Source organism: Brevundimonas sp. (genome assembly GCF_046295075.1).
GTDB lineage: Bacteria > Pseudomonadota > Alphaproteobacteria > Caulobacterales > Caulobacteraceae > Brevundimonas.
This window is the reverse complement of the sequence record NZ_JBKBOC010000005.1, coordinates 1-55,500: the sequence shown is the minus strand read 5'-3', so window position 1 is coordinate 55,500 and position 55,500 is coordinate 1. Positions and strand designations below refer to the sequence as shown.

The 55,500-nt window shown below is 66.0% G+C and carries 56 protein-coding genes and 3 tRNA genes (1 of these 59 only partly in view); 36 read left to right on the top strand and 23 right to left on the bottom strand.

Going from position 1 to position 55,500, the window contains the following annotated elements; all coding sequences use genetic code 11:
- A protein-coding gene (locus ACK4MH_RS05960; protein ID WP_409716099.1) for an NADH:flavin oxidoreductase crosses the window boundary here: on the top strand, positions 1-13 show its end. It extends 1,085 nt beyond the left edge of the window; 13 of the gene's 1,098 nt are visible here — the last part of the coding sequence; the start codon falls outside the window, past its left edge; the stop codon is at positions 11-13.
- A gap of 35 nt (positions 14-48) precedes the next feature.
- Here the strand turns inward: ACK4MH_RS05960 and ACK4MH_RS05955 are convergent, their stop codons facing one another.
- Together ACK4MH_RS05955 and ACK4MH_RS05950 are read right to left on the bottom strand one after the other, a co-directional pair.
- On the bottom strand, positions 49-369 hold the full coding sequence (locus ACK4MH_RS05955; RefSeq protein WP_409716096.1) for a YbjQ family protein: 321 nt from the start codon (positions 367-369) through the stop codon (positions 49-51).
- Between the two features lie 9 nt (positions 370-378).
- On the bottom strand, positions 379-906 hold the full coding sequence (locus tag ACK4MH_RS05950; protein WP_409716093.1) for a dihydrofolate reductase: 528 nt from the start codon (positions 904-906) through the stop codon (positions 379-381).
- Positions 907-963: 57 nt separating this feature from the next.
- On the opposite strand from ACK4MH_RS05950, the gene ACK4MH_RS05945 reads away from it, so the two are divergent.
- Positions 964-1,551 carry a hypothetical protein gene (locus tag ACK4MH_RS05945; RefSeq protein WP_409716090.1) on the top strand — a complete coding sequence of 196 codons (588 nt, stop codon included), beginning with the start codon at positions 964-966 and terminating at the stop codon, positions 1,549-1,551.
- Here ACK4MH_RS05945 and ACK4MH_RS05940 read toward each other — a convergent pair.
- From ACK4MH_RS05940 to ACK4MH_RS05925, 4 genes are all read right to left on the bottom strand, one after another.
- Complete coding sequence (locus ACK4MH_RS05940) at positions 1,548-1,865, bottom strand: phosphoribosyl-ATP pyrophosphohydrolase (protein WP_409716088.1); 318 nt, start codon at positions 1,863-1,865, stop codon at positions 1,548-1,550. The two genes, ACK4MH_RS05945 and ACK4MH_RS05940, sit on opposite strands and share 4 nt — an antisense overlap.
- Complete coding sequence (locus tag ACK4MH_RS05935) at positions 1,862-2,560, bottom strand: TIGR02391 family protein (protein ID WP_409716085.1); 699 nt, start codon at positions 2,558-2,560, stop codon at positions 1,862-1,864. The genes ACK4MH_RS05940 and ACK4MH_RS05935 overlap by 4 nt, the downstream gene beginning before the upstream one ends.
- Positions 2,557-3,414: a thymidylate synthase gene (locus tag ACK4MH_RS05930; protein ID WP_409716353.1), complete on the bottom strand. Its 858-nt coding sequence runs from the start codon at positions 3,412-3,414 to the stop codon at positions 2,557-2,559. Before ACK4MH_RS05930 ends, ACK4MH_RS05935 begins: the two co-directional genes overlap by 4 nt.
- A gap of 755 nt (positions 3,415-4,169) precedes the next feature.
- Positions 4,170-4,712, bottom strand: a complete 543-nt coding sequence (locus tag ACK4MH_RS05925; RefSeq protein ID WP_409716082.1) for a DUF924 family protein — start codon at positions 4,710-4,712, stop codon at positions 4,170-4,172.
- On the opposite strand from ACK4MH_RS05925, the gene ilvC reads away from it, so the two are divergent.
- Positions 4,711-5,769, top strand: coding sequence for a ketol-acid reductoisomerase (gene ilvC, locus ACK4MH_RS05920; RefSeq protein ID WP_409716079.1), 1,059 nt, complete (start codon positions 4,711-4,713; stop codon positions 5,767-5,769). The two genes, ACK4MH_RS05925 and ilvC, sit on opposite strands and share 2 nt — an antisense overlap.
- A 39-nt stretch (positions 5,770-5,808) precedes the next feature.
- On the opposite strand, the gene ACK4MH_RS05915 is transcribed toward ilvC, so the two are convergent.
- Positions 5,809-5,885 (bottom strand) — tRNA-Pro (locus tag ACK4MH_RS05915).
- Positions 5,886-6,086: 201 nt separating this feature from the next.
- Here ACK4MH_RS05915 and ACK4MH_RS05910 point away from each other — a divergent pair.
- The 4 genes from ACK4MH_RS05910 (at position 6,087) to ACK4MH_RS05895 (ending at position 7,367) form a co-directional block, all read left to right on the top strand.
- Positions 6,087-6,160, top strand: a tRNA-Gln gene (locus ACK4MH_RS05910).
- Between the two features lie 122 nt (positions 6,161-6,282).
- Positions 6,283-6,798: a Dps family protein gene (locus ACK4MH_RS05905; RefSeq protein WP_245159505.1), complete on the top strand. Its 516-nt coding sequence runs from the start codon at positions 6,283-6,285 to the stop codon at positions 6,796-6,798.
- 106 nt (positions 6,799-6,904) lie between these two features.
- Positions 6,905-7,234, top strand: coding sequence for a hypothetical protein (locus ACK4MH_RS05900; protein ID WP_409716074.1), 330 nt, complete (start codon positions 6,905-6,907; stop codon positions 7,232-7,234).
- Positions 7,235-7,282: 48 nt separating this feature from the next.
- Positions 7,283-7,367: transfer RNA gene (locus tag ACK4MH_RS05895), tRNA-Leu, on the top strand.
- A gap of 124 nt (positions 7,368-7,491) precedes the next feature.
- Here ACK4MH_RS05895 and ACK4MH_RS05890 read toward each other — a convergent pair.
- Complete coding sequence (locus ACK4MH_RS05890) at positions 7,492-9,066, bottom strand: amino acid permease (protein ID WP_409716071.1); 1,575 nt, start codon at positions 9,064-9,066, stop codon at positions 7,492-7,494.
- A gap of 146 nt (positions 9,067-9,212) precedes the next feature.
- On the opposite strand from ACK4MH_RS05890, the gene hrpB reads away from it, so the two are divergent.
- A complete protein-coding gene (hrpB, locus tag ACK4MH_RS05885; protein WP_409716069.1) occupies positions 9,213-11,645 on the top strand; it encodes an ATP-dependent helicase HrpB in 2,433 nt (810 codons plus the stop codon).
- A gap of 4 nt (positions 11,646-11,649) precedes the next feature.
- Here hrpB and ACK4MH_RS05880 read toward each other — a convergent pair whose 3' ends face one another.
- Complete coding sequence (locus tag ACK4MH_RS05880) at positions 11,650-12,666, bottom strand: hypothetical protein (protein ID WP_409716066.1); 1,017 nt, start codon at positions 12,664-12,666, stop codon at positions 11,650-11,652.
- Positions 12,667-12,940: 274 nt separating this feature from the next.
- Here ACK4MH_RS05880 and ACK4MH_RS05875 point away from each other — a divergent pair, with 274 nt between their 5' ends.
- A complete protein-coding gene (locus ACK4MH_RS05875; protein ID WP_409716063.1) occupies positions 12,941-14,230 on the top strand; it encodes an MFS transporter in 1,290 nt (429 codons plus the stop codon).
- On the opposite strand, the gene ACK4MH_RS05870 is transcribed toward ACK4MH_RS05875, so the two are convergent.
- From ACK4MH_RS05870 to ACK4MH_RS05860, 3 genes are read right to left on the bottom strand one after another with little or no spacing between them, the layout of a single operon-like run.
- Positions 14,227-15,024 (bottom strand): TrmH family RNA methyltransferase, encoded by a 798-nt coding sequence (locus tag ACK4MH_RS05870; protein ID WP_409716060.1) that lies wholly within the window; start codon positions 15,022-15,024, stop codon positions 14,227-14,229. The genes ACK4MH_RS05875 and ACK4MH_RS05870 overlap by 4 nt on opposite strands.
- Positions 15,021-15,932, bottom strand: a complete 912-nt coding sequence (locus ACK4MH_RS05865) for a class I SAM-dependent methyltransferase (protein WP_409716057.1) — start codon at positions 15,930-15,932, stop codon at positions 15,021-15,023. The genes ACK4MH_RS05870 and ACK4MH_RS05865 overlap by 4 nt, the downstream gene beginning before the upstream one ends.
- An 18-nt stretch (positions 15,933-15,950) precedes the next feature.
- On the bottom strand, positions 15,951-17,351 hold the full coding sequence (locus ACK4MH_RS05860; RefSeq protein ID WP_409716054.1) for a glycosyltransferase family 2 protein: 1,401 nt from the start codon (positions 17,349-17,351) through the stop codon (positions 15,951-15,953).
- Between the two features lie 119 nt (positions 17,352-17,470).
- On the opposite strand from ACK4MH_RS05860, the gene ACK4MH_RS05855 reads away from it, so the two are divergent.
- The 4 genes from ACK4MH_RS05855 to ACK4MH_RS05840 are packed head-to-tail and all read left to right on the top strand — an operon-like array spanning position 17,471 to position 20,641.
- Positions 17,471-18,100 carry a TetR/AcrR family transcriptional regulator gene (locus ACK4MH_RS05855; RefSeq protein ID WP_409716051.1) on the top strand — a complete coding sequence of 210 codons (630 nt, stop codon included), beginning with the start codon at positions 17,471-17,473 and terminating at the stop codon, positions 18,098-18,100.
- Entirely contained in the window at positions 18,097-18,903 is an 807-nt protein-coding gene (locus ACK4MH_RS05850) for an ABC transporter substrate-binding protein (protein WP_409716048.1), read from the top strand. Before ACK4MH_RS05855 ends, ACK4MH_RS05850 begins: the two co-directional genes overlap by 4 nt.
- 8 nt (positions 18,904-18,911) lie before the next feature.
- The gene (locus ACK4MH_RS05845; protein WP_409716045.1) at positions 18,912-19,889 is read left to right on the top strand and encodes a FecCD family ABC transporter permease; all 978 of its coding nucleotides are present in this window, start codon (positions 18,912-18,914) and stop codon (positions 19,887-19,889) included.
- Positions 19,886-20,641, top strand: a complete 756-nt coding sequence (locus tag ACK4MH_RS05840; protein WP_409716042.1) for an ABC transporter ATP-binding protein — start codon at positions 19,886-19,888, stop codon at positions 20,639-20,641. Before ACK4MH_RS05845 ends, ACK4MH_RS05840 begins: the two co-directional genes overlap by 4 nt.
- Here ACK4MH_RS05840 and ACK4MH_RS05835 read toward each other — a convergent pair.
- Positions 20,635-22,695: a transglycosylase SLT domain-containing protein gene (locus tag ACK4MH_RS05835; RefSeq protein WP_409716039.1), complete on the bottom strand. Its 2,061-nt coding sequence runs from the start codon at positions 22,693-22,695 to the stop codon at positions 20,635-20,637. The genes ACK4MH_RS05840 and ACK4MH_RS05835 overlap by 7 nt on opposite strands.
- 125 nt (positions 22,696-22,820) lie before the next feature.
- Here ACK4MH_RS05835 and dapA point away from each other — a divergent pair, with 125 nt between their 5' ends.
- Together dapA and smpB are read left to right on the top strand one after the other, a co-directional pair.
- The gene (dapA, locus tag ACK4MH_RS05830; RefSeq protein WP_409716036.1) at positions 22,821-23,705 is read left to right on the top strand and encodes a 4-hydroxy-tetrahydrodipicolinate synthase; all 885 of its coding nucleotides are present in this window, start codon (positions 22,821-22,823) and stop codon (positions 23,703-23,705) included.
- Complete coding sequence (smpB, locus tag ACK4MH_RS05825; RefSeq protein ID WP_159851251.1) at positions 23,705-24,178, top strand: SsrA-binding protein SmpB; 474 nt, start codon at positions 23,705-23,707, stop codon at positions 24,176-24,178. Before dapA ends, smpB begins: the two co-directional genes overlap by 1 nt.
- A gap of 3 nt (positions 24,179-24,181) precedes the next feature.
- Here the strand turns inward: smpB and ACK4MH_RS05820 are convergent, their stop codons facing one another.
- Positions 24,182-24,820, bottom strand: a complete 639-nt coding sequence (locus ACK4MH_RS05820; RefSeq protein ID WP_409716033.1) for a uracil-DNA glycosylase — start codon at positions 24,818-24,820, stop codon at positions 24,182-24,184.
- Positions 24,817-25,353, bottom strand: coding sequence for an NYN domain-containing protein (locus ACK4MH_RS05815; RefSeq protein WP_409716030.1), 537 nt, complete (start codon positions 25,351-25,353; stop codon positions 24,817-24,819). The genes ACK4MH_RS05820 and ACK4MH_RS05815 overlap by 4 nt, the downstream gene beginning before the upstream one ends.
- Here ACK4MH_RS05815 and folK point away from each other — a divergent pair.
- From folK to recO, 16 genes are all read left to right on the top strand, one after another.
- Entirely contained in the window at positions 25,352-25,933 is a 582-nt protein-coding gene (gene folK / locus ACK4MH_RS05810) for a 2-amino-4-hydroxy-6-hydroxymethyldihydropteridine diphosphokinase (protein WP_409716027.1), read from the top strand. The two genes, ACK4MH_RS05815 and folK, sit on opposite strands and share 2 nt — an antisense overlap.
- Before the next feature lie 47 nt (positions 25,934-25,980).
- Complete coding sequence (locus ACK4MH_RS05805) at positions 25,981-26,418, top strand: cupin domain-containing protein (RefSeq protein WP_409716024.1); 438 nt, start codon at positions 25,981-25,983, stop codon at positions 26,416-26,418.
- Between the two features lie 84 nt (positions 26,419-26,502).
- Positions 26,503-26,862 (top strand): DNA-directed RNA polymerase subunit omega, encoded by a 360-nt coding sequence (rpoZ, locus tag ACK4MH_RS05800; protein WP_135196016.1) that lies wholly within the window; start codon positions 26,503-26,505, stop codon positions 26,860-26,862.
- 224 nt (positions 26,863-27,086) lie between these two features.
- On the top strand, positions 27,087-29,153 hold the full coding sequence (locus ACK4MH_RS05795) for a RelA/SpoT family protein (protein ID WP_409716020.1): 2,067 nt from the start codon (positions 27,087-27,089) through the stop codon (positions 29,151-29,153).
- A gap of 99 nt (positions 29,154-29,252) precedes the next feature.
- A complete protein-coding gene (locus tag ACK4MH_RS05790) occupies positions 29,253-30,932 on the top strand; it encodes a pesticin C-terminus-like muramidase (RefSeq protein WP_409716017.1) in 1,680 nt (559 codons plus the stop codon).
- 24 nt (positions 30,933-30,956) lie between these two features.
- Positions 30,957-31,526, top strand: coding sequence for a hypothetical protein (locus ACK4MH_RS05785; protein WP_409716014.1), 570 nt, complete (start codon positions 30,957-30,959; stop codon positions 31,524-31,526).
- A gap of 30 nt (positions 31,527-31,556) precedes the next feature.
- Positions 31,557-32,270, top strand: coding sequence for a hypothetical protein (locus tag ACK4MH_RS05780; RefSeq protein ID WP_409716011.1), 714 nt, complete (start codon positions 31,557-31,559; stop codon positions 32,268-32,270).
- Positions 32,271-32,330: 60 nt separating this feature from the next.
- Positions 32,331-32,915 (top strand): orotate phosphoribosyltransferase, encoded by a 585-nt coding sequence (gene pyrE, locus ACK4MH_RS05775; RefSeq protein ID WP_409716008.1) that lies wholly within the window; start codon positions 32,331-32,333, stop codon positions 32,913-32,915.
- A gap of 4 nt (positions 32,916-32,919) precedes the next feature.
- Positions 32,920-33,660, top strand: a complete 741-nt coding sequence (locus ACK4MH_RS05770) for a pyridoxine 5'-phosphate synthase (RefSeq protein ID WP_409716005.1) — start codon at positions 32,920-32,922, stop codon at positions 33,658-33,660.
- Positions 33,657-34,058 (top strand): holo-ACP synthase, encoded by a 402-nt coding sequence (gene acpS, locus ACK4MH_RS05765; RefSeq protein ID WP_409716002.1) that lies wholly within the window; start codon positions 33,657-33,659, stop codon positions 34,056-34,058. The genes ACK4MH_RS05770 and acpS overlap by 4 nt, the downstream gene beginning before the upstream one ends.
- A gap of 55 nt (positions 34,059-34,113) precedes the next feature.
- Positions 34,114-35,007 (top strand): signal peptidase I, encoded by an 894-nt coding sequence (lepB, locus tag ACK4MH_RS05760; RefSeq protein WP_409715999.1) that lies wholly within the window; start codon positions 34,114-34,116, stop codon positions 35,005-35,007.
- On the top strand, positions 35,007-35,717 hold the full coding sequence (gene rnc, locus ACK4MH_RS05755; protein ID WP_409715996.1) for a ribonuclease III: 711 nt from the start codon (positions 35,007-35,009) through the stop codon (positions 35,715-35,717). The genes lepB and rnc overlap by 1 nt, the downstream gene beginning before the upstream one ends.
- Entirely contained in the window at positions 35,714-36,661 is a 948-nt protein-coding gene (gene era, locus ACK4MH_RS05750; RefSeq protein WP_409715994.1) for a GTPase Era, read from the top strand. The genes rnc and era overlap by 4 nt, the downstream gene beginning before the upstream one ends.
- Before the next feature lie 6 nt (positions 36,662-36,667).
- Positions 36,668-37,915 (top strand): serine hydrolase domain-containing protein, encoded by a 1,248-nt coding sequence (locus ACK4MH_RS05745; RefSeq protein WP_409715990.1) that lies wholly within the window; start codon positions 36,668-36,670, stop codon positions 37,913-37,915.
- 48 nt (positions 37,916-37,963) lie between these two features.
- Positions 37,964-38,440: a nuclear transport factor 2 family protein gene (locus ACK4MH_RS05740; RefSeq protein WP_409715987.1), complete on the top strand. Its 477-nt coding sequence runs from the start codon at positions 37,964-37,966 to the stop codon at positions 38,438-38,440.
- The gene (gene recO, locus ACK4MH_RS05735) at positions 38,440-39,171 is read left to right on the top strand and encodes a DNA repair protein RecO (protein WP_409715984.1); all 732 of its coding nucleotides are present in this window, start codon (positions 38,440-38,442) and stop codon (positions 39,169-39,171) included. Before ACK4MH_RS05740 ends, recO begins: the two co-directional genes overlap by 1 nt.
- Here the strand turns inward: recO and ACK4MH_RS05730 are convergent.
- The gene (locus tag ACK4MH_RS05730) at positions 39,168-40,898 is read right to left on the bottom strand and encodes a cytochrome c biogenesis protein DipZ (RefSeq protein WP_409715980.1); all 1,731 of its coding nucleotides are present in this window, start codon (positions 40,896-40,898) and stop codon (positions 39,168-39,170) included. The genes recO and ACK4MH_RS05730 overlap by 4 nt on opposite strands.
- Positions 40,895-42,025 carry an NAD(P)H-dependent flavin oxidoreductase gene (locus ACK4MH_RS05725; protein WP_409715977.1) on the bottom strand — a complete coding sequence of 377 codons (1,131 nt, stop codon included), beginning with the start codon at positions 42,023-42,025 and terminating at the stop codon, positions 40,895-40,897. The genes ACK4MH_RS05730 and ACK4MH_RS05725 overlap by 4 nt, the downstream gene beginning before the upstream one ends.
- Positions 42,026-42,107: 82 nt before the next feature.
- Between ACK4MH_RS05725 and ACK4MH_RS05720 the strand changes: the two genes are divergently transcribed.
- The 3 genes from ACK4MH_RS05720 to ACK4MH_RS05710 are packed head-to-tail and all read left to right on the top strand — an operon-like array spanning position 42,108 to position 45,745.
- Positions 42,108-42,428 carry a hypothetical protein gene (locus ACK4MH_RS05720; protein ID WP_409715974.1) on the top strand — a complete coding sequence of 107 codons (321 nt, stop codon included), beginning with the start codon at positions 42,108-42,110 and terminating at the stop codon, positions 42,426-42,428.
- A 50-nt stretch (positions 42,429-42,478) separates the two neighbouring features.
- Positions 42,479-44,680, top strand: a complete 2,202-nt coding sequence (gene parC / locus ACK4MH_RS05715; RefSeq protein ID WP_409715971.1) for a DNA topoisomerase IV subunit A — start codon at positions 42,479-42,481, stop codon at positions 44,678-44,680.
- A 42-nt stretch (positions 44,681-44,722) separates the two neighbouring features.
- Positions 44,723-45,745 carry a cupin-like domain-containing protein gene (locus ACK4MH_RS05710; protein WP_409715968.1) on the top strand — a complete coding sequence of 341 codons (1,023 nt, stop codon included), beginning with the start codon at positions 44,723-44,725 and terminating at the stop codon, positions 45,743-45,745.
- A 1-nt stretch (position 45,746) separates the two neighbouring features.
- On the opposite strand, the gene ACK4MH_RS05705 is transcribed toward ACK4MH_RS05710, so the two are convergent.
- The 4 genes from ACK4MH_RS05705 to metC are packed head-to-tail and all read right to left on the bottom strand — an operon-like array spanning position 45,747 to position 51,812.
- The gene (locus ACK4MH_RS05705) at positions 45,747-47,159 is read right to left on the bottom strand and encodes an FAD-binding oxidoreductase (protein WP_409715965.1); all 1,413 of its coding nucleotides are present in this window, start codon (positions 47,157-47,159) and stop codon (positions 45,747-45,749) included.
- Positions 47,160-47,207: 48 nt separating this feature from the next.
- Positions 47,208-49,289 (bottom strand): DNA topoisomerase IV subunit B, encoded by a 2,082-nt coding sequence (locus ACK4MH_RS05700; protein ID WP_409715962.1) that lies wholly within the window; start codon positions 49,287-49,289, stop codon positions 47,208-47,210.
- The gene (locus ACK4MH_RS05695; RefSeq protein WP_409715959.1) at positions 49,264-50,610 is read right to left on the bottom strand and encodes an O-antigen ligase family protein; all 1,347 of its coding nucleotides are present in this window, start codon (positions 50,608-50,610) and stop codon (positions 49,264-49,266) included. The genes ACK4MH_RS05700 and ACK4MH_RS05695 overlap by 26 nt, the downstream gene beginning before the upstream one ends.
- Before the next feature lie 23 nt (positions 50,611-50,633).
- Positions 50,634-51,812 carry a cystathionine beta-lyase gene (metC, locus tag ACK4MH_RS05690; protein ID WP_409715956.1) on the bottom strand — a complete coding sequence of 393 codons (1,179 nt, stop codon included), beginning with the start codon at positions 51,810-51,812 and terminating at the stop codon, positions 50,634-50,636.
- Between the two features lie 92 nt (positions 51,813-51,904).
- On the opposite strand from metC, the gene ACK4MH_RS05685 reads away from it, so the two are divergent.
- Both ACK4MH_RS05685 and ACK4MH_RS05680 read left to right on the top strand, forming a co-directional pair.
- Positions 51,905-52,984 (top strand): amino acid ABC transporter substrate-binding protein, encoded by a 1,080-nt coding sequence (locus ACK4MH_RS05685; protein WP_409715953.1) that lies wholly within the window; start codon positions 51,905-51,907, stop codon positions 52,982-52,984.
- A gap of 33 nt (positions 52,985-53,017) precedes the next feature.
- A complete protein-coding gene (locus tag ACK4MH_RS05680; RefSeq protein WP_346495256.1) occupies positions 53,018-54,340 on the top strand; it encodes a dicarboxylate/amino acid:cation symporter in 1,323 nt (440 codons plus the stop codon).
- A 3-nt stretch (positions 54,341-54,343) separates the two neighbouring features.
- Here the strand turns inward: ACK4MH_RS05680 and sseA are convergent, their stop codons facing one another.
- Both sseA and ACK4MH_RS05670 read right to left on the bottom strand, forming a co-directional pair.
- Complete coding sequence (gene sseA / locus ACK4MH_RS05675; protein WP_409715949.1) at positions 54,344-55,168, bottom strand: 3-mercaptopyruvate sulfurtransferase; 825 nt, start codon at positions 55,166-55,168, stop codon at positions 54,344-54,346.
- The coding region (locus tag ACK4MH_RS05670) for a class I SAM-dependent methyltransferase (protein ID WP_409715946.1) at positions 55,165-55,500 on the bottom strand (336 nt) is incomplete at its 5' end. The genes ACK4MH_RS05670 and sseA, both read right to left, overlap by 4 nt.

The window sequence follows — 55,500 nt, the reverse complement described above, 5'->3', positions numbered from 1 at the left end:
GACCCTATCCTGACCCGATCAGTCGAGCCGGCCCGGTCTTTGTGAAGGTTAGGCCGGCTCGACGATCACCCCCGTGCCGTAGCACAGCACCTCGGTCACGCCCGGCATGATCTCGGTGGCGTCGTAGCGGACGGCGAGAATGGCGTTGGCGCCGTGCTCCGTCGCGTGTTTGACCAGTTCGTCATAGGCTTCCTGACGCCCGGCCTCGGCCAGCTTCACATAGGCCCCGACCCGTCCGCCCAACATCGACTGGACCCCGCCGATGGCGTCGGAGATGGCGTTGCGCGAGCGCACCGTCACGCCGCGCACCAGGCCGATATGGCGGGTGACGCGAAAGCCGGGCAGGTCGTTGGTGGTCGTGACGTACATCTGTCTCTCCTAGCGGCGTTCCAGCACGCGGAAGGTGAAGGCGTGATCGTCCTTCTCGCCGGCGGGGTGCGATTCCGACGATACCTCCACCCAGGCGGTTTCGTCGAATGCGGGGAAGACCGCGTCACCGTCGGGCGAGGCGTCGACTTCGGTGATGTAGAGGCGTCTGGCGCGGGGCAGGGCGGCCTCGAACAGGGCCGTGCCGCCGATGATGCAGATCTCGTCCACGCCGTCCTCCTCAGCCGTTTCGCGCCCGATCTCGATGGCTTCGTCCAGGGTGGCGCAGACCAGGGCACCCTTGGACATGCCGGCGGTTTCGTAGGATTCGTCGCGTGTCAGCACCATGTTAAGCCGACCGGGCAGGGGTTTGAGTGGCAGGCTCTCCCAGGTCTTTCGGCCCATCAGGCAGGGCTTGCCCACGGTGATGGCCTTGAACCGCTGCAGGTCCGAGCGCAGCCGCCAGGGCAGGTCGCCGTCGCGGCCGATGACGCCGTTGCTTCCGCGAGCGACGACCAGAGAAATGATGGGCTGGGGCAAGAACCTTGACCGTATCGATGCGTTGAGGTGGCCCATCCCATGAACGCGAGCCCTGTCATGAGCAAGTACATCCCCGCCATCGTCGTCGGTTTCCTGGTTGCGCTCCTTGTCAGCGGAGGCTTGGCCTTCTTCTTTTCGTCAGCAGGCGCGGACGCCGGCTATCTGCCGATGATGGTCGGGGCATTCCTGGGGATATTCACGGCCTATATCATGGCCAATCTGGCGGGGACCAAGCTGGGCAAGGCCGCAACGCCGGAGCAGAAGCAGGCCGTGCTGGATTTCCGGCCGCAGTTCCATGATCAGGCGCTGCTGATCGTTTATCGCGAAGGCTTCGTGGGTAAGGCGGCGGGCATGGACCTGTCGGTGGACGATCGGTTCGTGGCCCAGCTGAAGAGCCCGCGCTTCACCGCCATTTCCGTCTCGCCGGGCGGCCATCAGCTGTCGATGGCGTTCGGCGGTCTGGCTGGCAAGCAGAACAAGCCGACGCTGGAGGGCTTCATCGCCGCGCCCGGCGACGTGATCGCTTTTCGCGCCACGATGCAGATGGGCATGATGAAGAACCGGATCGTGGTCGAGCGCATCCAGAGGGACGACGCCTTGGTCCAGCGCCTGAAGCCGATGATCATGATCGCGCCGGAGGCTTAGGTTTCGGCCGCGACCTCGGTTTGGGGCTCCAGCCACTTCAGCCATTTGCGCTGCATGGCCTGATCCAGATCGACGCCGGCCCGGTCGCAGTAGATCAGCAGCATGCCCAGCACGTCCGCCGCCTCGTCTCCCAGCGCCTGGGCGTCGGGCGTGCCCCGCGCGCGGCCGGTCAGGCGCAGATGCTCGGCCGTCAGTTCACCTAGCTCCTCCTGCAGTTTCAGCAGCGCCCAATCCTGGTCGCGGTCGATGTCGTGTTCGGCCGCGTAGATGTCGGAGATGCGTAGGACATCCGCCTGCAAGGTCTGAAGGTTCACCGCCTTACGACGCTCTGTTCAATCAGACGCAATATGCGATCAATGAAACCGCACACGCTTAGAGCATCCTCGCGACTGAAGGTGTCAACGACGGTGTGATGAGTTTCATTTCGGAGCGCTTGCATCAATCCACGAATGATATTTGCATAGCCTTCCTGTTCCGATCGAATATCGGAGAAGACAATTAGTGATTCAGTTGGTTCAGCTTTTATAGCCGCATTTACTAAATTTGAGCCTACCAAGGTACGATCGAAGCCAGCACGAGTCCGGATTCGATCTTCAAGTACAAGCGTAGCTTGATTTATTGCGCGATCGAATGCGCTTGATGCAAGAATTAGGTCGCCGCAGCGTTCTTGCAATTCTCTATCGTGTATCGCTTTAAACAAGGACTCGACCTCGATCCTGCGATCCTCTACTCCGTATCCGTATTCAAGATAACTAAGGAGTTGCTTAGCTTTCGATCTAACCTGTGCTGCTTCGCACCAGTTCTGTCGTTCGGTTGACCAAACTCGAACTGTGCTGGGCGCGAAATCTTGAAGTGGCTGATTTAGAGACCGTTCAATGGCCGAATGGATGCGGCCATAGTCATCTACGAATGAGCCATTGATATTTGGTGGGCCATCTGAGGGGATGCTTTCCAGAAAGCCTTTCAGCCATCCGTAGTTACGTCTTAGTCCATCTATAGTTTCGGTCAAACTGCCACCTTCGCCTTGATGTGCGGCCAGGCTTCGTAGCCTTCGAGCGTGAAGTCGGACAGGTCGAAGGCGAACAGGTCGGTTTTGGGCGCGATGTGCATGACCGGCAGAGGCAGCGGTTCGCGGGTCAGTTGAAGCTCGGCTTGGTCCAGATGATTTAGATACAGGTGGGCGTCGCCGAAGGTGTGGACAAAGTCGCCGGGCTCCAGCCCCACGACCTGGGCCAGCATCATCGTCAGCAGGGCGTAGGAGGCGATGTTGAACGGCACGCCCAGGAAGACATCGGCGCTGCGCTGATACAGCTGGCAGCTCAGTTTTCCATCCGCCACGAAGAACTGGAACAGGCAGTGGCAGGGCGGCAGGGCCATGTCGTCGACGTCGGCCGGGTTCCAGGCCGTGACGATGTGACGGCGGCTGTTGGGGTTGGTCTTCAGGCCGTGGACCAGTTTATCGATCTGGTCGATGACGCGGCCGTCCGGCGCGGTCCAGGAGCGCCACTGCTTGCCATAGACCGGACCCAACTCGCCCTCGGCGTCGGCCCATTCGTCCCAGATACGGACGCCGTTGTCCTTCAGATAGGCGATGTTCGTCTCGCCGCGCAGGAACCACAGCAGTTCGACGATGATCGAGCGCAGGTGTAGCTTCTTCGTCGTCAGGACCGGGAAACCCTTGGACAGGTCGAACCGCATCTGGCGGCCGAAGACCCCCAGTGTGCCGGTGCCGGTGCGGTCGTCGCGACGCACGCCATTGTCCAGAATGTCGCGCAGCAGGTTCAGATACTGCCGCTCGGGATGATCGGCGGGCGCGGCGGCGATGCGGGCCTGGACGTCGGCCTGAAGCGTGGCGTGGATCATCTGAACGGTCATGGATTCAAGGTGCCTCAGAATTCGATTCGGGGTCGCGGCAAATCGGCGTCGTCCACAGGAATTGATTCGCTTGGACACGGGTGATCAGCCTCGCGCTTTCGCTGCGAAGTTATGGAGGGCTGGGCGGAGCGCCGGGCCTTCGCCCGGAGTGTGAGTTTGTAAGTACCGTTTCGACGAAGGGTTGACGCTCCGCGCGGTTGGTTGGCCTGCAAGCTCGGGGCGTCGAGCGGTGGCGGTCTTATCGCCTAACCCCATAAGCCTGCGACGGGTCGGCAGCCCCTGCGAGGACTGTCCCGAGTGCGATCGAGTATCCCCCTCGACCCTCCGACACCGCTCCATGAGTCGATGTCAGCGCGGGCCGTTTCAGACCCGCTCCCGTTCCATCCGCTCCCGCCGCCGCAAGGTCGCAGGCCAAGCGAGCCCTCCGATGCGACGGGACGGGTTTAGAATACGCGCGTTTCGGAGGGGGGATGGCAGAACGGGGACATAAATCGGCAAGCGATTGGATTCGCTGCGAATGAACCAGCGTCATTGTGCGGGTTGGCGCGCATTTCTCCCTCCCCTTCATGGGGAGGGGCGGCGGAGCGGAGCGCAGCCGGGGTGGGGGCGTGTGAAGCCCTGCGCCCGCCCTTACGGCCCCACCCGGCTCGCTGCGCGATCGTCCCTCCCCATGAAGGGGAGGGAGAGGCGTCTGTGGGGCTTTGAGAGCTCCTCCACCGCTTGTGGGCAGGAGGCGGTGCGCTTCAGCCGCCGAAACCGCCTTCGTCGAGGAAGGCCTGTTCTTCTGCGGTCGTCTCACGGCCCAGGGCGGCGTTGCGGTGGGGGAAGCGGCCGAAGCGGACGATGATGTCGCGGTGGAGTTTGCCCCATTTCTCCAGCTCTTCGTCGCCGGCGATCAGGGCCATGTAGCGGTCCTGGTCCTCGATCCGTTCGGAGTGTTCGAAGGGCAGCAGCAGGAAGTTCTTCAGCTCGGGTTCGACCTGAATATGAAGATCGCGCGCCACGGCCTGATTGGCGAACATCAGGGCCAGCGGGTCGGTGGCGAACTGATGCGCCGTGCCGCGAAAGCTGTTTCTCGGATACTGGTCCAGCAGGATCAGCAGGGCCAGGGCCCCTTCCGGCGTATCCATCCAGCCGTCAAGTTCGCGGCGCGCCGCCGCCCAATGGACCGCGCGGCCACGGTCGCGGAAATCGGCGTCGAACGCCTCGTCCTTGGCGAACCACTTTTCGGGACCGGCCTCTTTCCAGAAGGCGACAACGGAGGAAGGGGTTATGAAGACGGTCATGACCCAGACCTTATCCAATCCGCTGCCCGTCTTCCATGACCGCGACTGCGACCTTTCGATCATACGCGGCAAGCGCGTCGCCATGATCGGTTACGGCAGCCAGGGGCGGACCCATGCGCTGAACCTGCGCGATTCGGGGGTGGCGGACATCGTCGTGGGGCTGAAGGCCGGCTCGAAGACTCGTGAACTGGCGCGGGCGGATGGGTTCGAGGTGATGACGGCCGGGCAGGCTGCCGCCGGCGCCGACGTGATAGCGGTCATGACCTCGGACGAGGCGCATCGCGACCTGTGGCGCGACGAACTGGAGCCCAACGTGCGGCCGGGCGCCGCCCTGGTGTTCGCCCACGGCCTGTCGGTCCGGTTCGGCCTGGTGGAGCCGCGCGCCGACCTGGACGTGATCCTGGCGTCGCCCAAGGGGATCGGGCCGCGCATTCGCGACCTGTACGAGGCCGGGGAGGGGGTCTTCTGCCTGTTCGGGGTGCATCAGGACGCGTCAGGGGGGGCGCACGCCCTGGGCCTGTCCTATGCGGCGGCGCTGGGGTGCGGACGCAAGGGCATTCTGGAAACGACGATGCGCGACGAGTGCGAAAGCGACCTGTTCGGGGAGCAGGTCGTGCTGTGCGGCGGGATCGCCGAACTGATAGACGGGGCCTTCATGAAGCTGGTGGACGCCGGCTATCCGCCCGAAGTGGCCTGGTTCGAATGTTTCTACGAGACCAAGCTGGTGACCGACCTGATGTACGAACGCGGAATCGCCGGGGCCTTCGCCAAGATTTCCAACACGGCGGAATACGGCGCCTATCTGACGGGGCCGCGCATCATCAACGCCGCGTCGCGCGAGGCGATGGATCAGGTGCTGGCCGAAGTTCAGGGCGGAGAATTCGTGCGCCGGCTGATGGCGGATTACGACGCCGGGTCGCCGGATCTCTTGGCGCGTCGCAAGGCGCTGAGGCTGCGGACCATCGAATCGGTCGGCGCGCATCTGAACGCCGTGGCGCGTCAGGCGATGGAGACGGCGGCGAACGACGATGATGAAAACAGCATGGGCGGCGGGTGAAAACCCGCCGTCGCGCTGTCGATATCTCTAAAGAGAAGATGGTCGGAGTGAGAGGATTCGAACCTCCGACCCCTGCGTCCCGAACGCAGTGCTCTACCAGGCTGAGCCACACTCCGACCGTGGGGGCTGGCCTGGCGGCGTCGCCCCGAAGTGAGGACGCGGCTTATAGCTATGGGTTCGGGAGGCCGCAAGCGTCCATTTCACCCCAACTTCGCGGTGCGTGAAAATAGTCCTGAAAGAGGGTGTTGCATCCCAAAACCGCTTGGCGTATCTGACCGCCTCCGCCGCACAGAGTGCTTCGGAAACGCCGGTCCTGCTGGGGAATGGTGTAATGGTAACACTACGGTTTTTGGTACCGTCATTCTAGGTTCGAGTCCTAGTTCCCCAGCCATCCGCCGACAAAGGTCGGCGCCGCCGAACCCTTTCACAGCTTCAGCATTATGATCTGCATCAGGGCTTCCGTTCGGACGCCCGGCTTCCTAGCTTGACTGCAGACTGTTGAGGAGAACGACGATGGTGACCGCTCGTGAGAAGCGCCTTGCGCCGCTGAGAACGCCGACTGGCCTGTCGGAGGAGGCGACGCGCGATATTTCCGCTGCGTTGACCACCCTGCTGGCCGATACGTTCGCCCTCTACATCAAAACCAAAAACTTCCACTGGCACGTGTCGGGCCCGCATTTCCGCGATTATCACCTGTTGCTGGACGAGCAGTCGGCGGAAATCCTGGCCATGACCGATCCGATGGCCGAGCGCGCGCGCAAGATCGGCGGCACGACGTTGCGGTCCATCGGTCAGATCGCCAAGGAATCGCGCGTCGCGGACAATGACGCCGACTATGTCGATCCGCTGGACATGCTGGCCGAGCTTCGCGACGACAACGGCGAGCTGATCGCTCGGATGCGCGAGGTGCACGACCTCTGCGACGAGCACAACGACATCGCCACCGCCAGCCTGTTGGAGAACTGGATCGACGAAAGCGAGAAGCGCGTCTGGTTCCTGTTCGAATCGGGTCGTCGCGGAAACGTCTGATTGAGGAACCGCTTCGCTTGCGCCGTCTTATGTATCGTCGATAGTCGATGCAGAGACGGCGCAGGAGAGGCGTGTGAGGCAGGGTGTGTTGATATGCGGATTGGTCTTGGCAGGCGCCCTGGCGGCCTCGCCGGCTTACGCTGACATGTCCAAGGCGTTCGGCAATACAATCGTTTCCCACTATCCGAACGGGCAGTGGGTAAAGCATTTCTTCGAGCCGGACGGGCGCTACACCTCGCAGTTTTCGGACGGGCGGCGGCTGGCTGCGCGCTGGTCGGCCGAGGGGGACAAGATCTGCCTCAGCGGCTTCAGCCCGCGTCAGATCTTACCACGCTTCTGTAGTCGTGTGGTCGAGGCCGATGTCGGAGATACCTGGCAGGCGCGCGATCCGCTGGGACGGTCCATTCGCAACGAACTGGTCGCGGGGCGTCGCTGAGGCCTTGCCCTGACCGTCGTCACCCTCTAGAGGCGACGGCCTGCCCATGCGGATGTGGCGGAACTGGTAGACGCACTAGATTTAGGTTCTAGCGCCGAGAGGCGTGGAGGTTCGAGTCCTCTCATCCGCACCAAAGCAAAAAGGCCCCGGAGCGATCCGGGGCCTTTTCTTTTTTAGTGGGCCTATCGCGCTTCGCGCTACTTGAGGCCGTATTCCGGGGCCTATCGCACCTGCGCAACAGGCCCCGGAACTTTCACTTAGCGGATCGGCGGGACGGGCGGCGGCGGCAGGTCGCTGTCGGTCTCGTGGACCTCGATCAGGCCGCGACCCAGGTGGCTCTTGCGATAGCCATACAGGAAGTAGATCACCAGGCCGATGCTGCCCCAGATCGGCAGCACCATCTTGGCGTCGTGCGGCAGGTTCCAGAACAGGAAGGCGCAGCCGAAGGCCGACAGGGGCGCGAAGACCCAGATGAACGGCGTGCGGAACGGACGCTTGCGGTTCGGCTCCTTGACCCGAAGGATCAGCACGGCCAGCGACACCATGAAGAAGGCGAACAGGGTGCCCGAGTTCGAGATGTCGGCCAACTGACCGACCGGGAACAGGGCGCCGCCGATGGCCACCGCGATGCCGGTTGCGGCCGTCACGATGTAGGGCGTCTTCCACTTGGGGTGGATCTTGGTCAGGCCTTCCGGCAGCAGGCCGTCGCGCGCCATCACGAAGAAGATGCGGGTCTGGCCGTAGATCATCATCAGGATGACCGAGGGCAGGGCCAGCAGGGCGGCGGTGCCCAGGGCATTGCCGATCTGCGGATGACCGATCACGCGCAGGACATGGGCCAGGGCTTCATTGGAGCAAACCAGGGCCTCGGCGTTGGCCGGCAGGGCGCAGGCGGCGATGAAGGCCGGCGAGCCGGGCTGGACGGCTTGGCCCGCAGCGCCGAGCACCGGCTGTGCGCCGATGGCGCCCGCTGCACCCAGGGCGACCAGCAGATAGAAGACGGTGCAGATGGCCAGGGAGCCGATCAGGCCGATCGGCACGTTGCGTTGCGGATTCTTGGTCTCTTCGGCCGCCGTTGAAACCGCGTCGAAGCCGACATAGGCGAAGAAGATCGAGGCGGCGGCGCCGACGATGCCCATGCCCGAGAACTCGCCGAACAGGCCGTTTGGCGCGAAGGGCGACAGGTTCGCCGTCTTGATCGCCGGCAAGGTGATGACGATGAAGACCGCCAGGGCGGCCACCTTGATCAGAACCAGCACGGCGTTGACGCGCGCCGATTCGGTCGTACCCAGCATCAGCAGACCGGTGACCAGCAGGGCCACGATGATGGCCGGAATGTTGACGATGCCGACCGAGAAGTCGGGCGTGGGAATGAAGCCGTTCATGGCCCAGGCGGGCCCGGCGGATAGGAGGTCAGGGAAGTCGAACCCTAGCCCCTGTTCTATCAATCCCAGGACATAGCCTGACCAGCCGACTGACACGGCGGACGCCGCGACCGCATACTCCAGGATCAGCGCCCAGCCGACCGTCCAGGCCAGCAGTTCGCCCATCACGGCGTATGTATAGGTGTAGGCCGAGCCCGAGACCGGGGCCATGGCAGCCAGTTCGGAGTAGCAGAGCGCCGCGACGGCGCACACGGCGCCGGCGATGACGAAGCTGACCATCATGCCCGGCCCGGCTTTTTGCGAAGCCGCAGCCGTCAGGACGAAGATGCCGGTGCCGATAATGGCCCCGATCCCCAGAAGCGTCAGTTGAATAGGACCAAGCGACCGATGAAGAGATTTCTTCTCGGCCGTGGCAAGGATCGCGTCGAGCGACTTAACGCGCCACATAAAATACCCCCACGGTTTTGATACAGCCCCTCGGCTGCTTGAGGCGGACGCTAGCGACGGATGAGGCGGCGCGCAACGCGCATGACGAGGGGGTTAAGGCGTGACGACGCTTTCGTGATCAGGGTGCATCGGGCTAGAGGCGGGGCATGCTGCCTATCCACGCCGTTCTGGAACCGCTGAAAGCCGCCCTTGCGAGCGGCAATACGGTGGTGCTGGTCGCGCCTCCGGGGGCCGGCAAGACGACGGTCGTGCCCCTGGCCCTGCTGGATCAGCCGTGGCTGGAGGGCAAGGTTCTGGTGCTGGAGCCGCGACGCCTGGCCGCACGGGCGGCGGCGGACCGGATGGCGAAGACGCTGGGCGAACAGGCTGGCGGGACCGTGGGCTATCGCACCCGGTTGCAGAGCCGCATCGGACCGAAGACGCGGATCGAGGTGATCACCGAGGGCGTGTTCACACGGATGATTCTGGACGATCCGGGTCTGGACGGCGTGGGCGCGGTTCTGTTCGACGAGTTTCACGAACGCAGCCTGGACGCGGATCTGGGGCTGGCCTTGGCGCGCGAGACGCAAGGCCTGCTGCGTGAGGATCTGCGTCTGCTGGTCATGTCGGCGACGCTGGACGTCGTGGGGGTGTCGCGACTGCTCGACGGTGCGCCGGTCATCGAGGCCGAGGGGCGGGCCTGGCCGGTCGCGACCCGGTATCTGGGCCGCAATCCGTCGGAGCGGTTCGAGGAGGCCGTGGCGCGGGCCTGTCTGAACGCTCTGGGCGAAGAGACGGGGTCGGTGCTGGTCTTTCTGCCGGGTCAGGGCGAGATTCACCGGGTCGCACGGCTGGTGAACGACCGGCTGCGACTGCCGAACGTCGATGTCGTGCCTCTGTATGGCGGTCTGGACCGGGGCGAGCAGGACCGGGCAATCGAACCGGCGGCGCCGGGGCGGCGCAAGCTGGTGCTGGCGACATCGGTCGCGGAGACCAGCCTGACCATCGAGGGCGTTCGGGTGGTGATCGACGGCGGATTGTCGCGCGTGCCGCGTTTCGAGCCGTCCAGCGGCCTGACCCGTCTGGCGACGGTCAAGGTCAGTCGGTCCTCGGCCGAGCAACGACGCGGCCGGGCCGGGCGCACCGAGCCGGGCGTCTGCTATCGCCTGTGGGACGAGGAACAGACGCGCGGTCTGGTTCCGCATCAGCGGCCGGAAATCCAGGAGGCGGACCTGACGGGCCTCGCGCTGGACCTGGCGCGATGGGGCGCGCGGTCGGTCGAGGGGCTGGCCCTGCTGGACCCGCCGCCGGCCGGGGCCATGGCCGAAGCGCGCAAGGTGCTGACGCGGCTGGGGGCGCTGGATGCGGACGGGGGGCTGTCGAAACACGGCCTGCGGCTGACGCGAATTCCGCTGTCGCCGAGGCTGGCGCATATGGTCGCCGTGGCGTCGGACGGGGGCGATGCGATGACGGGCGCGCGGATCGCAGCGGTGCTGAGCGAACCGGGGCTGGGCGGATCAGGCGTCGATCTGGCGGATCGGCTGATCGGGCTGGAGCGGGATCGGTCGCCGAGAGCGCGCGACGCGATGAAACTGGCGGATCGCTGGGCGCGCGCGGCGGGCGGCGGGGCGGGTCGCATGATCGATGCGGGCCTTATGCTGGCGGAAGCCTTTCCAGAACGGATCGCCAAGGCGCGCGGCAAGACGGGCGAACTGTTGCTGGCCAGCGGACGCGGGGCCGTGCTGGACGCGACCGATCACCTAGCGCGCGAAACCTGGCTGGCGGTGGCGGAGCTGGGCGGAGGGGAGGCGCGCGACCGGGTGCGGCTGGCGGCGGCGCTGGACGGGACGCGGATCGAGGCGGACCTGGGTCGGTTGATCGAGATCGAGGATCGGCTGGTCAAGGAGCCGTCCGGCCGGATGGTGATCCGGCGTGCGCGACGCATCGGCGCCCTGGTGCTGGATGAAAAGGTGATCGGGGCGCCGGACGCCAAGACCATGACGGCGGCTCTGCGGGCCGAAATCGAGGCCGAGGGGCTGGGCGCCCTGCGTTGGGGCGAGCAGGCGACGGGTTTGCGGGCGCGGCTGGCCTTTTTGCACGGGCTGGATCCGAGCTGGCCGGATGTTTCGGACGCCGCCCTGCTGGAGGCGCGGGAGGACTGGCTGTGGCCGCTGCTGGAGGGGGCGAAGTCGCTGGAGGCGATCAGCGACGGGCGGCTGGCCGAGGCCTTGCGGGGGCTGATCCCCTGGGATCTGCAGCGCAGGCTGGATGAGCTGGCGCCCGGTCGGCTGGACACGCCCCTGGGCTCGGCGGGGATCGACTATGGCGCCGAGGGCGGGCCGCGGGTGGAGATCCGGGTGCAGGAGCTGTTCGGCGTCGTCACCCATCCGACGGTCGGGGGCGGACGGGTTCCCCTGACCCTGTCGCTGCTGTCCCCGGCGCGGCGACCCGTTCAGGTGACGAAGGATCTGCCGGGTTTCTGGGCCGGGTCCTGGGCGGCGGTGCGGTCGGACATGCGGGGCCGCTATCCGCGCCATCCCTGGCCCGAGAACCCGGCCGCGGCCCAGCCGACCAACCGGGTCAAGCCGCGCGGGACCTGAGCGTTCAAAACAGCCAGCGCAGCCGAGGCGTGTAGAGAATGGATCCAGGCGATTCTGTCACTTCCGTGTACTGCAGGACGATACCGGCGCCTGAAACCCCGATTCCCGAGGGATAGACCTGCGTTGCCTGAGGGGAGATCACTTCTTCGTCGCGACAGGCTGGGTTGACAGTGTTTGTCACACACCGAACCCTGACCAACTGTCCGATCTTCTCTGCGCTCAAATCCATGTGCGCACCTGCGCGGCGCAAGACGACGCCGGAACCGTCTAAAGGGTCATAATCGATCCAGTGACCTTCCTGATCGACCCATTGCAGTGTCGGCTGGTCCTTGGATAAGTCGATTAGCCCCAAATGGCCGGTCCGGCCGTCGATGAGTGCGATCCGGTCTCTAGTCTTGCGCCACAGCAGCCGCCATTGAGTATGCCCCTGGTAAAGCCGTTTCGGCTCGGCCCCTGCGACATGCAGCTCGAGTGTCGATTCAACGCCTTCTGGACCCAGTGGGCGCAGCCGCGTCAGCAGCAGGGCTATACGGCCTTGCGCATCTATGACGCAGCGCGAGGAGCCAAGACTTAGGTGGCCAACGCTGCTGGCTTCATTGCCTGTGACTTCTACACGTATTGAAGGTGGGGCGTTCAAGGCTTCGGCGATGTCTCTCTTCGGGCGAAGGTCATGTGCGGTGATAGCGTAATGTGTAGGCGTGGAGCCGTCGGAGCGTGAGGCCATGAAACAATCGCCGTCGGCGCTGACCTCCAGCGAATCGACATCGGTCGACCCGTCGATGATGGTGTCCGACAGGGCACCCGATAGCAGATTGATATGCCGCACTGATGCAGGTTCGCCGTCGTCCTGGGCCGGACGGAAGGCGAGGGCGGTCAGAGCATTGTCGGTGTCGCTGACGGACATGACATCCAGCACGAAGGTGTCGGGAATTCTTCGGGACGGTGCATTGAAAGCGGCAACCGGCATACTTCCATCGTCGCACCCGAAGGCGACGAGGCCATGATTTCTGGAATGGACCATGGGTACGCCCGGACAAGTCGAGGCCAGATTTCCCATCGGTGTTGCCAGCGTAGTGTCGCTATCCTGTCCCTCGGCGCAGCCTGTGGTCAGAAGCGAGCAGGCCAAGACAAGCACCGCAGCATGTCCGAGACCTGAAGACGTCGAGTGTAGTCCGATCATGATTGGATGACTGCCATAGGCTTGTGAGATTGTCCTGTGAAGTTTGCCTACCCTCTGGCTTGACCTGTCCGGCGCGGGCAGCGCATCCCTCGCTCATGCCTTCCAAGGAAAAGCCGTGAACGATACGCCACACGCCGTCCTGCCGAAGAACTCCACCGGTCGCGTGCTGTTCGCCAGCCTGATCGGCACGACGATCGAGTTCTTCGACTTCTACATCTACGCCACCGCCGCCGTGCTGGTGTTTCCGGTGCTGTTCTTCCCCGGCGAAGATCCGGGCACGGCGCTGCTTTCATCGTTCGCCACTTTCTCCATCGCTTTTTTCGCGCGGCCCATCGGCGCCCTGGCTTTCGGGCATTTCGGAGACCGGGTGGGACGCAAGGCGACGCTGGTCGCGGCCTTGATGACCATGGGGCTGTCGACCGTGGCCATCGGCCTGTTGCCGACGCACCAGCAGGTCGGCCTGCTGGCGCCGATGCTGCTGGCCCTGTGCCGGTTCGGTCAGGGGTTGGGTCTGGGCGGCGAGTGGGGCGGGGCGGTCCTGCTGGCGACCGAGAATGCGCCTCCGGGAAAGAAGGCCTGGTTCGGCATGTTCCCGCAGCTGGGCGCGCCCATCGGCTTTATCCTGTCGACGACCTCCTTCATCATCCTGACCTCGACCATGAGCGAGAGCGCGTTCGAGAGCTGGGGCTGGCGCATCCCCTTCCTGGCCAGCGCCATCCTGGTGTTCGTCGGCCTGTGGGTGCGGCTGAAGATCAGCGAAACGCCTGAGTTCCAGAAGGCCATTGATCGCGACGAGCGGGTCAAGGCGCCGGCCGTGACCCTGTTCGCCCATCACAAGGCGGCGCTGGTGCTGGGCACGTTCAGCGGGGTGACGACCTTCACCCTGTTCTATCTGATGACAGTGTTCGCCTTGGGGTGGGCGACGACGGGGATGGGGCTGGCGCGGGCTGATGTCCTGCCGATCCAGTTGATCGGCGTGCTGTTCTTCGCCGCCTGTATTCCGGTGACGGCGCTGCTGGCGGACCGATACGGGCAGGTGAAGGTGCTGATCTGGTCCTCGGTGGGGATCGGCCTGTTCGGTTTCCTGTTCGCGCCGCTGTTCGGGGGCGGTCTGACCGGGCTGCTGATCTTCTTTGCGCTGGGGTTCGCCCTGATGGGCTGCACCTATGGCCCCATCGGCGCGGCCATGGCGCGGCCGTTCCCGACGGCGGTGCGCTATACCGGCGCGTCGATGGCGTTCAACCTGGCCGGCATCCTGGGGGCGTCGTTGGCGCCCTATATCGCGCTGAAGCTGGCGGAACGGTTCGGGCCGGGGGCCGTGGGCGGCTATCTGGTGATTTCGGCCCTGGTCAGCATCGTCGCCCTGTGGGGCATGGGGCGTGTGGCGCCCGAAGAGAAGCGTTAGGCCTCGTCGGTCGCGGCATAGACCATGATGCCCGTGGCGATGGCCAGGTTCAGGCTGTCGGCCCGGCCGCGCATCGGGATCTTGACGTTGACGTCGCAGGCGGCGGCGAGATCGTCGGTCAGGCCGGCCTGTTCATTGCCCATCAGGATCAGCGACGGCTTGCGCATCACTGCGGAGCGGTGGCTGACCTTGGCGTCCAGGCGGGTGCCGACGACGCTGCCGGGCCAGGTCTTGCGCCAGGCCAGGAAGGCCTCGGCCGTGGTCCTGGTGATCGAGACGGCGAAGACCGAGCCCATGGTCGCACGCACGGCCTCCACGGAATAGGGATCGACGCAGTCGCCGATCAGGATGACGCCGCCGCATCCGGCCGCGTCCGCCGTGCGGATGATGGTGCCCAGATTGCCGGGATCGCGCACCTGCTCCAGCGCCACCCAGCAGGGGGCGGAGGCGGGGTTCAGGCTGTCCAGCGGGGCATAGGCCTGTTCGAACACGCCCAGCACGGTCTGGGGATTGTCGCGTCGGCTGATCTTTTCGAGGATGGCGTGGGTGACGACGACGATGTCGCCGCCAGCCTTGCGCGTTTCGGCCTTGGCCCGGTCCAGCAGCGGGTGGGGGCGGGCGTCCTCGCCGACCAGCAGCATCCTGGGCGCGCGACCCTGGTCCAGCGCCTCGCCGATGAACTTCAGACCCTCGGCCAGGAAGGTCCCGGTCTGGTCGCGTTCCTTGCGCATGTGCAGGGCGCGAACGGCCTTGACCGTGTCGTTGGTCAGGGAAGTGATGACGCGTTCGGTCATTTGCTCCACCGGGCGAAGAAGGACAGGCCGATGGCGCGGGCGTCCGGGCCGTCTTCGGACAAAGCCAGTTCGCCCCAGTCGATGCGGCCGCCGCGATTGTGCGTCGCCTCGACCATCAGGTGCGCCAGCGACAGGCCCGAGACGCGGGCGGCATAGGCGTTCAGCAGCAGGAAGTCGGCGTCGTCGGCCAGTAGGGCGGCGCAATCCTTCAGCAGGGCCGGCATGTCCTCGAACAGGCGCCAGACCTCGCCGGTCGGCCCGCGTCCGTATTTGGGCGGGTCGAGAATTATGCCGTCGTACTTGGAGCCGCGTCTAACCTCGCGGGCGACGTACTTGCGGGCGTCCTCGACGATCCAGCGGATCGGGTGCTGGCTCAAGCCGGACTGTTCGGCGTTCTCGCGGGCGTAGGCCACCGACTTCTTGGACGCATCGACGTGGGTGACTTCCGCCCCCGCTGCGGCGGCGGCCAGACTGGCGACGCCGGTGTAGCCAAACAGGTTGAGGATCTTCGGCGCCCGGCCGGCTGTGCGTGAGAAGTCGCGCACCCGATTGTCCAGCCATTCCCAGTTGGCGGCCTGTTCGGGGAAGAAGGCGAGGTGGCGGAAGGGGGTGAAGCGGCCGGTGAACTTCACGTCGCGCCATTTCAGGGGGAAGGCGTCGATGGGGCCGTGGCGGTCGAACTTCCAGCGGCCGGAATCTTCCTCTTCTTGCTGGGGGTCGAAGGTGGCGGTGGCGTTTTCGAAGGCCGCCGGATCGCGTGGCGACCAGAAACATTGCGGCTCGGGCCGGACCACGGTGTAGCGGCCGTAGCGTTCCAGCTTCTTGCCGTCGCCTGAATCGAGCAGGGCGTAGTCGGACCAGCCGCGGGTCACGAGCGTTTCGGGAGTTTTTGAAAGGACAGGCGCCATCGTCGGGCTGATAGGCGCTCAGGCGGCCTCGCGTCCAGACTCCTGCGCCACGACGGTCAATTCCGGCGCTTGGGCGTCGCCATCGTGCGGGGTCTTGTCCCAGACGTGAGGTTCCACGATCAGGCGCCAGGCGGCATGGACGAAGGCGAGGCTGAGCAGCGACCAATAGGCGGGGGCGGCCAGCATGTCGCCGAGCCGATAATCCAGCCCGGCGCGCTTGGCGCCGACGGCGCAGCCCATCCAGGCGGCGATGACGCCCAGGGCCAGCACGCCCAAGGAACCCACAGGCGTCGCCGGCGCGATTCCGGCGTGAAGCCCGACCATCAGCGCCGACGCCAGCCAGGCCAGGGTCGGGGCATGGGCTGCGGCCGACAGGATGCCGGCGCCCAGCGTCATGACCAGGGACAGCAGGCCGCGTCGCCCCAGGCCGAGCGGGCGTCGGGTGTGAACGCCCCAGGTCTGCATATAGCCCTTCAGCCATCGCGTTCTCTGAGGCAGCCAACGGTCCAGGGCGCCGGGCGGGGTCTCCCAGGTCGGGCAGTCGATGACGTCCAGCCTCCAGCCCAGCGACCACAGTCGAAAGCCGAGGTCGGCGTCCTCGGTCACATTGTGCGCGTCCCATCCGCCGGCGGCGCGAAGGGCGGTCATGCGGATGTGGTTGCTGGTGCCGCCCAGCGGAAAGGGGAGACCCAACCGCGCCATCCCCGGCAGCGTCACCTCGAACAGGGCGGCGTATTCGAAGGCGAACTGTCGATCCAGAAAGGCGGAGCCGGGCCTACCCGAGGGGCGGATGCGCAGCGGCGCCTGGAGGCACCCCAGCCGAGGCTGAGCGACGAAACGCGCCGCCGCCTGGCGCAGTTGTTGCGGAAGCGGTCGGTCTTCTGCGTCGTAGATGGTGACCAGATCGCCTGAGGCCTGTCTCAGGGCGTGGTTCAGCGCGCGAGGCTTGGTCAGGGGCGAACCCGGCGGGACGACCAGAATCTTGATCCACGACGGGCGTGGCGTGGCCTGGGCGGCGGCTAGGGTGGCGTGGTCGTGGGTTTCGAGGACGATGAAGGCTTCGAGTCGATCGGGCGGATAGTCGATGCGGGACAGGTTGGCGATCAGTTGCGGCGTCACCGCCGCCTCGTCGTGCAGCGCCGCCAATATGGTGTAGCGCGGCCATACGATGGGGCGGGCGCTGGGCCTGGGGCGGCGCAGGCTGGCGATGGCGATGACGGTCTTCCAGATCGCCGAGACGACGAAGGCGGCCTGGAACAGAATGAGCAGCGTCAGGAAGGCGACCTGAGGCCAGCGGACCAGAGCAGCGGCAGAGCCCAAGGAGAGCAAGATCATCGCCGTGATCTGGAAGCCGCTGGGCATGCGCCGTGCGGCGCCGTTCCTGCGAGGCGTGATCCCCGGATGTGTCCAGACCTCCATGTCGCCGCCCCCGCACCTCCACAACCTCTAATCGCTATTTGAAACAACTGTGTTCGGCAAGCTGGTTGGCGTCTGGGACGGATTGTCGCTATTCAGGGCGCCTCACCCGGAGCAGCCGCTTGTCTGACGTTTCGAACTCTTCGCGCACGACCCGAAAGCCCAAGGGCGAAGGCCATTCGCGGCGCGGCGAAATCCTGACGGCGGCCGAGCGAATCTTCGTCGAGCATGGCTATGAGGGCGCAACGATTCGCAAGATCGCGGACGAGGTCGGCCTGTCTTCCACGGCGCTGTACATGCATTTTCCTGACAAGGGCGCGATCCTGCAGGAAATCTGCCGCGACGCCTTTGCGCGCCTGATCGCCGCCAATGCGGCGGTGGCGGACGAGGACGCGCCGCCGGTGCGACGGCTGCGGCGGATGATCGAAGGCTATGTCGCGTTCGGCTTCGCACATCCCAATGCGTATCGGTTGATCTATCTGACGCGGCCGGTCGAGGCGCGAGAGGGCGCGCAGGACATGGCGCGCGAACTGGGCAGCGGTCTGTTCACGACGCTGGAAGCGACGGTGGCCGACGCGGTGACGGCGGGCGACCTGAAAGGCGATCCCAGTGTGCTGGCCCAGGCCATCTGGGCCACGGCGCACGGGGTGGTGTCGTTGATGATCACCAAGCCGTATTTTCCGTGGGCGGATCGTCAGATGCTGGTCGATACGATGTTGGACGCCATGTTCTCGGGCTTGCCCCGGCCATGAAGCGGAGCCTGGGGGCGTTCGCGGCCCTGATCTTGATCGCCAGCGCAGGCGTGGTCCAGGCGAGGCCGTTGCGGGCCATGGCGCTTGATCAGTGTGCGGATCAATATGTTCTGGCGCTAGCGCCGGATGCTGAACTGGCGCTGTCGCCCCGAGCCGACGATCCCGACGCCTGGTTGCGGCGCGAGGCGGCCGGACATAGGCGGTTGCGGCCGACACTGGAGGCAACTGTGGGTTTCAGGCCGGATGTGGTGGTCCGCTACTGGGGCGGCGAGCCTCGATTGCTGACGGCGCTTGAACAGCGCGGGGTCAAGGTGATCACGATCAATGACGCCGTCGATCTGGAGGGCGTTCGCCAGAACATCCGCACGGCGGCGCGCGATCTGGGCGAGGTCGAGCGAGGGCGCCGGCTGGAGCAGCGGATGGACGCCAAGCTGGCGCGAGCGGCGCCGGTCAGCCAGACGACGAAGGCGCCGGGGGCGGTCTATCTGACCTCGGGGGGCTTCACCTCCGGGCCGGGCACGCTGATGGATGCGATGATGCGCGCGGCGGGATTTCGCAATCTGACTACGGCCCCCGGTTTCGGCGCCGTCAGCGTGGAGCAGATCGCCCTGAATCCGCCGGCGCGGTTCATCCTGGGCTTTTTCGATCAGTTGAGGGCCGACCTGCGCGGCCCCGGTCGCCATCCGGTCGTTCGCCGGGCGGCCGAGGGACGGACGGCGGCGCGGTTGCCAGCAGCCAGCCTGACCTGTCCCGCCTGGTTCGCGGCCGATGCTGTGGAGATGATGGCTGAGGGCCGGCCGTGATCGCGACGATGCGACTGTGTCTGATTCTGGGACTGTTGATCGTGACGGCCTTGGCGCTGGCGATCCTGGCGGGCGAGACGGCGTTCAGCGGAGCGCAATATGCCGCCGCGTTCGGCGATCCGAAGTCGGGACCGGCCGAAGTGCTGTGGCAGGTGCGGGCGCCGCGCGCGGTCTGCGCCCTGGTCGTCGGTGCAGCCCTGGGTCTTGCCGGCGCAGTGATGCAGGGGCTGCTGCGCAATCCCCTGGCCGATCCGAGCGTGCTGGGCGTGTCGGCGACGGCGGCCCTGGGCGCAGCGTTGGCCATCGTGCTGGGTGCGGCGGCCGTGCCGGGATTGGTCGAGGTTTCCGCTTTGGCGGGTGCGAGCCTAGCGGGCGGACTGTTGATCGCGGCGTCCAGAGCCATGCGCGCGCCCGAAGCGCTGATCCTATTCGGGGTGGCGCTGTCGAGTTTTGCTGGCGCCGCGACCGCATTGATCTTCAACCTGTCGCCGTCGCCGATCGCCTCGGCTGAGGTGATGTCATGGCTCTTGGGATCAGTGCAGAACCGAAGCTGGGTCGATGTGGCCTGGGCGGCTCCGGCGGTGATCGTTGCAGCGGTGTTCGCCGGTCTATCCGGATCGGGCCTGCGGATGCTGACCCTGGGCGACGAGGGGGCGGCGACGTCAGGATTGAACATGGGGCGAATTCGATTGTTCGCCCTGATCGCGGCGGCGGTGGCGACCGGCGCGGCGGTCGCGGTAGCGGGTGTCATCGGTTTCGTGGGCTTGGCCGCGCCGCATCTGGTGCGGGCGGCGGTGCGGGGCGACGCCAAGCGTATATTGGCGCCGTCGGCGCTGGCGGGCGGGCTGATGCTGATCGTCGCGGACCTGCTGGCGCGGCTGACGCCGACGGATCAGGAGTTGAAGCTGGGCGTGTTCACGGCCCTGATCGGCGCGCCGTTATTCGCCTTGATCGCCTGGCGCGCGGCGCGGGAGTGGCGGCTGTGAGCCTGTTATCCCTGGAACGGGTGCAGGCGCGGCTGGGCAAGGCTGTCGTGCTGGACGGCGTGGACCTGTCGGTTGCGGCCGGCGAGGTCGTCGCCCTGTGCGGGCCGAACGGGGCGGGCAAAAGCAGCGTCATTCGTGTGGCCGTCGGCCTGCTTGATACCACCGGCGGTCAGGTCAGGCTGGGCGGGACGCAGATCGCAGACCTGTCCCATCGTCAGAGGGCGGAATGGGCGGCCTATCTGCCTCAGGAGCGGCGTATCGCCTGGAACCTGCCGGCGGTCGAGGTGGCGGCCTTGGGTGCGCCCTTCCTGTCGGGCGCAGAGGCGCTGACGCGGGCCGTGGCGGCGCTGGACGAGGTGGGCGCCGGTCATCTGGCCGACCGCGGCGTTGCCGAAATGTCGGGGGGAGAGCGGGCGCGTGTGCTGCTGGCCAGAGCCCTGGTGGTCGATGCGCCGCTGCTGCTGGCCGACGAACCGATTGCGGGGCTGGACCCGGACGCGCAGCGGTTGGTGCTGGAGCTGCTGAGGGCGCGGGCTGATGGAGGAGCGGGGGTGCTGGTCAGCCTGCACGATCTGACGCTGGCCGCGACGATGGCGGACCGTGTCGTGGTGCTGGATCAGGGCAGGGTGGTCGCCGACGCCGCACCGATCCAGGCCCTGTCGCCCGCCGTCCTGCGCGAAGTGTTCGGCCTGGACGGCGGCTGGATCGATGGGCCGAACGGGCCGCTGTTGGCGGCCCGCCGGGCTCAGTAGGCGGCGTAGGGTCGAGGACCGGCCGCCGAACCGCGCGAAATGTCGGCCGACGGCGTCAGCGGCGCCGTTCCGCCGTTCAGGCGCGCCTTGTAGACGGCCATGTTTTCCATCACCCGCATCATGTAGTTGCGCGTCTCGGTGAAGGGCGCGCATTCGATGAAGTCGATGGCGGCGGTGGCGTCGCCGCGCGGATCGCCGCATCGCGACACCCACTGGCCAGATCGCGCCGGTCCGGCGTTATAGCCCACCGTCGCCAGCAGCATGGAGCCGCTGTTCGACGCCATCAGCTCACCCAGGTGATAGCTGCCCAGGGTCATGTTGTAGTCGGGATCCCACAACTGCTCGGCCGAATAGCTCATGCCTAGACGGCGCGCGACGCCCGAGGCGGTGGACGGCAGGAACTGCATCATGCCGCGCGCATCGGCGCCGGAACGGGCGCGGGGGTCGAAGCTGGATTCCTGGCGCGTGATGGCCTGGGTGAACTCCAGCGGGGCGGCGCCGCCGACCTGGGGCGGGACGCGGATGGGATACATGCGCTCGGGCATGACGAAGCCACGCTGGCTGGCGGCGCGACCGACCATCATGGCGGTGAAGCCTTCGCCATAGCCGCGCGACAGGTCCATCAGCAGGGCCAGATCTTCGATGGTCGGCAGATCATTGTCGAGCTGATAGGCGAAGACACGCATTAGGCTGGTCTCGCCGGTCTCGCCCAGGATGCGCGTGGCGCGTACGATCTCGTTGCCTTCGAAGCGGGCGATGTCCGACTGGGACGGGACGGGTTCGCCCGGCAGCTGAAGCGTCGTCATGCCCGCTTTCTCGGCCGCCAACTGGCCGTAGAAGGTCTGCCAGTGCTGAGCGCCGTTGCGATAATAGGCGAGGGCGGCGTCGCGTTCGCCCCGCGCCTCTGCGGCCCGGCCCAGCCAGTAGTAGGCGCGGCCTTGGGTGATCGGGGTGGAGGAGGCGGTGCGCAGGGCCTCGAAGTGGCGGGCAGCGACCTCGGGCTGGTTCAGCTTGGTCAGGGCGACCCAGCCGGCGAAGAAGTCCGCATCCACCATCCGGTCGCCCGAGGTGAAGCCGTGACCGTTCATGGCGTCATAGGCGGCGCGCCAGTTGCCCTGTTGCAAGGCGTCGAGGAAGTAGTTGCGACGCTCGCTCCACAGGGTGTTGTCGCCCGCCGTGTGGGCGGGGGCGGCCGGCAGGTTGGCCAACAGGGCGAAACCCTCGGACTGGCGGTTCTGCGAACGCAGCAGGCGGACGCGTTCCAGAACGACGGCGGGATCGGCGGCCTGGGCAGGCGTCAGATTGGCGATGACGGCGTCGGGGCTGTAGGCCGAGCGCAGGGTCATGACCGTGTTTGCGATGGCGGCGCGATCAGGCGAGACCAGATTGACCATGCTGCGCGTCGCCGGGCCATGCGGGCCGAGCAACAGCATGTTCAGCCGCGCCTCGTGATCGGCGGGCGTCAGCCAGGATCCCCACTGGCCCAGGATGCGCGACTGGGGCGCGTCATCGAACGAGCGGGTGCGCCACCAGTCGCGAACTAGGGCGCGGGCCTCGTCCTGACGGCCGCGTTGCTCCAGGGCCGAGGCATAGGCTATGGCGCCTTCCACCGTCGTGGGCTTGCCGTCGGACATCAGGGCCAGGGCCGCATCGGCGCCCATGCCGGAACGGTCGAGAACCTTTTCGGCGGCGGCGCGGCGTGATTCGTTGCGGGGCCAGCCGGCGAGATCGCTCTGGCCGCGCGCGAGGTCCGCATAGGACAGTTGCTCGCCCGAGGTGTCGATCAGCGCCCATTCGACCAGTTTGCGCGCCGAGGCGTCGCGGATCTGGGACATGGCGGACTGGGCGCCGAAGACGTCGCGTGCGCGGGCGGCGGCGAGGCCCTGGCGAAACAGCGCCGTGTCCTGATCGTTCAGCACGCGCCCCTGATAGGTCGCGGAATAGCCGGGCACGGACGACGACGCCGACGCGTAGGGAACAGGCTGGGTCGGCAGGACGTCCTGCGGGTTCGGCGCAAGGACGGCGAGGGCCGCCGCCAGACTGGTCGCTATCATGATCTGTCCTGTTCTCATTCAATCCGGTTGCGGCGGAGCCGCTGGCGACCTAACGTCCCGCGCTCATTGCAAAGGCGATGAACATCCGTCCATCGTCCCTCCCCACGCAGGCCAAGTTTAGTCCCATGACCGCCCCCTTGTTCAAGGGCGTGATCACCGCCCTGATCACACCACTTCGTGACGGAAACGTGGACGAAGCCGCATTCGCCAGATTGCTGGAGCGCCAGATCGCCGCAGGGGTCCACGGCGTCGTGCCGATGGGCACGACGGGCGAGGGCGCCAGCATGGATCTCGACGAGCACAAGCATGTGATCGAACTGTGCGTGCGGTTGGCGGCCGGTCGCGTCAGCGTGATCGCCGGCACGGGCTCGCCCTACACCAAGGAAGCCATCGACCTGACCCGCCACGCCAAGACGGTGGGCGCGGACGGGGCGCTGATCGTGACGCCCTATTATATCCGGCCGTCTCAGGCGGGGATGGCGGCGCATTTTGAGGCCGTGGCCGACGCGGTTCAGTTGCCGATCCTGCTCTACAATGTGCCGGGTCGCACCGGGGCCGACCTGTCTAATGAGACGGTGGCGCGGCTGGCGGCCCATCCGAACATCGTCGGCATCAAGGATGCGACCGGCGACATGAGCCGGGTCAGCTGGATGCGGACCAACATCGGCGGCCAGTTCGACCTGATCTCGGGCGATGATCCCAGCTATCTGGGCTATCACGCCCATGGCGGGGTCGGGCTGATCTCGGTGGCGTCGAACGTCGCGCCGGAAGCCATGGTCGCCCTGCACAATGCGGCGGCGGCGGGCGACTACGCCACGGCTCGCGACTGGCAGGACCGGCTGATCGGCCTGTGCAAGGCGCTGTTCCTCGACAATTCTCCGGCGCCGGCCAAATACGCCTTGGCCAGGCTGGGGCTGTGCGACGAAGAGGCGCGTCTGCCGCTGTCGCCGACCTCGGATGCGGTCAAGCCGCTCATCGACCGCGCCATGGCGGATGCGGGCGTCGGCTGATGGCGCCGCAACCCCAATCCAAATCCAAGGTCATCGCCGAGAACCGCCGCGCAAGATTCGACTATTTCCTTGAGGAGAATATCGAGGCCGGGATCCAGTTGCTGGGCACCGAGATCAAGGCGCTGCGCGACGGGCGGGCCAATATCGCCGAAAGCTATGCGGCGGTGGAGGGACGCGAGATCGTCCTGATCAACGCCGACATCCCGCCCTATAAACAGGCTAACCGCTTCAACCACGAGCCGCGCAGGCCGCGGAAGCTGCTGCTGCACAGAAAGCAGATCGACCGTCTGATCGGGGCTGTCCAGCGCGACGGCCAGACGATCATTCCGCTGAAGCTCTATCTGAACGACGCAGGCAAGGCGAAGCTGGAGATCGCCCTGGCCAAGGGCAAGAAGCTGCACGACAAGCGTGAAGCCTCGGCCGAACGCGACTGGCAGCGCGACAAGGCCCGGCTGATGCGGGACAAGGGCTGAGCCTCAGGCGTCGATCAGGGGGCGGACGCGGTCGAAGATGTCCTCGAACATCTGGGGCGTCAGGCGGCCGGTGTTCGTGTTCAGCCGTGAGCAGTGATAGCTGTTCAGGATAACGTAGCCGCCGGCCTCGCCCTGGGCGCCATGGCCTGCGGGCATGGCGGAGGCGGGACGGCCGAACGCCTTGAGGATATTGCGGCGTGAAACGTCGCCCAGGGTCACGATCACCTTTAGATTGGGCAGCAGGGCCAGCCGGTCGATCAGGAACGGCCGGCAAGTGGTTTCCTCGATCGGCAGCGGCTTGTTGCCGGGCGGAGCGCAACGGACGGCGTTGGTGATCATGCAGTCCGTCAGCGTCAGGTCGTCGTCGCCGTTCGGGTCATAGTGACCCTGCGCGAAGCCCGTTTTCTTGAGGGTGTCATAGAGCAGCCAGCCGGCATGATCGCCGGTGAAGGGGCGGCCGGTCCGGTTGGCGCCGGTGCGGCCGGGGGCGAGGCCCGCGATCAGCAGGCGCGCGTTCGGATCCCCGAACGAGGCGGCGGGACCGTTCCACCAGTCCGGGTTCTGGCGCGCGTTTTCCTGGCGATAGGCGACCAGGCGCGGGCACAGCGGACAGTCGCGGGGCGGCTCGGGCGTCAGCATCATTGGGCGCTCTTGGGACGGCCGAAGTCGGCCATCATGTCGTTCAGATCGATGAAGGCGTCGGCCTGGCGACGCAGTTCGTCGGCGATGTGCGGCGGCTGGGTCTTCTGCGTCGAGACGACGGTGACACGCACGCCACGCGCCTGAACCGCCTGAACCACCCGCCGAAAATCGCCGTCGCCGGAGAATAGGACAGCGTGGTCGATGTGCGGGGCCAGCTCCAGCATGTCCACCGCGATCTCGATGTCCATATTGCCCTTGATCCGACTGTGGCCCTGGCCGTCGGTGAAGCGCTTGACCGGCTTGGTCACGACCGAAAAGCCGTTGTAGTCCAGCCAGTCGACCAAAGGTTTCACGGGCGAGAATTCTTCGCCTTCGACCACGGCCGTATAGTAATAGGCACGCGTCAGGATGGATTTCTCGCGGAACCAGTCCAGCATCCGCCGGAAGTCCATGTCATGCTGCAAGGCGCGCGCGGCGGAATAAAGGTTCGAGCCGTCGATGAAGATCGCCAGCCGGTCGGTGGGATGAAACATGGTCGATGCCGTCGAAAGAGATGAAAAATCGGACTGCGCGGCCGCGCTCGCCGTCGATGTCGGAATCGACGACGAGTTTGACCTGAATGATGCAGTCATCGTGGCGCTGGGCTGCAATGACAAGGGGGTTTGGTCCTCATGCCGCGAAGCGCTGGAGGCGGCGCTGGCGCGTTTTCGCAGCGAGGGGATCGATGTCGTGGCGCGGTCGTCGTGGTGGTCGTCGCTGGCTTGGCCCGATCCGCAGGACCCGCCCTTTCTGAACGGCGTCGTCATGGTGCGTACCGCCCATGATCCGCACGAACTGATGGCCGCGTTGGGACGGATCGAGGACGCGTTCGGTCGCGAGCGGTCGGTTCGCAATGCGCCGCGAACGCTGGATCTGGACCTGGTCGCCTACGGGCGACTGAGCGGTGATCTGGACGGGTTGATCCTGCCCCATCCCCGCGCAGCCGAGCGCCGGTTCGTCATGGGGCCGATCGCTGAGATCGCCCTGGCCTGGGTGCATCCGACGCAGGGTGGGACGGCGAGCGAACTGGTCGAGACCGCGTCGGTCGGTCGCGACGCCCATCCCTTGAAGTAGGTGGCAGTTCGTGAGCTGATCTCGGTCCTGACACCGGGAGACATTTCATGCTCGTCCTTTCTCTGGCCGTCCTGCTCGCTGCCGGAGCGGTGCAGGAATCGCATCCTGCGCCTGCCTCGCCCCCGGCTGGCGTCGGTCTGGTGATCCATGAGGCGGATACGATGGTTCGCCAGCCGCCGCCCCATAACGGAACGGGGATGAGCACCGCCTATCGAATCTCGGATGTCGCGCCGAACCGGTCGATGGAGTTCAGGAAGCGCGTGATGCACCCCGGATCGTCAATCGGGCTGCACGTCATCGCCCATGACGAGGTCTATCATGTCGTCAGCGGGGAAGGGGATGTGACGAGCGACGGCGTCACGACGCGCATGAAGGCCGGGGACACCGCCTATCTGTACGATGGTGGAAATGTCGGTATTACGCAGGTCGGCGAGGCTGACCTGGTGCTGATCATCGCCTATCCGCTGGCGCGGCGGACCGACTGACGCCGCAGTTTCGCCCCTGTGACGTTGCAAAAGTCAGTCCTCATCTGTATTTGACGCGGTTCTCCCCCGCGTTCGAGGAATTTCATGGCCCGCGTCACCGTCGAAGATTGCATCGAGAAAGTTCCGAACCGCTTTGGTCTGGTGCTGATTGCCGGCCACCGTGCTCGTAGCATCGCCAATGGCTCCGCCCTGACGATCGACCGCGACAACGACAAGAACCCGGTCGTCGCCCTGCGTGAGATCGCCGACGACACCGTCGTTCCGGACGAACTGCTGGAGACCATCATCACCACGCTGCAACGCGTCGATGAGCGCACGGAAGCCGAAGACGAGGCGGAAACGGTCGCCCTGCTGGCCGCGCCGCAGCACATGAACATGGCCGAGGCCGAACTGATCCGCGCCCTGCAGAGCGACCGCGACGGCGGTCAGGAGGAGCGGTACTGACGCCCGAGGGAGCCCCTGGCGTCACTATCCTGCCGGCGCGGACCGAAACGGTTCCGCCGGCGCCCCAAGCTGCAAACAAAAACGACCCTAAATCGGTCGCCGCCGATTCGGGGCGGCCGATCAAGCGCGCGCCGATCCTGCGCCAGTTCGAGCTGATCGAGGCCGTAAAGGCTTATGATCCGACAGCCGACGAAGCGCTTCTGAACCGCGCCTACGTCTATGCGATGAAGATGCACGGCTCGCAGTTGCGAGCCTCGGGCGATCCCTATTTCGCCCACCCGATCCAGGTCGCGGGCATTCTGACCGACTACAAGCTCGACACCGCCACCATCGTCACAGCCCTGCTGCACGACGTGGTCGAGGACACCTCGGCGACCCGCGACGACATCGCCGGCATGTTCGGCGAGGAGGTCGCGGTCCTGGTCGAGGGCGTGACCAAGCTGTCGCGGCTGGAGCTTCAGGCTGAGCACACGCGCCAGGCCGAGAACCTGCGCAAGTTCATCCTGGCAATCAGCCGGGACGTGCGGGTGCTGCTGGTCAAGCTGGCGGACCGCCTGCACAACATGCGCACGCTTCAATATGTGAAGCCGGAGAAGCGCGAGCGCATCAGCCGCGAGACGCTGGAAGTCTATGCACCGCTCGGCCGGTCGATCGGCATCCACTCCATCGCTTCCGAGCTGGAAGAGCTGGCCTTCACCCACCTGAATCCGACCGCCAAGACCGCCATCGAGCGGCGGCTGGAGGCGCTGAAGCTGGAGCATGGCCGCGCCATCGAGGGCGTGGCGGACGAGGTCGAGCGGGTGCTGTCCGAGGCGGGCCTGAAGGCCAATGTCTATGGTCGCCAGAAGACGCCCTATTCGATCTGGCGCAAGCTGCAGCGCAAGTCGGTCGGCTTTTCGTCCTTGTCCGACATCTATGGCTTCCGCGTCATCGTGGAGGCGGAAGACGACTGCTATCGCGCGCTGGGCGTCATCCACCGCGAATGGCCGATGGTGCCCGAGCGGTTCAAGGACTTCATCTCGACGCCCAAGTCGAACAACTATCGCTCGCTGCATACGACCGTCGTCGGGCCGCGGGGCCTGCGCATCGAGATGCAGATCCGCACCGAGGAGATGGACCGGATCGCCGAGGACGGTGTCGCCGCCCACTGGCGCTACAAGAACAAGTCCTATGGCTTCGACCGCGAGGCGATGGAGCAGGGCGGCGGCCGAGACCCGCTGCAGAATCTGCGCCATCTGGTGCAGGTGATCGAGCACGGCGAGGGCGGCGAGGATTGGGTCGAGCACGCCAAGCTCGAAATGTACCTGGATCAGGTGTTCGTCTTTACGCCCAAGGGTCAGCTGGTGACGTTGCCGCGCGGCGGCATGCCTCTGGACTTCGCCTATGCCGTCCACACCGAGGTCGGGGACACGGCGGTCGGGGTCAAGGTCAACGGCGAGCTGAAGCCGATGCGGACGCCGCTTCAGAACGGCGACGTGATCGAGATCATTCGGGGCTCCAAGCGCGAAGTGCCCGCCGACTGGCGCAGCCTGACCGTCACCGGGCGGGCGCGGTCGGCGATCCGTCGCCACATCCGCACGTCAGAGCGGGAGGAGTTCATCAAGCTGGGCCGCGTTGCGCTGGATCAGACGCTGGGCCGCGTGGAGAAGTCCCTGGCCGACGTGTCGCTGAAGCCGGTGCTTGAGATGCTGGCTGTCGCCAATGACGAGGATCTGTTCGAGGGACTGGGGCGTGGACGGTTGTCGCCCACCACTGCGGCCGAAATCCTGTTCCCTGCGCTGAAAGGGCGGCTGAAGGCCGGGCCGGAGAAGCAGCGGATCGAGGGCGACAAGGCGCGGCTCTTCGTGCGTGGCGGCGGGCTGACGCCGGGCGTGACGGTGCATTTCGGCCAATGCTGCACGCCGGTGCCGGGCGATCGGATCGTCGGCATTCTGGAGCCTGAATCCGGCCTGACGGTGCACACCATCGATTGCCAGACCCTGGCCAACTTCGCGGATGACGATTCGGTCTGGCACGACCTGCAATGGACGCCGCAGGCCGAGACGGACGCCGTCGCCGCCGCCCGTATTCGCGCGACGATCCGCAATGCGCCGGGCGTGCTCGGCCAGGTCACGACCCTGATCGGCGAGGCCGGCGGCAATATCATCAACCTGTCGATGGCGCATCGGCAGCAGGACTTCTTCGACGTCGACGTGGACGTCGAGGTCGAGGACGCCAAGCACGCGACCATGATCATGGCGGCGCTACGAGCAAATCCGTCAGTCGATTCCGTCGAACGCGCGCGGGGCTGAATCTTTCGGGGGCGTCCCTAGCTAGGGACAACCCCGATTGCGCCGCACGGTGCGAAAGCGAACTCTGAGGCGGTCAAAGACTGTTCGAGAGTAGCTCCGATGTCCGTCAGCGCCGTTTCATCGTCTCAAAACCAAAGCGCCTCACCTGCCGACGATGACTATGTCGTCAAATCCGGAGACACCCTGTCCGGCATCGCCGAGCGTGCAGGCGTGTCCCTGTCTTCGGTGATCGCAGCCAATCCTCAGATCAGCAATCCGCATGTACTGCGTATCGGCCAGAGCGTGACCATCCCGGATCGGACGGGTCCTTCGCCCGATGTCGAGCCGCGCAGCTACGCCATTCGCGCTGGCGACACACTGTCCAGCATCGGCGACAAGTTCAATCTGGACTGGCGGATGTTGGCCCAACAGAACGGGATATCCAATCCCAACCTGATCCGGCCCGGTCAGGTGCTAAGCATCGACACCGGCCCAGAGACCGCCAACGCGACGGTCGTCGGCAACGTACAGTCGCCTGCGACGGCCCAATCGGCCGGGGGTTCGGGTATGTCCGAGGCCGGGGTAAAAGCACTTTATGATCGCGAAGCGCAGGCCGGTGTCAGCAACCGACCGCACTGGCCCGGCGGCTCTAGTGGCGTGACGGTCGGGCCGGGATATGATCTGGGCGGACGGTCGGCCGCAAGCGTCATTACCGACCTGACCAGCATAGGCGTGGATCGCGCCTCTGCCGAGCGATTGGCCGCAGGCGCGGGTCTGAAGGGAACGCAAGCCCGTGACTTCGTCGCCGACAACAAGGACGCCGTGAACCTGACCGCGACACAGGAACGCGCCCTGCTGGACAAGGCGATGGTTCCCTACGCCGCAGCCGTGAAGGACAACGTCAAGGTGGCTGTGACGCAGAACCAGTTCGATGCTCTGGTCTCGTTCGCCTACAACATCGGCGTCGGCAAGGGCGGTTTTCCTGACTCGACGGTGCTGCGCCGCCTGAATGCGGGCGACTCGGTTGGCGCCGGTGAGGCCATGGCGATGTGGAACAAGTCGGACGGCCAGGTGAACCAGGGGCTGATCAATCGACGCGAAGGCGAGATCGCTCAGTTCAACCGCCCAAGCGGACCGGCGAACTTGAACGCCGCCTCCTCGACCACAGTGACGCCCGCGACGACGAATGCGCCTGCGGGTTCCCCCGCCGCCTACGCCGCAATCATCCAATCTCAAGGCTCGGCCCAGGCGAAGGCGGATCTGGACGCCGGCCGCGCCGTACTGTTGGGCGTGCGCAGCCCCTCGAACTTCACCGTCAACGGCGGGGAGGGCGAGTACAACGACACCATGGTGATCGTCCAGAAATCCGGCGATGGCTATACCGCCCAGACCTTCAGGTTGAACACCGAGCCCTCCAGCCAGTATCTGGACGCCGGTCGTCCAAAGCCGCCTGACGTCAATGGCGACGGCAAACCTGATCTGGGTCAGTTGCAGTCTGGCCAGACGATCCAGTACCAGGTCGGTACGTTCCTGAACGCCCGCGCGCTGAAGGCTGTCGGCAATCAAACCAATACCGTCCAAAGAGATATCGACGGAGACGGCCGGATCACCTCGTCCGACATGAATCAGCAAGTTCGCGGTGCGGCGGGGATGCACATCCACATCGGCGGTGCGGCAGACACCTATTCCATGGGCTGCCAGACCTTGCCCAAGGCCGAACATGGACGCTTCTTCGACGCTCTGGCGAATCTGCCGCAACAGTCCCGCTTCTCCTACGTTCTTGTGGACGCCCCGCGATAGGCGGCGACATGACAAGGAGCAGGAATGCGACTTTTGATTCTGGGCGGAGTCGTCTGCCTTGCCTTGGCGGCCTGTTCGAACGGCGAAGCCGAGAGCCCGGGTGCGCCAGCTTCGGACACGTCCTCGTCGGTCCCGATTTCCGAGACCAAGCCCGCCGAGACTGCGGTTGAGCCGGGCAACGGCATGCTGACCATTGGCAGGATTTCGGGCGAATGGCGCGTCGCGAGCGTCGGTGTTCTGGTCAGCGGTCCCGTCCAGGCGCTTGGGATTGACGATCCGACCTTCATGGGACGCACGATCAGCATTTCGGCCGATCAATGGTCGTGGGGGCCGGCTGCAGCCGGACAGTCTGGCGCCGATGCTTCTTCCTGCAGCGGCCCCAGCCTGATGCTGTCGGGCGAAAATCTGGAACATGCGCTGGGGGTTGAGGCGCCGCCGCTCGGCATTGCGCCGGACATGCTTTCACACCCCGCATTCGATGTGATGTGCGCGGGGGGAGGAGACAGCGCCTACGCCACGGTTTCACTGCTCCCTGACGGACGGATGATCATGACCTGGCTGGACGGCGCCCTGCTTGTGCTGACACGGAGATGACGCTCGTTCGGCTTTGTGGAGGAGCCTTTGTTGGAACGCAGGGATCTTATGCATCCTCACGGCAATACCGCTGCGATTAAGTCTCCAGAGAGAACTCTTGCCGCTGTCGCTGTGCTGCTGATTTGGGGTTGCGGCGACGGCCAAGCGAGTGTGGATCGACCATCGATGCTTGCACCCGCGCAAGCGGAAGCAGCGGTAAACGTCGAGACTGCCGCGCAGGACGAAGCGACGGCGGTGGTCTGGCTGCGTGAACAGGCGCAGGAGCCGGGTCTGGCCGAGCGCTATGAGCAGGCGATCAAGGCGCGGATCGAACGCCTGTCGCTTTGTCAGACCGATCAATGCCGAACGGCGGCCCAGGCGGACCGGACGGCCGCCGCAGCGTTTGCGGCCGGTCGCCCGGCGCGTTTCGAGGGCCTGCCTTTTTCGGGCGGCATGTTCGCGCGCAAGGAGCCGGATTTTTCTGGCCCGGTGCGGATCGTGCCGCTGGACGGTGGAAGCGCGCTTCTGGTGATCGCGTTGTCGTTCAAGGGCCGTCCGTCGTGCGACCTTCAAGGCGTGATGACGCCGAGGGACGAGGGCGGCTGGCGCGTCGAATCCCTGACGCCAGAGCTGCCGGACATGGTGGTGACGGCTAACGGACCGGATGGCATTTCGCTGGCCTACGCGGATGCCGGCCACGAGCCTTGGCAGACCGATTATTGCACGACCGGCGTCAGCATCGACGGCGACTATGTGCGTGGATAGAGGAGAGCGAACGGCCTGAATGCTTGTTCGTGGGCACGGCGCGCTTTAAGTCAGGCGGCCATGAACACCCAAGACGTCCTCAACGAGTTTCGCGACGCTGGCGCTCTGCGCGAAGGCCATTTCGTCCTGTCGTCGGGCCTGCACAGCCCGGTCTTCCTGCAGAAGAACCTGGTCTTTATGGACGGGGCGCGCTGCGAGCGGCTTTGCAAGGCGTTGGCCGACAAGATCGTCGCCACGGTCGGCCCGGTCGATGTCGCCATCTCGCCTGCCGTCGGCGGCATCATACCCGGCTATGAGACGGCCAAACACCTGAACGTCCGTTCGATGTACGTCGAGCGCGAGGGCGGCCAGTTCAAGCTGCGTCGCGGCTTCTCGGTCGAGCCGGGCGAGAAGGTCGTCATGGTCGAGGACATCGTCACGACCGGCCTGTCGTCGCGCGAATGCATCGCCGCCATTCAGGCGGCCGGGGGCGAGGTGGTCGCCGCCGCCTGTATCGTCGATCGTTCGGGCGGCAAGGTGGACGTGGGCGTGCCGCTGATCGCCCTGGCCTCGCTGGAGGTGCCGGCCTATTCGGCCGACGCCCTGCCGCCGGAACTGGCCGCGCTTCCGGTGGAAGATCCCGGCAGCCGCAGATTGTCGAAGTAGAGCCATGCGCGAACGGGTCAGGCTGGGTGTCAACATCGACCACGTCGCCACCGTGCGAAATGCGCGCGGCGGGACGCATCCCGATCCGGCCCGCGCAGCCGAGGCCGCCCTCGCGGCCGGGGCTGACGGGATCACTGCGCACCTTCGCGAAGACCGCCGCCATATCACCGACGCCGACATCGATGTGCTGAGCGCCCTGTGCGCGCGTGCGGGCAAGCCGTTGAATCTGGAAATGGCGGTGACGGAGGAAATGCTGGCCATCGCCCTGCGGCACAAGCCGCACGCCGCCTGTCTGGTGCCCGAGCGGCGCGAGGAGGTCACGACCGAAGGCGGTCTGGCGGTCGCGGGCCACGAGGCGCGCATCGCCCCTGTGGTCAAGGCGCTGGCGGATGCCGGCATCCGAGTCTCGCTGTTCATCGAACCCACCGAGGCGCAGGTCGAGGCCGCCGCCGCCGTGGGCGCCCAGGTCATTGAGCTTCACACCGGCCGCTATTGCCATCTCACAGACCCTGGCGAGCGGGAGGTCGAGTTCGAACGGTTGGCGGCCGCCGCCGCACAGGCCGACATCCTGGGGATGGAGGTTCATGCGGGTCACGGGCTGGATTACGACACGGCGCCGCGCATGCTGGCGATCCCCGAGATTCGCGAACTGAACATCGGCCATTTCCTGATCGGCGATTCGATCTTCATCGGTCTGGACGGCGCGATCCGGCGCATGCGGGCCGCGATGGATGCGGCGAAATGATCATCGGCGTGGGCGCTGATCTGTCGGACATCCGCCGTATCCAGACCTCGCTGGATCGGTTCGGGGATCGCTTCAAGAGCCGCTGCTTCACCGAACTGGAACGCACGCGCTCGGATCGCAAGCCTGATCCGGCGTGGAGCTACGCCAAGCGTTTTGCAGCCAAAGAGGCCTGCGCCAAGGCGCTGGGCACGGGAATGCGGGCCGATGTCTATTGGCGCGACATGGGGGTGGTGAACCTGCGTTCCGGCCAGCCGACGATGGCTTTGACCGGGCATGCGGCCGAGCACCTGGCGCGGCTGACGCCGGCCGGACATGAGACGAAAATCCACCTGACGCTGAGCGACGAACATCCCTATGCGCTCGCCTTCGTGGTGATCGAAGCCTTGCCGCAGTCGTAATCAGGTTATAGGCGTGCGCGATGACCGCGCAGACGCGGCGAGGATGCCTGATCGCATGAGCGAAGACCACAAGCCCGACGACGCCAAACGCGACGCCACTCCCGAAGAGCGATTTGCGGCATCGGAGGCGGACGCTCCGGTCAAGTCGGTGCAAGATCCGACCACGGCAAACCACAAGGTCTATGCGCAAAAGCCCGGAGGTCGTGACAAGACGCCGTCCGCAGCCAGCGAGACGGGCGAGATCTTCAAGACCATCGTCTTCGCCCTGCTGATCGCGATGGTGCTGAGGATTTTCCTGTTCCAGCCCTTCACCATTCCGTCGGCCTCGATGGAGCCCAACCTCTACGAAGGCGACTATATCGTCGTGTCGAAGTGGTCGTACGGCTTCTCGAAACACTCGATCCCGTTCAGCCCGCCGCTGTTCGACGGCCGGATCATGGGCTCGGCGCCCAAGCGCGGCGACGTCGTCGTGTTCAAACTGCCGCGTGACAACAAGACGGACTTCATCAAGCGCGTGATCGGCCTGCCCGGCGACCGCATCCAGATGATCGCCAACAAGCTGTATATCAACGACAAGCCGGTTCAGGACGTCGTGGTCAGCGAGCAGGAGATCAACGACATCTTCGGCCCGCGTCCGGTGACCGAGGTGCGCGAGACCCTGCCCGAGGGCAATAGCTTCATGACCCAGGACTTCGGTCCCGGAAACGATCTGGACGACACCCCGATCTATGAAGTCCCGGCCGGCCATTACTTCATGATGGGCGACAACCGCGACAACTCGATCGACAGCCGCGTCGAACAGTCCAGCGGCGTGGGCATGGTCCCGGCCGAGAACCTGGTCGGCAAGGCGCAGATCATCCTGTTCTCCTGGAAGCCCGGTTCGTCGCTGTGGAACCCCGTCAGCTGGTTCAACGTGCGGCTCGACCGGTTCTTCAACGTCTTGAAGTAATGGCGAATACGCGAGCTGAATCCGTCGCGGCGCTGGAAACGCGCCTGGGACACACGTTCAAGGACAAGGCGCTGCTGGAGCGCGCCCTGACCCACGCCAGCGTGGGCGAGGGGGCGCCGGTCGGGATCCACGGTCCGCGCGATAACGAGCGGCTGGAGTTTTTGGGCGACCGGGTGCTGGGCCTGCTGGTCGCCGAAAGGTTGTCGGCAGAGTTTCCGACGGCCGACGAGGGTCAGTTGTCCTCAAGCCTGCATGCCCTTGTCGACAAGACCGCCTGCGCCCGCGTCGGCGAGGCGCTGGGCGTCGGTCCGGCCCTGCGGCTGTCGCCAGGCGAGACCAAGACGGGCGGTCGTCGCAAGGCCGGCGTCATCGCCGATGCGGTCGAGGCCATATTGGCGGCGGTCTATCTGGATGGCGGCCTTGATGCGGCGCGGAGCTTTTTCGAAGTCGCCTGGGCAGACGAACTGTCGGCGCCGCCGTCACGCACCTTGACCAATCCCAAGTCGGCGCTGCAGGAGTGGGCGCAAGGGCTGGGGCGGCCGCTGCCGACCTATCGCGTGTCGGATCGGACGGGTTCGGATCATGCGCCCACATTCACCGTCGAAGTTTTCGTGCAAGACGTGCAGCCCTTGACCGCGCAAGGGCGTTCGCGTCAGGAGGCGGAGAAGGCGGCCGCAACGGCTCTCCTCAAACGTGAAGGCGTCATTTGACCGATTTCGAAAACCAGCGCGCGGGCTTTGCCGCCATAATCGGCGCGCCGAACGCCGGCAAGTCCACGCTGGTGAACCGGCTGACCGGGTCCAAGGTCTCGATCGTCACGCAAAAGGTGCAGACGACGCGCTTTCCCGTGCGCGGCATCGCGATGGAAGGCGACGCCCAAATCGTGTTGGTGGACACGCCCGGCATCTTCACGCCGCGTCGTCGTCTGGACCGGGCCATGGTCGCCTCGGCTTGGGGCGGGGCCCAGGATGCGGACATAGTCGTCCACCTGATCGACGCCCAGTCGCACATCAACTCGGAAGGCCGTGAAGGCACGGCGGCCGATCGCCGATCGGCCGAGGACACCGAGACCATCATCGCCAATCTTCAGTCCACCGGCACCAAGGTGGTGCTGGCGCTGAACAAGATCGACGGCATGCGCCGCGACACCCTTTTGGCCCTGTCGCAGAAGATGTTCGAGAGCGGCGTCTATTCCGAGGTCTATATGATCTCGGCCGCCAACGGCGACGGCGTCGAGGACCTGAAACAGCGTCTGGCCCTGTCCATGCCGAAGGGGGCGTGGCTCTATCCCGAGGATCAGGCGGCCGATGTGCCGGTGCGGGTTCTGGCGGCGGAGATCACGCGCGAGAAGGTCTATCTGCGCGTCCACGAAGAGCTGCCCTATTCGGCGGCCGTGGAGACCACCAGTTTCGAGGAGCGCGGCGACGGCTCGGCCCGGATCGAACAGACCATCTATGTTGAGCGCGAGAGCCAGCGGCCCATCGTCCTGGGCAAGGGCGGTCAGACGCTGAAATGGATCGGTCAGAAGTCGCGCGAGGAGCTGAACGAGCTGCTCGGTCGTCAGGTCCACCTGTTCCTGACCGTCAAGGTCGATCCGAAATGGCAGGACTCGCGGGCGCTCTATGCCCAGTTCGGTCTGGATTTCGACGTCTGAGTTCCTGTGTTTGAAGTACCGCGTACCGCCGGGGGGCATCCCCGGCTCGTTCTGGGCGTCCTTGGGGCGCTGATCCTCGGCGGCGCGGTCTGGGGCGGCATCGCCACGGCCGTCCCCCCCAAGACCGATGCAGCCTTGGTGACGGAGCGGGCCGATGCCCCGCCGCGTCCGCCCTTGGTCGTGGTTCAGGATTTGCCGCAACTGGCTGCGCGTATGGATCGCGAGGCGGCGGCAGGCCGGTTCATGGGGGCGGTTCTGGTGGCCAAGGGCGACCGGGTGCTGTTCCGCCAGGTCTATGGCAAGGCGAATTACGAACGGAACCAGCCGCTGGCGCTGGATTCCCGCTTCCGCCTGGCCTCGATCTCAAAACAGTTCACGGCGACGGCGATCCTGAAGCTTCAGGACGAGGGCAGGCTGAACGTCTCCGATCCCGTCTGCAAATGGATCCAGCCCTGTCCGCCGGCCTGGGGGGCGGTGCGGATCAGCCATCTGCTGTCGCACACCTCGGGCATTCCCGATCTGATGGCGCGGCCCGGCTGGGGCATGCGACGCACGACCCCGGCGACGCTGAACGAACTGACCGAGGATTCGAAGCAGTTCGGCCTGCAGTTCGAGCCGGGAACGAAGGTCCGCTACGACAACGCCGGGTTCAACCTGGCCGCCGCCATCGTCGAAAAGGCCAGCGGTCAGCCCTACGAAGCCTATATGCGTGACGCCTTCTTCAAGCCCCTTGGGATGAAGGACAGCGGGCTGGATCTGGACGGCGGCGACCACGACGTCATCATGGGCTACGCCAACTTCCCCGGCGGCCTGGCGGCCCAGCCGAACGCCAATACCTCCATCGTTGCGGGGGCCGGCGCGGTCTATTCGACGCTGGACGACCTGCTGGTCTGGCAAAGGGCGCTGCATCGCGGCGCGCTGCTGACCCCGGCCAGCTATCAGCAGATGCTGGCCGACCATGCGCCGGCGGACACGAAGCCGAACGAGCGCAGCCATCCGCGTCGGGATTGGGGCTTCGGCATCTTCTCGAACCGTCTGGGCGATCAGGTCAGGCCCAGTTTCCAGGACCGCCAAATCTATCACACCGGCAGTTGGGGCGGGTTCCGTAACCTGATGCTGTATCAGCCCGACGCCGACGTGACGGTGATCGTCCTGTCCAACAACTATCATCTGCGCGACCAGGTGTTTCTGATCAGCCAGCAGGCGATGGCCGAGGCCCTGGGGCGCGAGTTTCCGACCGCGCTGGCGCGCTGAGGCATCCGCCTGGTTTCCCAACGAGGAGAACAGGACTAGAACAGACGCATGATCGCCCTTTTCGCCGCTCTCGCCCTGTCCGCGTTTCCGATGCAGGCTTCGGATGACCCCGCCGTCGCCGCAGGCGTCGTTCTGGACCGGATGCATGAGGCCGCGTCGCGCGCTGACGGCGACGCCTATTTCGACCTCTTCACCCCCGACGCCCGGTTCATCGGCACGGATGCGACCGAGCGCTGGTCGCTGGCCGAGTTTCGCGCCTATGCGATGCCGTTCTTCTCTCGCGGCAAGGGCTGGACCTATCGGCCCCATGACCGGGTGGCGACCCTGGCGCCGGGCGACTGCCGCTGCATCGTCTGGTTCGACGAACTGCTCGACAACGACGCCTATGGGCTGACGCGGGGGTCCGGCGTGCTGCGCCTGACCGACGAGGGCTGGAAGATCGAGCAATATGTCCTCAGCTTCACGGTGCCGAACGACAAGGCCAAGGGCGTGGTCGGGCTGATCGCCGAAGGTTCGGCCGACTGATGGACTTTCACGAAGAGGCGTTCGTCCTGTCGGCGCGCAGCCATGGCGACACCGGGTCCGTGGTCGATCTGTTGACCGAGAACCACGGCCGGCGCTCGGCCTATGTCGCGGGCGGGGCGTCGCGCAAGATGAAGCCGTTCCTGCAAGCCGGGGCGCGGGTCGTGGCGGATTATCGCGCGCGAACCTCGGATCATCTGGGCGCCGCGCGGCTGGAGCCGGTGGGAGAGGGGCCCAGCGCCCTGTTCGACGACGCCCTGGCGCTGACCGGGTTGGCGGCGGCGGCCGGTGTGGCGCAAGGCGCCTTGCCCGAGCGCGAGCCGCATCCCGGGGTCTTTCTGGCCTTCGAGGCGCTGATGGCGGCCTTCGCCCTGCCGGATGTCTGGCCCGCCATTTTCGTGCGGTTCGAGGCGGGGCTGCTGGAAGACCTGGGCTTTGGCCTCGATCTGTCGAAATGCGCAGCGACGGGCACGGCCGACGACCTGATCTATGTCAGCCCCCGCACCGGTCGCGCCGTCAGCCGCGACGCCGGCGCACCCTATGCCGACAAGATGCTGACCCTGCCGCCCTTCATGCTGGGCGCCCAGGCGGGGTTGATCGAGGGCGACGTGAAGGCCGGTTTCGACCTGACCGGGCATTTCCTCGAACAGTTCGTATTCCACCCGCAGAACAAGCCCCTGCCGGCCGCGCGCGTCTGGATGCTGGACAAGCTGGCCGACGCCGGTCGCCTCTAGCCGAAAGTGAAGGCGAAGACCTGGACGCCGGGATCCAGGAATTCGATCTCGAACGTCCGTTCGCGTACCGCGCCTGTCTGGCGAACCAGTTGATAAAGCCGCTCGCCGTCGATGCGGCCCATGCCTTGCGCGTCGATGTCGCTGCCCGCATTGGGGCCGGGCGCGGCGCCATCGACAAGGATGCGGAAACGCGGCTGTTCGCCGGTCTTGCTCGGGCCCATCACCAGATGCAGGTCGCGCGCCTTGAAGCGGAAGGCGACACGCCCTCCAGCAGTCTGAAGGTCGGCGTGTTCGCGGGTGACCCTCCAGCGGCCGGACAGGGTCCAGCCGTTCAGTTGCAGCGGGGCGGTGACGTAGTCCTTGATGACATCGTTGGCCAAGCCGCCGGGAGAACGGAAGTTCTCGGCGCGCGCATAGCCCACATAGGTTTCCGGCGATTCGACCTGCGACATGTCGGCGGCGGCCTCTGCGCCCTGGGCCTGAACGTCGACCACGTCGCGGGCGACGTTCGCCGCGCCGGCCTCTTTCAAAAGCTGCTGAATGACGCGTTCGGAGCCGTCATAGTCGCCCTCGCCGAAGTGGTGGTGGCGAATCTGGCCCTTGGCGTCGATGAAGTAGTGGGCGGGCCAGTACTGGTTCTTGAACGCACGCCAGATGGCGAATTCGTTGTCCATGGCGACCGGATAGGTGATGCCCAGCCGCTGAATGTTCTGGCGGACGTTGGCCTCGGATTTTTCGAAAGCGAACTCTGGCGTGTGGACGCCGATCACGACCAGACCCTGATCCTTGTACTTCTCGGCCCAGGCGCGGACGTAGGGGATGGAGCGGATGCAGTTGATGCAGGAGTAGGTCCAGAAATCGACCACCACCACCTTGCCGCGCAGCTGCTCCGTCGTCAGGGGCGGCGTGTTGATCCAGGTCGTCGCGCCGGTCAGTGGCGGCATCATGCCCTCGACCGGCAGGTTGGCCAGGTCGGTCGGGGCTTCGTTCGTCGGCATGCCGCGCCCGATACCGCTGAGCAAAGCCTGCTCGATCCGGCTGGTGCTCGCCGCCGAGATGCGGGTCAGCAAGCCTGTGTCGGCGCCCAGGCCGATGATGACCACGCCGATCAAAACCAGCACGCCCAGCCCGCGACGGACCCATTCGCCGACGCCCAGCGCACCCTTCATGGCCTTGAACACACGACCGCCGACCAGCAGGGCCAGACCCAGGGAGGTCGCTGCACCTGCCGCATAGGCCAGCAGCAGCACCGTCGTGCCGACGCCCGCGCCCTGAAGCGCGGCGCCCGTCAGAATCACGCCCAAGATCGGCCCGGCGCATGGCGCCCACAGCAGACCCGTCGCGACGCCGAGCAGCAGAGAAGCTCGCACCTCGCCCTGATCGCCACTGTGACGTTCCGCACGGTCCGTCAGCCAGGACCCGGCAGCGACGAACGGCCGCATCAGGCGGTCGCCCAAGGCGGGGAACAACAGGCCGAGGCCCAGCACGGCCATGACCGTCAGGGCGATCCATCGTCCGACCTCGTTGGCGCGAACCGCCCAGCCTCCACCCAGCGCCGCAAGGGTCGCCACGCCCGCGAATGTCACCGCCATGCCGACCAGCAGAGGAAAGCCGTTGCGCAGGAAGGGGCGACCGGCGCGGGCGAAGACGAACGGCAGGACGGGCAGAATGCAGGGGCTGACGATGGTCAGGACGCCGGCGAGGTAGGACAGCAGGAACAGGATCATGGAGCGGCCTGACGGAAAGGGTGGTTCTTCCCTACGTTCGAACCAACGGGCCGGTTGGTTTCATCGCTGCGGAAAATGTTCGCGGCGCGTCGGATTTCCTCGGCCAGCGTCCGCACGAGTTGATCCGCCGGCATGACGCGGGCCAGCGGCGCGCCCTGTCCGGCCCATTGGGCGGCGTAGCCGTCGTCATCGGCCGCCTTGGCCGCTGTGTTCAGCGCCTTGCCGATGTCGTAGGCGCGGGGATAGGCGGCGATAGCGTCGGGTTCGGCGGAGCGCATGAAGGCGTTCTCGATCCCTCTGGCGGGCCGACCGGACAGCACCGCGGAGACGCGGGTCCGCTGGGCCTCCTGACCCGCCATCGCCCATCGATAGGCAGTGTCGGCCGAAGACTCGGGGCAGAGGACGAAGGCCGTGCCCATCTGGGCTCCAGCCGCGCCCAGCGTCATCGCCGCGATAATGCCTGCGCCGTCCATGATCCCGCCTGCCGCAATGACGGGAATGGTCAGCCGGCTGGCCAGCAGTCGGGTCAGCGGCAGGGTTGCGAACCGCAGGTCATCGGCGGGGTCGAACACCCCGCGATGGCCTCCGGCCTCCCAGCCCTGGGCCACGACCATGTCGATCCCGGCGCCCTGAACGGCTTGCCCCTCGGCCGGCGAGGTGGCGGTCGCAAGCAGGAGGACGCCAGCGGCCTTCAGCGCGGCGATCTGCTTCGGCTTCGGCAGGCCGAAATGAAAGCTGACCACGGCCGGACGTTCCTCCAGCAGGACCGTCAACTGAGAGTCGTCGTCGAGGAAGCTGGGATAGATGTCGCGCAACTGCTCCGGCGGCTGGGCGTCGAACGGCGCGAACAAGGGGCGCAGGCGGTTTATCCACGCCTGGTCCCCAGCCAGATCAGGCGCGGCGGTGGCATGGCAGAAGACGTTGACGTTGAACGGTCGGTCGGTGAGAGCGCGCGTCGCCTGAATCTGACGCCGGGCTTCCTCGGCGTCCACGGCGCCGATGGCGATGGAGCCGAGCGCGCCTGCATTGGAGACGGCGGCGGCCAGCGCAGGCGTCGAGGTTCCCGCCATCGGCGCCTGGATGATCGGATAGTCCAGGCCGATGGCTTCCGTCAGTCGGCTGTTCACGATGCGCTCCTTGGTCGCCTTTGCAATTAGGCGTCGTCGGCTTGTCACGAAAGGGGCGCGCCCATAACCTCGCGACATGCTTTTGGCCGACATCATCGCCGTTCTCGCCTGGTGCGCTATCCTGGCGCTTGCCTTGAACTACCGGAAGCGGAGCGCAGCGGATGTGCGCTGGCCGATGCAATGGGGCTTCGACGGCAAGCCCGTTTGGTATGCCAAAAGAGATTTGGCGGTTTTCTTCCATCCGATCTTCTTCGGTTTCATGCTTGCGTGCTTCGCGGCCCGTGGCGGAACCGCAGAGGCGCCGCAGGACTGGATTGCGATCCGTGTCATGACCGCCGGCGTCTTTGTGCTGAGCTGTTGGCTGCACCTTCGCTTCGCTTCGCGCCAACTATCCCCGACTTAGGCGCAGCTTCGGGCTAGACTTCCGGCTTCCCATCCCCGATTCGCTGGCCCATGACGATCCACGCTCCGCCGCCGGAAGGCGGCCGTATCATCGACGAGCCGATGGAGACGGCGCTCAGCCGCCGCTATCTGGCCTACGCCCTGTCGACCATTACCAACCGCGCCCTGCCGGACGTGCGCGACGGGTTCAAGCCCGTGCACCGACGTATCCTGTACGCCATGCACCAGATGCGGCTGAACCCGCAGGCGGCGGCGCGCAAATGCGCCAAGGTCGTCGGCGAGGTCATGGGGGGATACCACCCGCACGGCGACGCCTCGATCTATGAGGCTCTGGTGCGTCTGGCTCAGGATTTCGCCCAGCGTTATCCGCTGGTCGACGGTCAGGGCAACTTCGGCAATATCGACGGCGATAGCGCCGCAGCCATGCGCTACACCGAGTGCAAGCTGACCCCGGCGGCCGTGCTGCTGCTGGACGGGATCGATCAGGACTCGGTCGATTTCCGCGCCACCTATGACGATCAGGACGAAGAGCCGATCGTCCTGCCGGCCGGCTTCCCCAATCTGCTGGCCAACGGCTCGTCAGGCATCGCCGTGGGCATGGCGACCTCGATCCCGCCGCACAATGTCGGCGAACTGATCGACGCCTGCCAGATGCTGCTGGAGCGGCCCGAGACGACGACGGCCGAACTGGTGCAGCTTGTGCCCGGACCGGACTTCCCGACCGGCGGCGTGGCTGTCGAAGGCCATGCCTCCATCCTGGACGCCTATGAGACGGGCCGGGGCGGGGTGCGTCTGCGCGCGCGTTGGGAAACCGAGGACCTGGGGCGCGGCGTGTGGCGGATCATCGTCACCGAGATGCCGTACCAGGTGCAGAAGTCGCGCCTGATTGAGGCCTTGGCGGACCTGATCGAACACAAGAAGGCGCCTCTGCTGGGCGATGTGCGCGACGAGTCGGCCGAAGACATTCGCCTGATCCTGGAGCCCAAGAACCGCACCATCGAGCCTGAAATGCTGATGGAAAGTCTGTTCAAACTGTCCGATCTGGAAGTCCGCTTCCCGATCAACATGAACGTGCTGGACGCCACCGGCACGCCGCGCGTCATGGGGCTGAAGGAGTGTCTGCGCGCCTTCTTGGATCACCGTCGTGTGGTGCTGAACCGGCGTTCGCAATGGCGGATCGAGCGGGTCGAGAAGCGGCTGCACCTGCTGGAAGGCCTGCGTATCGTCTTCCTGAACCTGGACGAGGTGATCCGCATCGTCCGCGAGGAGGAGCAGCCCAAGGCGGTACTGATCGCCCGCTTCGGCCTGACCGAAGCCCAGTCCGACTATATTCTCGACACCCGTCTGCGTCAGTTAGCGCGGATCGAGGAAATGGCGATCGAGAAAGAATTCAATACGCTGTCGGAAGAACTTGCGCATCTGCAAGCGCTGACGTCGTCCGAAGGCAAACAGTGGAAGGCCGTGTCCAAGGAACTGGAGGCGGTGCGCAAGGCGCTGATCTCGCCGCGTCGGACCACCATTGCCGAGGCCGTCGACAGTTCGGCCTTCGTCGCGCCCGAAGCCTTCATCCCGCGCGAGGCGATCACCGTTATCCTGTCGGAACGCGGCTGGATCCGCGCCGCCAAGGGCAAGGTCGAGGATCCGTCGGAGCTGAAGTTCAAGGAAGGCGACCAACTGGCCTACCTCGTGCCGGCCTATACGACCGACAAGCTGCTGGTGGCGGCGTCGGACGGGCGCATCTTCACCATCGGGGCGGACAAGCTGGCGTCGGGGCGCGGGCATGGCGAGCCGCTGCGCCTTATGATCGATCTGGACGAGAAGGCCGAGATCATCAACGTCCTGGCGCATCAGCCGGGCGGAAAACTGCTGATCGCCTCCAAGGCCGGCTACGGCTTCATCGCCCCTGAGGACGAGACCCTGGCCCAGAAGCGGGGCGGCAAACAGGTGCTGAACGGTGACCTGCTGGCCGTTCTGCGCGTGACCGGAGACCACGTCGCGACGATCGGCGAGAACATCAAGACGCTGATCTTCCCTCTGGCCGAACTGCCCGAGATGGGGCGCGGCAAGGGCGTGCGCCTGCAAAACTTCAAACAGGGCGGCCTGGCCGACGTGACCGTGTTCAACGCCGAACAGGGCCCCGAGTGGGCAGACGGCGGCGGACGCCGTCGCAACTGGCCCGATTGGAAGGACTGGCTGGGCAAACGCGCCGGCGCCGGTCGCCAGGGGCCGCGCGGCTTGAGGAAGTTCAGGTGAGACGACTTTGCGATCTTCGGTCGGCATACTAAGCCATAAGCGATGAAGATACCTTCGCCCGAACGACGAACTCGCGAGCTTCATGATGTCGATGCGGACATCTTTGAACGCGAGATCGTGGCCGGCGGTCGACCAGTGGTGATGCGGGGGCTGGTCGATCATTGGCCAGCGGTGAGGGCTGGAAAAGCAGGGGGAGAAGCACTGGCGGCTTACCTGTCGCCTTTCACAAGGGCTGAACCTGCGCCGGTCCTTCGAACCCCACACGATCAGGCAGGGCTGTTCTTCTATGATGAGGCGTTGACGGGGACCAATTTCGAAACGCTTCGGATGCCGCTCATCGCTCTGTTCAAGGGTCTATTGGATTTGGACGGTACGGAGCATCCGCCTTCTCTGGCGGCGCAATCCATGCCGGAACCGGCGGCCGCTCCAGGTTTCAGCGCCGCGAACGCACCGCCCGTGCCGGTTCGTGGGGCCGTGGCGCGGCTTTGGATCGGCAACGCCGCCGTCGTTCAGACCCACCACGACATGAACGCCAATGTGGCCTGTGCGGTCGCGGGTCGACGGCGGTTCATCTTCTTTCCACCCAGCCAGACCGGAAATCTCTATGTCGGCCCGTTCGAGCGAACATTGGCGGGCCCGCTAACCAGCATGGTTCGTCTGGATGCGCCGGATCACGAGCGATTTCCGAACTTTCATCTGGCCTGGGCGCAGGCGGAGGTCGCTGATCTAGGCCCAGGCGACGCGATCTACATTCCCTACATGTGGTGGCATCACGTCCAGTCTTTCGACCCTTTCGCGATGCTGGTGAACTACTGGTGGAACGAAGCCTCGGCGGAGCTACGTCCGATGGAAGCGTTGATCCACGCCATGCTCGGCGTGCGCGATCTGCCGTACGAGCAGCGCGAGGTCTGGCGCAGCATGTTCGAAGCTTTCGTGTTCAACGCAGGCGAGACGCCCGGCGCACATCTTCCAGAGATGACACGGGGCATGCAGGGGCGACTTTCCCAAGCCCGTGCAGACCATCTCAAAGCCGCGTTGGCTGCGAACATCACCCGGCGGTCCTAGGTCAGAACAGAACGGCCGGGTTCATGATCCTCTTCGGATCGATGGCGCGGCGGATGGCGGCCATGGTCTCGATCTCAAGGGAGGATTTGTAGCGTTTGACCTCTTCGGTCTTCAGCCGGCCCAGGCCGTGTTCGGCGGAGATGGAGCCGTCGTAGGTTCCGACAACGTCGTGAACGACTTGTGAGCCTTCCTTCCAGCGACCGATGAAGGCGGAGATGTCCTGACCCACGCCCGGCAGGATGTCGTAGTGCAGATTGCCGTCGCCGACATGGCCGAAGACCGAGATGCGGGCGCCGGGGTGGAAGCGTTCCACGGCGGCCGAGGCTTTGTCGATGAATTCGGCGATGCGGCTGATGGGGACGGAGACGTCGTGTTTCCAGCCGCCGCCCTCGGGCTTCAGGGCCGCCGAATGTTCTTCGCGCAGACGCCAGAAGGCGGCGCGCTGGGCGTCATTCTGAGCGATGGCGGCGTCGGTGATCAGGCCTTCCTCGAAGGCGACTTCCAGCAAGGCCTCCATTTGGGCTTCGGCGCCGCCGGGCGTGCCTGAGGCGATCTCGATCAGGACGTACCAGTCGGGCGTCGAGTCCAGGGGTTCGCGGGTGTCGGGGATGTTCTTTAGCACCAGCGCCATCCCCAGACGCTTCATCAGCTCGAAGGCCTCGACCCCGCCGCCGGTCTCGGCCTTGGCGCGGGCCAGCAGTTCGATCGAGGCCGCCGCCGTCTCCAGACCGACGATGGCCACGGCGCGAGAACGCATGACGGGGAAGAGTTTCAGGGTGGCGGCGGTGACGACGCCCAAGGTGCCCTCGGCGCCGATCAGCAGCTGTTTCAGGTCGTAGCCGGTGTTGTCCTTGCGCAGCCGTTTCAAGCCGTGGAAGATTTCGCCGTTGGGCATTACCGCTTCGACGCCCAGCACCAGGTCGCGCATCATGCCGTAGCGAAGCACCTGGGTGCCGCCGGCGTTGGTCGATATGACGCCGCCGACGGTGGCGGACCCTTCGGCCGCGAGGCTGAGCGGGAAATAGCGGCCGGCCGCCGTCGCCGCCTGCTGCGCCTCCAGCAGGGTCAGACCGGCCTCGACCGTCATGGCGTCGTCCAGGGGGGTGACGTCGCGGACGGCGCGCATCTTGCGGGTCGACAGCAGGACCTCGCCGAAGGGAATCTGGCCGCCGACCAGGCCGGTGCCGCCGCCATGCGGCGTGATGGCCACGCCTTCGCGGGCGCAGATGGTCACGGCCTTGGCCGTCTCCTCGACCGAGCGCGGGGTTAGCAGGATCGGCGTATTGCCGGTCCAGCGATTGCGCCATTCGGTCAGGGACGGGGCGATGACCTCGGGGTCCTGGGTCCAGCCGCCCGGACCCAGGGCGGCCTTCAGTTCGTCGAGCACGGCGGGGGAGGGAGCGGGCGTCTGCATGGCTTCCCTTTTGTCAGGCGCGAGGTCGGGGTGGAAGGGCCGTCGGCCTCAGACGTCCAGGTCTTCCTTCACGAACTGGGCGTTTTCCTGAATGAACTGGAAGCGGGCGTCGGCGCGCTTGCCCATCAGACGTTCGACCAGATCCTCGACGTCGGCCTCGGCATCGGGGACGGTGATGCGGGCCAGGGTGCGCTTCTTCGGATCCATGGTGGTCTCCTTCAGCTGGGAGGCCATCATTTCGCCCAGGCCCTTGAACCGGCCGATCTCGGTCTTCTTGCCCTTGAAGACGGTGGCCAGCAGTTCGTCGCGGTGGGCGTCGTCGCGGGCGTATTCGCTCAAGGGGCCCGCACTGATGCGATAAAGCGGCGGCAGAGCCATGAAGACCCGGCCCTGGCGGATGGTCTCGGGCATGACGCGGTAGAAGAAAGTGATCAAAAGGGCCGCGATGTGAGCGCCGTCCACGTCGGCGTCGGTCATGATGACGATCCGCTCGTAGCGGAGGTCGTCGATGTTGAACCGGTTGCCGGGCTGGACGCCCATGGCCAAGGCCAGGTCGGACAGTTCGATGTTCTGACGCAGCTTGTCGGCCGTCGCCGAGGCGACGTTCAGGATCTTGCCGCGCAGGGGAAGGATGGCCTGGGTCGTTCGGTCGCGCGCCTGTTTGGCCGAGCCGCCGGCCGAATCGCCTTCGACGATGAACAGCTCGGTGCCTTGGGCCGACTGGCGGCTGCAGTCCGACAGTTTGCCGGGCAGACGCAGCTTGCGGGTGGCGGCGGCGCGCTGGACCTCCTTGTCCTTGCGACGGCGCAGACGATCCTCGGCGCGATCGATGACGAAGCCGAGCAGGGCGTTGGCCTGTTTGGGGCTTTCGGTCAGCCAGTGGTCCAGCGGGTCGCGCAGCAACTGCTCCACGATGCGCGTGCCCTCGGGAGAGGACAGGCGGTCCTTGGTCTGGCCCTGAAACTCGGGATTGCGGATGAAGACGCTGATCAGGGCGCCGGCGTTGGCGATGACATCTTCGGCCGTGATGATGGCGGCGCGCTTCTCGTTCGTCAGTTCGCCGTAGGATTTCAGACCCTTGACCAAGGCGGCGCGGAAGCCGGCCTCGTGCGTGCCGCCGTCTGGGGTGGAGACGGTGTTGCAGTAGGACTGGATGAAGCCGTCGGATTCGCCAAAGCCGATGGGCGACCAAGTGACGGCCCATTCGAAGGCCCCCGCCTCGCCTTGGCGCTCTGCGCGACCGGCGAAGGTCGGGGTGACGGTGTCCAGTTCGCCGATCCGGTCTACCAGAGCGTCGGCCAAGCCGCCGGGGAAGTGCAGGCTGGCCTGAGTTGGGGTGGCGTCGGTGATGCGCTCGGGCGCGCAGGTCCAGCGGATTTCCACGCCGCGGAACAGATAGGCCTTGGAGCGGGCCATGCGGAACAGGCGCGCGGGCTTGAAGGCCGCACCCATGCCGAAGATTTCGTCGTCGGGCTTGAAGCGAATCAGAGTGCCGCGCTTCTTGGACGGGCCGATCTGCTGGATAGGGGCCAGGACGGCGCCGCGGCTGAACGCCTGTTTCCATTCGAAGCCGTCGCGCCAGACGGTGACCTCGACGCTTTCGCTGAGGGCGTTGACGACCGAGACGCCGACGCCGTGCAAACCGCCTGAAGTTTCATAGGCCTTGCCCGAGAACTTGCCGCCCGAGTGTAGGACGGTCATGACCACTTCCAGCGCCGACTTGCCGGGGTGTTTGGGGTGGGGGTCGACGGGGATGCCGCGCCCGTCGTCGCGGACCGACAGATAGCCCTCGGCGTCCAGATCCACGGTGATCAGCTTGGCGTGTTTCGCCACCGCCTCGTCCATGGCGTTGTCCAGGACTTCGGCGAACAGGTGGTGCAGGGCGCGCTCGTCGGTGCCGCCGATATACATGCCGGGGCGTTTGCGGACGGGTTCCAGCCCTTCGAGCACTTCGATCGAGGAGGCGGAATAGGCGTTGGTGCTGCCGGCCGTCGGCGTGGCGGCTGCGGTCGGAGCAGGGGATGGCGCAGGCAAGGGCGGCGCCTCGGGCGGTTTCACCGCGGCAGGTTTGGGAGGCTCGGGTTTGCGAGCTTCGGGTTCGTCGTCAAAAGCGAAGAGGTCGGCGGCCATTCACATAGTCTGAGGCGATTCGGGAGCGGGTCTGGTAGGCCCGTGAGGCCGGTCGAGCAAGCGGCGCGCGAACTGGGGCCGGATCGAAGGTCACGGCGCGGGCCATAATCGCCAGCATCAGGATCCACGGCAGGTTGGCGTGGGTCAGCAGGACGCTCTCCGACAGGCTCAGCGCCGTGAAGACGGTCAGATAGGCGATGCTCCAATAACCTTCGCGCGCGCCCTGGCCGTTCAGCCGTGCCACGATCAGGATCGCCGAGATCGCCATGACGGCGCCGACCGCCACCGCGCCGGGCCAGCCCAGCTGGACCAGCAGGTCGATCCAGCCGTTGTGCGCGGACGGCACGGGCCACTGGGTCTCGATACGGATTTCGCGAGCGGGAATGGAATCCACGCCCCAGAAGGCGCTGAAGCCGTAGCCGGTCCAGGGACGCTCGGCGACCTTTCGCATAAGCGCCTCCCAGATCAGGGTGCGACCGGTCAGGGACGGATCCTTGCCGAGGGCTTCCAGAATTGCCGCCGAATCCGAGTTCCATAGCCAGGTCGCCGCCGCCGCCGTCACGACGCCTAGCCAGATCCCGGCGACGGTGATGACCGCGCCGCCCTGTTTCAACGTCCACCAGCCGCCGACCATGCCCAGGCCCAGGCCCCAGCAAAGGAGGGAGGTCTTGGACTGGGTGGCGAGCACCAGGAGCGTGGTCAGGCCCAGGGTCAGCAGGCAGACCCAGAAACGGCTGCTGCGTCCGGCGATATGATCGGCGGCCAGGGTCGCTGCGGCCGAAACGGCGCCGACCACCATGACCAGCCCCATCTGGTTCTTCTCGTACCAGAGGCCGCGCCAAAGGCCGGCGTTGTCGAACTGGTGCACACCCACCTTGGGATAGCCGAACACCATGAGAAGGCTGCCGACGGCCATCACCAGACCGGTGTACATCAGGACGCGCGGCAGGGTGTCGTCGCGGAAGCGGGCGCCCAGATAGATGGCGAAGGCGCTGTTGATGGCCATGGCGATCACCCGACGCTCGGTCACGCCGGGATCGATGGACCAGTATTTCGATACGAAACACAGGGCGACCAGGCTGAACATCATCAGCCAGGCCGGCCAGGCTCGAATGACCTTGTCGAATCGAAAGACGATCAGGCCGGCGATGACGGCATAGACGGGTAACCAGATGAACCGCAGGATCGGCGTCTCGACCTGGGTCGGGGCGATGACGGGGGCGATCAGGGCGCCGGTCAGCATGAAGACGACGAAACCGGCCGCCCACTGTTCCCACAGCGGCGGCGAATCATCCGGGGTCTGAACGGGCGGTTCGCGCACGGGCGCACAGTCCTTTGCGTCGCTTAAGGAACCGTGAGTGCGGCGGTGAAGGCGGCGAGGCCCCGTTCCAGATCGGCGATCAGGTCGGCGGGGTCTTCCAGGCCGATATGAATGCGGATCAGTTCGCCCTCCAGCGCGGGCGGATGGTCGCGATAGGCCATCTGATGGGTCTCGTGGGTGATCAGACTTTCGAACCCGCCCCAGGAATAGCCGAGACCGAACAGGCTGAGGGCGTTCAGGAACGCCTCGCCCGCCGCCTTGTCGCCGCCCTTCATGACCACGCCCATCAGGGACGCCGCGCCGGTGAAATACCGCCGCCACAGGTCGTGGCCGGTCGAGCCGGGCAGGGGCGGGTAGAGGACGCGGGAAACCTCGGGGCGCGCTTGCAGCCATTCCGCGACGGTCAGGCCCGACCTCGCCTGTTCCGCATAACGCAGCGGCAGGGTTCGCAGGCCGCGCAGCGCCAGCCAGGCGTCGTCGGGCGACACATGCCACCCGAGATCCTCGATGGTGTCGCCGATGGCGCGCAGACAGGCGGGATCATTCGAGGCGATACTGCCCATCAGCACGTCGGAATGACCGCCGACATATTTGGTGACGGCCTGGACGCTCACATCCACCTCACGGGCCAGCGGTCGATAGGCCAGGCCGGCGGCCCAGGTATTGTCGATCACCGTCAGGACGCCTCGCGCTCGGCAGGTTTGGGCCACGGCGGCAACATCGACCATTTCGAACGTCAGGGATGACGGCGACTCCATCAGCACCAGTCGAGTTCGGGCGCCCAAGGCGGCGACGATGGCCGCCGCGTCGGCGTCGGCGGGAAGGAACCGGGTCGTGACGCCGCGCGCTGCCTGATAGCGGCTGAGGAAGCGGCGCGTCGGTCCATAGACGGCGTCCGTGGTGATCACCTCGTCGCCCGGCCGCAGCAGGGCCAGGAGCGGCACGGTGACGGCCGCGAGGCCGGACGGGACCAGAAAGGCGTCCTTAGCCCCTTCCAGATCGGCCAGAGCCCGTCGGAGATCGCGCGCCGCGCTGGTTCCGCTGAGCCCATAGGTCGGTCCGCCCGTTTCGTCGCGCATGACCGCGGCGGTATCGCTGAGCATGGTCGAGGCGCGCTCAATGGGTGGATTGACGCCGCGACGACCCTGACCGCGACGTGTGGCGGCGGCGATCAGGCGGGTGCGGTCCGAATGCGGCGACATGGCGTTTCCGATGGGTTGCGGATCGGGCCCTAAAGGCCTCTAAAGCCAGCTGGGCGCAAGCGGCGAGGGATTGGAACGCGATGCGGTGCTGGATGATCGGAGCGATGGCGGCGGTGCTGCTGACGGCCGCGTGCGGACGGCAGGACGCCGATCCGACGCCGGAGACGACCGATGTCGCACCGACCGCGACAACGCCCAGCGCCGTTCCCGAAAGCCCGACGCTGGCGGCGATCAAGCGACGCGGCCGCCTGAACTGCGGCGTGCATCAGGGGCTGGTCGGGTTCGCCTATACCGACAATCGCGGTCAGTGGCGCGGGTTCGACGTGGACTTCTGTCGCGCCACGGCGGCGGCCGTGCTGGGCGATGCGAATGCCGTGCGGTTCGTGCCACTGTCGGCGTCGGATCGGTTCGCGGCGCTGAACGACGGCCGGATCGACGTGCTGTGGCGCAATTCGTCCTGGACCATGAGCCGTGACGCGGGCGAGGGCTTCGTCTTCGCCGGCATCAACTATTACGACGGCCAAGGCTTCCTGGTGCGGCGATCGCTGAACCTTAACAGCGCGACCGAGCTGAATGGGGCGCGGGTGTGCGTGCAGTCCGGCTCGACCTCTCAGGTCAACGCCGCCGATTATTTCCGGTCGCGTGGCATTGAATATCGGCCTGTCGTCTTCGAAACCGAAGAGGCCGCGCGAGACGCCTATGGCCGCGAGGACTGCGACGCCTTCAGCGCCGACATTTCCGCTTTGGCCGCCGCCCGGACCGTTCTGACCAACCCCAACGAACATGTGATCCTGTCGGACGTGGCGTCCAAGGAGCCGCTAGGGCCGGTCGTCAAGGCGGGGGACGAGCGTTGGGCCTCGACCGTGCGCTGGACCCTGAACGCCCTGATGCTGGCCGAGGAGCTGGGGGTGACAAAGGCCAGCGTGGAGGCGCAGTCCAAGACCGCGACGGACCCGCGCGTCCGGCGTCTGCTGGGCGCCGAGGGCGAGTTTGGACCCATGCTGGGGCTGTCGGAGACCTGGGCCAGGGACGCCGTCGGGGCGGTCGGCAATTACGGCGAGATCTTCGAGCGGAATCTGGGGTCGCAATCGGCGCTCGACCTGGCGCGCGGTTTGAACGCACAATGGAACGCGCGCCCGGCCGGCTTGATCTATGGTCTGCCGATCCGATAAGCGCCGACGTTTGTATCGCTTCCTGGGGGATAGATGACCGAGACGAAACGTGGCGGCCTCGCGCTGCACTGGCTGATGCTGATCGGTTTCGCCGTGGGTCTGGGCGGCGGTCTCATCGTCAATCTGACGTTGGGCGCCGACACGGGCTGGGTCGTCTGGCTGACGGACAACGTCACAGGGCCGCTGGGTCAGATCTTCCTGCGCCTGCTGTTCATGATGGTCATCCCCCTGCTGTTCTCGGCCCTGGTGGTCGGGGTGGCGGAGATGGGCGACCTCAGCTCGTTGGGCCGCGCGGGGATCAAGACCCTGGTGCTGACCATACTGGTGTCCAGCATCGCCGTGGTGATCGGCCTGGTCATGGTCAACGTGTTCCAGCCCGGACGGGGCGTCGATCCCGTGCTGGCGCAACAGCTGCTGGATCAGGGGCGCGACGGCGCCGCCGGCATCGTGAGCGGCGCGCCAGAAACCATCCAGTTGGGCGACTTCTTCCTTGAGCTGATCCCGTCGAACGTCTTCACGGCGGCGGCCGAGAACCAGATCCTGCCGGTGATGGTGTTCGCCCTGTTCTTCGGCATCGGCCTGGTCATGGCCAAGTCGCCCGCGACCGACCGGTTGCAGCAGGTCATCGAGGGCCTGTTCGAAGTCACGATGAAGCTGATCAACCTGTTCATCAAACTGGCCCCCATCGCCATCGCCTGCCTGATGTTCAACCTGGCGGCCCTGTTCGGCTGGGATCTGCTGGTGCGGCTGGCGGCCTATGTGGGCGTCGCCGTGGGCGCCATGGCGATCCACATGTTCGTCGTCTATCCGCTGGTGATCTGGATCCTGGGCGGCCGTTCGCCCATCGCCTTCTTCAAGGGCGTGCGCGAGCCGATGGTGGTGGCCTTCTCGACCGCCTCGTCGAACGCCTCGCTGCCGGTGTCGCTGAAGGCGGCCGAGGAAGAGCTGAAGCTGCCGCGCAAGATCGCGCGTTTCGTGCTGACGGTCGGCGCCACCGCCAACCAGAACGGCACGGCCCTGTTCGAGGGAGTAACGGTCCTGTTCCTGGCCCAGTTCTTTGGCGTCGATCTGACGATCACCCAGCAGGTCATCGTCATGCTGGTCTGCATACTGGGCGGGATCGGCACGGCGGGCGTGCCGGCCGGTTCTCTGCCGGTCGTGGCCATGATCCTGGTGATGGTGAAGGTGCCGCCCGAAGGCATCGGCCTGATCCTGGGCGTGGATCGCTTCCTGGACATGTGCCGTACGACGCTGAACGTCACCGGCGACCTGGTGCTGGCGACCGTGGTGTCACGTGGCGAAGAGGACGACGCTGTCGAAGCCGACGATGTTGTGCCCGTAGCGCCGCCGGCCTGAGGTTCAGCCTGTCTCGACAGGGGTGTCCTCGCGGGCGCCCCATTCGGACCAAGACCCGTCGTAGAGGCGTGACGTGCGACCGAGCTCTGCCAGGCCCAGAGTCAGAATGGCGGCGGTGACGCCGGAGCCACAGGTGGTGACGATGGGCCGGTCTATGTCCACGCCGGCCTCGGTGAAGGCCTGCTCTAGCGCCGAAGCGCGCTTCATCGTGCCGTCCTCGTTCAGCAGGCGGCCGTAGGGCAGGTTGAGCGCGCCCGGCATATGACCGCTGCGCACGCCGGGGCGGGGTTCCGCAGCCTGACCGCTGAACCGAGGGGCGCCACGCGCGTCGACGACCTGAACGCCTTTGGCCAGGGCGTCGCGGACGTCATCGATCGAGGCGACAGACTCGCCGGAATCTGCGGCCTCGAAGTGGGTCGCGACGGCCTCCGATCCGCCAGTCTGCACAGGGTGGCCCTGCGCCAGCCAACGCGGGAGACCGCCGTCCAGCACCTGAACGTGCTTGGCGCCCATGGTCTTCAACATCCACCAGACGCGGGCCGCCGAGAACAGGCCGGCCGTGTCATAGACGACGATCCGGTCGTCGTTCCCGATGCCGAGGGTGCCGACCGACGCTGCGAACGATTGCGGCGACGGCATCATGTGGGGCAGGGGGCTGTCGCGGTCCGACACAGCGTCCAGATCGAAGAAAACGGCGCCGGGGATATTGGCCTGTTCGAACTCAGAGCGGGCGTCCCGGCGGTCCAGATGCCAGCTGCCGTCCACGATGCGCAGGCCGGGTTCCCCGAGGCGGGCGGCGAGGTCTTCGGTGGAGATCAGAAAGCTCATGATCGGGACAGGGCCAGTTGGATGACATCGGTGCGGCCGGACCGGAAACCGGCCTCGCAATAGGCGAGATAGAAGCGCCATAGGCGGCGAAAACGCTCGTCAAAACCGGGAATCCTGCTGATCTCGGACCAACTCGACTGGAAGCGTTCGTCCCAGCGTTTCAGGGTGGAGGCGTAGTCGAGACCGAACCTTTCGACGGCCTGCCATGACAGGCCGGCCGCCGAGGTGACGGGCGCCAGTCGCTCCTCCGACGGCAGCATGCCGCCGGGGAAGACGTACTTCTGAATGAAGTCGGTGCGGGCGTTGTACTCTTCGAACAGAACGTCCTGGAT

Bases quoted from the DNA above. Each gene is read 5' to 3' on its own strand.
- ACK4MH_RS05820 (WP_409716033.1), bottom strand. From the start codon at position 24,820: ATGATGCTGACGCCCGAGCCGCCCCGCGACTGTCCGCTGTGCCCGCGC.
- ACK4MH_RS05700 (WP_409715962.1), bottom strand. From the start codon at position 49,289: ATGGCCGCCGACCTCTTCGCTTTTGACGACGAACCCGAAGCTCGCAAA.
- ACK4MH_RS05805 (WP_409716024.1), top strand. From the start codon at position 25,981: ATGCTCGTCCTTTCTCTGGCCGTCCTGCTCGCTGCCGGAGCGGTGCAG.
- pyrE (WP_409716008.1), top strand. From the start codon at position 32,331: ATGAACACCCAAGACGTCCTCAACGAGTTTCGCGACGCTGGCGCTCTG.
- ACK4MH_RS05955 (WP_409716096.1), bottom strand. From the start codon at position 369: ATGTACGTCACGACCACCAACGACCTGCCCGGCTTTCGCGTCACCCGC.
- ACK4MH_RS05795 (WP_409716020.1), top strand. From the start codon at position 27,087: ATGAAGATGCACGGCTCGCAGTTGCGAGCCTCGGGCGATCCCTATTTC.
- ACK4MH_RS05925 (WP_409716082.1), bottom strand. From the start codon at position 4,712: ATGACCGTCTTCATAACCCCTTCCTCCGTTGTCGCCTTCTGGAAAGAG.
- metC (WP_409715956.1), bottom strand. From the start codon at position 51,812: ATGTCGCCGCATTCGGACCGCACCCGCCTGATCGCCGCCGCCACACGT.
- ACK4MH_RS05740 (WP_409715987.1), top strand. From the start codon at position 37,964: ATGATCGCCCTTTTCGCCGCTCTCGCCCTGTCCGCGTTTCCGATGCAG.
- smpB (WP_159851251.1), top strand. From the start codon at position 23,705: ATGGCGCCGCAACCCCAATCCAAATCCAAGGTCATCGCCGAGAACCGC.
- dapA (WP_409716036.1), top strand. From the start codon at position 22,821: ATGACCGCCCCCTTGTTCAAGGGCGTGATCACCGCCCTGATCACACCA.
- ACK4MH_RS05730 (WP_409715980.1), bottom strand. From the start codon at position 40,898: ATGATCCTGTTCCTGCTGTCCTACCTCGCCGGCGTCCTGACCATCGTC.
- ACK4MH_RS05860 (WP_409716054.1), bottom strand. From the start codon at position 17,351: ATGGAGGTCTGGACACATCCGGGGATCACGCCTCGCAGGAACGGCGCC.
- hrpB (WP_409716069.1), top strand. From the start codon at position 9,213: ATGCTGCCTATCCACGCCGTTCTGGAACCGCTGAAAGCCGCCCTTGCG.
- ACK4MH_RS05790 (WP_409716017.1), top strand. From the start codon at position 29,253: ATGTCCGTCAGCGCCGTTTCATCGTCTCAAAACCAAAGCGCCTCACCT.
- ACK4MH_RS05835 (WP_409716039.1), bottom strand. From the start codon at position 22,695: ATGATAGCGACCAGTCTGGCGGCGGCCCTCGCCGTCCTTGCGCCGAAC.
- ilvC (WP_409716079.1), top strand. From the start codon at position 4,711: ATGACCCAGACCTTATCCAATCCGCTGCCCGTCTTCCATGACCGCGAC.
- recO (WP_409715984.1), top strand. From the start codon at position 38,440: ATGGACTTTCACGAAGAGGCGTTCGTCCTGTCGGCGCGCAGCCATGGC.
- ACK4MH_RS05785 (WP_409716014.1), top strand. From the start codon at position 30,957: ATGCGACTTTTGATTCTGGGCGGAGTCGTCTGCCTTGCCTTGGCGGCC.
- ACK4MH_RS05705 (WP_409715965.1), bottom strand. From the start codon at position 47,159: ATGCAGACGCCCGCTCCCTCCCCCGCCGTGCTCGACGAACTGAAGGCC.
- ACK4MH_RS05945 (WP_409716090.1), top strand. From the start codon at position 964: ATGAGCAAGTACATCCCCGCCATCGTCGTCGGTTTCCTGGTTGCGCTC.
- ACK4MH_RS05930 (WP_409716353.1), bottom strand. From the start codon at position 3,414: ATGATCCACGCCACGCTTCAGGCCGACGTCCAGGCCCGCATCGCCGCC.
- ACK4MH_RS05880 (WP_409716066.1), bottom strand. From the start codon at position 12,666: ATGGTCCATTCCAGAAATCATGGCCTCGTCGCCTTCGGGTGCGACGAT.
- ACK4MH_RS05710 (WP_409715968.1), top strand. From the start codon at position 44,723: ATGAAGATACCTTCGCCCGAACGACGAACTCGCGAGCTTCATGATGTC.
- ACK4MH_RS05905 (WP_245159505.1), top strand. From the start codon at position 6,283: ATGGTGACCGCTCGTGAGAAGCGCCTTGCGCCGCTGAGAACGCCGACT.
- lepB (WP_409715999.1), top strand. From the start codon at position 34,114: ATGAGCGAAGACCACAAGCCCGACGACGCCAAACGCGACGCCACTCCC.
- rnc (WP_409715996.1), top strand. From the start codon at position 35,007: ATGGCGAATACGCGAGCTGAATCCGTCGCGGCGCTGGAAACGCGCCTG.
- folK (WP_409716027.1), top strand. From the start codon at position 25,352: ATGGTCGATGCCGTCGAAAGAGATGAAAAATCGGACTGCGCGGCCGCG.
- sseA (WP_409715949.1), bottom strand. From the start codon at position 55,168: ATGAGCTTTCTGATCTCCACCGAAGACCTCGCCGCCCGCCTCGGGGAA.
- ACK4MH_RS05815 (WP_409716030.1), bottom strand. From the start codon at position 25,353: ATGTTTCATCCCACCGACCGGCTGGCGATCTTCATCGACGGCTCGAAC.
- ACK4MH_RS05770 (WP_409716005.1), top strand. From the start codon at position 32,920: ATGCGCGAACGGGTCAGGCTGGGTGTCAACATCGACCACGTCGCCACC.
- ACK4MH_RS05680 (WP_346495256.1), top strand. From the start codon at position 53,018: ATGACCGAGACGAAACGTGGCGGCCTCGCGCTGCACTGGCTGATGCTG.
- ACK4MH_RS05685 (WP_409715953.1), top strand. From the start codon at position 51,905: ATGATCGGAGCGATGGCGGCGGTGCTGCTGACGGCCGCGTGCGGACGG.
- ACK4MH_RS05850 (WP_409716048.1), top strand. From the start codon at position 18,097: ATGAAGCGGAGCCTGGGGGCGTTCGCGGCCCTGATCTTGATCGCCAGC.
- ACK4MH_RS05845 (WP_409716045.1), top strand. From the start codon at position 18,912: ATGCGACTGTGTCTGATTCTGGGACTGTTGATCGTGACGGCCTTGGCG.
- ACK4MH_RS05870 (WP_409716060.1), bottom strand. From the start codon at position 15,024: ATGACCGAACGCGTCATCACTTCCCTGACCAACGACACGGTCAAGGCC.
- rpoZ (WP_135196016.1), top strand. From the start codon at position 26,503: ATGGCCCGCGTCACCGTCGAAGATTGCATCGAGAAAGTTCCGAACCGC.
- ACK4MH_RS05890 (WP_409716071.1), bottom strand. From the start codon at position 9,066: ATGTGGCGCGTTAAGTCGCTCGACGCGATCCTTGCCACGGCCGAGAAG.
- ACK4MH_RS05865 (WP_409716057.1), bottom strand. From the start codon at position 15,932: ATGGCGCCTGTCCTTTCAAAAACTCCCGAAACGCTCGTGACCCGCGGC.
- parC (WP_409715971.1), top strand. From the start codon at position 42,479: ATGACGATCCACGCTCCGCCGCCGGAAGGCGGCCGTATCATCGACGAG.
- acpS (WP_409716002.1), top strand. From the start codon at position 33,657: ATGATCATCGGCGTGGGCGCTGATCTGTCGGACATCCGCCGTATCCAG.